General features: G+C 73.9%; 47 protein-coding genes. 13 read left to right on the top strand and 34 right to left on the bottom strand.

The features are described from left to right. Nucleotides 1-298: 298 nt before the first annotated feature. On the top strand, nucleotides 299-2,362 hold the full coding sequence (locus ACZ4UX_RS28700; RefSeq protein ID WP_465708802.1) for a serine/threonine-protein kinase: 2,064 nt from the start codon (nucleotides 299-301) through the stop codon (nucleotides 2,360-2,362). Nucleotides 2,363-2,980: 618 nt separating this feature from the next. Here the strand turns inward: ACZ4UX_RS28700 and ACZ4UX_RS28695 are convergent. Further along, nucleotides 2,981-3,790: a TrmH family RNA methyltransferase gene (locus ACZ4UX_RS28695; protein WP_465708801.1), complete on the bottom strand. Its 810-nt coding sequence runs from the start codon at nucleotides 3,788-3,790 to the stop codon at nucleotides 2,981-2,983. Between the two features lie 98 nt (nucleotides 3,791-3,888). Between ACZ4UX_RS28695 and ACZ4UX_RS28690 the strand changes: the two genes are divergently transcribed. Continuing rightward, nucleotides 3,889-6,657, top strand: a complete 2,769-nt coding sequence (locus ACZ4UX_RS28690) for a SpoIIE family protein phosphatase (protein ID WP_465708800.1) — start codon at nucleotides 3,889-3,891, stop codon at nucleotides 6,655-6,657. 104 nt (nucleotides 6,658-6,761) lie between these two features. Here the strand turns inward: ACZ4UX_RS28690 and cobA are convergent, their stop codons facing one another. From cobA to ACZ4UX_RS28605, 17 genes are all read right to left on the bottom strand, one after another. Then, nucleotides 6,762-8,039 (bottom strand): uroporphyrinogen-III C-methyltransferase, encoded by a 1,278-nt coding sequence (gene cobA / locus ACZ4UX_RS28685; RefSeq protein WP_465708799.1) that lies wholly within the window; start codon nucleotides 8,037-8,039, stop codon nucleotides 6,762-6,764. Nucleotides 8,040-8,146: 107 nt separating this feature from the next. Continuing rightward, nucleotides 8,147-11,869 carry a nicotinate-nucleotide--dimethylbenzimidazole phosphoribosyltransferase gene (gene cobT, locus ACZ4UX_RS28680; RefSeq protein WP_465708798.1) on the bottom strand — a complete coding sequence of 1,241 codons (3,723 nt, stop codon included), beginning with the start codon at nucleotides 11,867-11,869 and terminating at the stop codon, nucleotides 8,147-8,149. Nucleotides 11,870-12,363: 494 nt separating this feature from the next. Further along, on the bottom strand, nucleotides 12,364-13,629 hold the full coding sequence (gene cbiE / locus ACZ4UX_RS28675) for a precorrin-6y C5,15-methyltransferase (decarboxylating) subunit CbiE (protein ID WP_380387922.1): 1,266 nt from the start codon (nucleotides 13,627-13,629) through the stop codon (nucleotides 12,364-12,366). Between the two features lie 217 nt (nucleotides 13,630-13,846). Then, nucleotides 13,847-14,530 (bottom strand): GNAT family N-acetyltransferase, encoded by a 684-nt coding sequence (locus tag ACZ4UX_RS28670; RefSeq protein ID WP_329486852.1) that lies wholly within the window; start codon nucleotides 14,528-14,530, stop codon nucleotides 13,847-13,849. Between the two features lie 205 nt (nucleotides 14,531-14,735). Next, nucleotides 14,736-15,563 (bottom strand): MetQ/NlpA family ABC transporter substrate-binding protein, encoded by an 828-nt coding sequence (locus ACZ4UX_RS28665; RefSeq protein ID WP_329486853.1) that lies wholly within the window; start codon nucleotides 15,561-15,563, stop codon nucleotides 14,736-14,738. Nucleotides 15,564-15,621: 58 nt separating this feature from the next. Then, nucleotides 15,622-16,359 (bottom strand): methionine ABC transporter permease, encoded by a 738-nt coding sequence (locus tag ACZ4UX_RS28660; RefSeq protein ID WP_329486854.1) that lies wholly within the window; start codon nucleotides 16,357-16,359, stop codon nucleotides 15,622-15,624. After that, the gene (locus ACZ4UX_RS28655; protein ID WP_465708797.1) at nucleotides 16,356-17,396 is read right to left on the bottom strand and encodes a methionine ABC transporter ATP-binding protein; all 1,041 of its coding nucleotides are present in this window, start codon (nucleotides 17,394-17,396) and stop codon (nucleotides 16,356-16,358) included. The genes ACZ4UX_RS28660 and ACZ4UX_RS28655 overlap by 4 nt, the downstream gene beginning before the upstream one ends. 558 nt (nucleotides 17,397-17,954) lie before the next feature. After that, a complete protein-coding gene (locus ACZ4UX_RS28650; RefSeq protein WP_329486856.1) occupies nucleotides 17,955-18,458 on the bottom strand; it encodes a GNAT family N-acetyltransferase in 504 nt (167 codons plus the stop codon). A 311-nt stretch (nucleotides 18,459-18,769) separates the two neighbouring features. Further along, complete coding sequence (locus ACZ4UX_RS28645; protein WP_329486857.1) at nucleotides 18,770-19,027, bottom strand: hypothetical protein; 258 nt, start codon at nucleotides 19,025-19,027, stop codon at nucleotides 18,770-18,772. A 116-nt stretch (nucleotides 19,028-19,143) separates the two neighbouring features. Further along, a complete protein-coding gene (gene argH / locus ACZ4UX_RS28640) occupies nucleotides 19,144-20,583 on the bottom strand; it encodes an argininosuccinate lyase (protein WP_465708796.1) in 1,440 nt (479 codons plus the stop codon). Between the two features lie 97 nt (nucleotides 20,584-20,680). Beyond that, nucleotides 20,681-21,874: an argininosuccinate synthase gene (locus ACZ4UX_RS28635; protein ID WP_329486859.1), complete on the bottom strand. Its 1,194-nt coding sequence runs from the start codon at nucleotides 21,872-21,874 to the stop codon at nucleotides 20,681-20,683. 171 nt (nucleotides 21,875-22,045) lie between these two features. After that, nucleotides 22,046-22,594 carry an arginine repressor gene (locus tag ACZ4UX_RS28630; RefSeq protein WP_329486860.1) on the bottom strand — a complete coding sequence of 183 codons (549 nt, stop codon included), beginning with the start codon at nucleotides 22,592-22,594 and terminating at the stop codon, nucleotides 22,046-22,048. A 17-nt stretch (nucleotides 22,595-22,611) separates the two neighbouring features. Beyond that, nucleotides 22,612-23,856, bottom strand: a complete 1,245-nt coding sequence (locus tag ACZ4UX_RS28625; RefSeq protein WP_352290992.1) for an acetylornithine transaminase — start codon at nucleotides 23,854-23,856, stop codon at nucleotides 22,612-22,614. After that, nucleotides 23,853-24,728: an acetylglutamate kinase gene (gene argB / locus ACZ4UX_RS28620; protein WP_329492049.1), complete on the bottom strand. Its 876-nt coding sequence runs from the start codon at nucleotides 24,726-24,728 to the stop codon at nucleotides 23,853-23,855. Before argB ends, ACZ4UX_RS28625 begins: the two co-directional genes overlap by 4 nt. Before the next feature lie 112 nt (nucleotides 24,729-24,840). Beyond that, nucleotides 24,841-26,010, bottom strand: coding sequence for a bifunctional glutamate N-acetyltransferase/amino-acid acetyltransferase ArgJ (argJ, locus tag ACZ4UX_RS28615; protein WP_465708795.1), 1,170 nt, complete (start codon nucleotides 26,008-26,010; stop codon nucleotides 24,841-24,843). After that, nucleotides 26,007-27,035: an N-acetyl-gamma-glutamyl-phosphate reductase gene (gene argC / locus ACZ4UX_RS28610; protein WP_329486863.1), complete on the bottom strand. Its 1,029-nt coding sequence runs from the start codon at nucleotides 27,033-27,035 to the stop codon at nucleotides 26,007-26,009. The genes argJ and argC overlap by 4 nt, the downstream gene beginning before the upstream one ends. A gap of 245 nt (nucleotides 27,036-27,280) precedes the next feature. Next, complete coding sequence (locus tag ACZ4UX_RS28605) at nucleotides 27,281-28,564, bottom strand: methyltransferase (protein ID WP_465708794.1); 1,284 nt, start codon at nucleotides 28,562-28,564, stop codon at nucleotides 27,281-27,283. Nucleotides 28,565-28,662: 98 nt separating this feature from the next. Here ACZ4UX_RS28605 and ACZ4UX_RS28600 point away from each other — a divergent pair, with 98 nt between their 5' ends. Together ACZ4UX_RS28600 and ACZ4UX_RS28595 are read left to right on the top strand one after the other, a co-directional pair. Continuing rightward, the gene (locus tag ACZ4UX_RS28600) at nucleotides 28,663-29,064 is read left to right on the top strand and encodes a VOC family protein (RefSeq protein ID WP_329486865.1); all 402 of its coding nucleotides are present in this window, start codon (nucleotides 28,663-28,665) and stop codon (nucleotides 29,062-29,064) included. Between the two features lie 76 nt (nucleotides 29,065-29,140). After that, on the top strand, nucleotides 29,141-29,515 hold the full coding sequence (locus ACZ4UX_RS28595; protein ID WP_329486866.1) for an RNA-binding S4 domain-containing protein: 375 nt from the start codon (nucleotides 29,141-29,143) through the stop codon (nucleotides 29,513-29,515). 42 nt (nucleotides 29,516-29,557) lie between these two features. On the opposite strand, the gene ACZ4UX_RS28590 is transcribed toward ACZ4UX_RS28595, so the two are convergent. Together ACZ4UX_RS28590 and ACZ4UX_RS28585 are read right to left on the bottom strand one after the other, a co-directional pair. Next, entirely contained in the window at nucleotides 29,558-30,064 is a 507-nt protein-coding gene (locus ACZ4UX_RS28590) for an FBP domain-containing protein (protein ID WP_329486867.1), read from the bottom strand. Nucleotides 30,065-30,249: 185 nt separating this feature from the next. Continuing rightward, nucleotides 30,250-31,128, bottom strand: coding sequence for an SAM-dependent methyltransferase (locus ACZ4UX_RS28585; RefSeq protein WP_465708793.1), 879 nt, complete (start codon nucleotides 31,126-31,128; stop codon nucleotides 30,250-30,252). Nucleotides 31,129-31,384: 256 nt separating this feature from the next. On the opposite strand from ACZ4UX_RS28585, the gene ACZ4UX_RS28580 reads away from it, so the two are divergent. Together ACZ4UX_RS28580 and ACZ4UX_RS28575 are read left to right on the top strand one after the other, a co-directional pair. Beyond that, on the top strand, nucleotides 31,385-32,323 hold the full coding sequence (locus ACZ4UX_RS28580) for a polysaccharide deacetylase family protein (protein WP_352290988.1): 939 nt from the start codon (nucleotides 31,385-31,387) through the stop codon (nucleotides 32,321-32,323). 246 nt (nucleotides 32,324-32,569) lie between these two features. Further along, a complete protein-coding gene (locus ACZ4UX_RS28575; RefSeq protein WP_465708792.1) occupies nucleotides 32,570-33,439 on the top strand; it encodes a 3-hydroxybutyryl-CoA dehydrogenase in 870 nt (289 codons plus the stop codon). A gap of 404 nt (nucleotides 33,440-33,843) precedes the next feature. Here ACZ4UX_RS28575 and ACZ4UX_RS28570 read toward each other — a convergent pair whose 3' ends face one another. The 9 genes from ACZ4UX_RS28570 to infC form a co-directional block, all read right to left on the bottom strand. Next, entirely contained in the window at nucleotides 33,844-34,575 is a 732-nt protein-coding gene (locus ACZ4UX_RS28570; protein WP_329486871.1) for a DUF7873 family protein, read from the bottom strand. Nucleotides 34,576-34,668: 93 nt separating this feature from the next. After that, complete coding sequence (locus ACZ4UX_RS28565) at nucleotides 34,669-35,508, bottom strand: chitosanase (protein WP_380387938.1); 840 nt, start codon at nucleotides 35,506-35,508, stop codon at nucleotides 34,669-34,671. Nucleotides 35,509-35,734: 226 nt separating this feature from the next. Further along, nucleotides 35,735-38,236 (bottom strand): phenylalanine--tRNA ligase subunit beta, encoded by a 2,502-nt coding sequence (gene pheT / locus ACZ4UX_RS28560; RefSeq protein WP_329486872.1) that lies wholly within the window; start codon nucleotides 38,234-38,236, stop codon nucleotides 35,735-35,737. Further along, nucleotides 38,236-39,357, bottom strand: coding sequence for a phenylalanine--tRNA ligase subunit alpha (pheS, locus tag ACZ4UX_RS28555; RefSeq protein ID WP_329486873.1), 1,122 nt, complete (start codon nucleotides 39,355-39,357; stop codon nucleotides 38,236-38,238). The genes pheT and pheS overlap by 1 nt, the downstream gene beginning before the upstream one ends. A 278-nt stretch (nucleotides 39,358-39,635) precedes the next feature. After that, nucleotides 39,636-40,739, bottom strand: coding sequence for a sensor histidine kinase (locus ACZ4UX_RS28550; protein WP_465708791.1), 1,104 nt, complete (start codon nucleotides 40,737-40,739; stop codon nucleotides 39,636-39,638). A 125-nt stretch (nucleotides 40,740-40,864) separates the two neighbouring features. Next, nucleotides 40,865-41,731: a TrmH family RNA methyltransferase gene (locus ACZ4UX_RS28545; protein WP_329486875.1), complete on the bottom strand. Its 867-nt coding sequence runs from the start codon at nucleotides 41,729-41,731 to the stop codon at nucleotides 40,865-40,867. A 139-nt stretch (nucleotides 41,732-41,870) separates the two neighbouring features. Continuing rightward, complete coding sequence (gene rplT, locus ACZ4UX_RS28540) at nucleotides 41,871-42,266, bottom strand: 50S ribosomal protein L20 (RefSeq protein WP_329486876.1); 396 nt, start codon at nucleotides 42,264-42,266, stop codon at nucleotides 41,871-41,873. Between the two features lie 109 nt (nucleotides 42,267-42,375). Next, nucleotides 42,376-42,570 carry a 50S ribosomal protein L35 gene (gene rpmI / locus ACZ4UX_RS28535; RefSeq protein ID WP_329486877.1) on the bottom strand — a complete coding sequence of 65 codons (195 nt, stop codon included), beginning with the start codon at nucleotides 42,568-42,570 and terminating at the stop codon, nucleotides 42,376-42,378. A 139-nt stretch (nucleotides 42,571-42,709) separates the two neighbouring features. Continuing rightward, nucleotides 42,710-43,432: a translation initiation factor IF-3 gene (gene infC / locus ACZ4UX_RS28530; protein WP_465708822.1), complete on the bottom strand. Its 723-nt coding sequence runs from the start codon at nucleotides 43,430-43,432 to the stop codon at nucleotides 42,710-42,712. Nucleotides 43,433-43,915: 483 nt separating this feature from the next. Here infC and ACZ4UX_RS28525 point away from each other — a divergent pair, with 483 nt between their 5' ends. After that, nucleotides 43,916-44,293, top strand: a complete 378-nt coding sequence (locus ACZ4UX_RS28525; RefSeq protein ID WP_329486878.1) for a DUF1844 domain-containing protein — start codon at nucleotides 43,916-43,918, stop codon at nucleotides 44,291-44,293. 83 nt (nucleotides 44,294-44,376) lie between these two features. On the opposite strand, the gene ACZ4UX_RS28520 is transcribed toward ACZ4UX_RS28525, so the two are convergent. Next, nucleotides 44,377-45,120, bottom strand: coding sequence for an SseB family protein (locus ACZ4UX_RS28520; RefSeq protein WP_465708790.1), 744 nt, complete (start codon nucleotides 45,118-45,120; stop codon nucleotides 44,377-44,379). Nucleotides 45,121-45,237: 117 nt separating this feature from the next. Between ACZ4UX_RS28520 and ACZ4UX_RS28515 the strand changes: the two genes are divergently transcribed. The 3 genes from ACZ4UX_RS28515 (at nucleotide 45,238) to ACZ4UX_RS28505 (ending at nucleotide 48,199) form a co-directional block, all read left to right on the top strand. Next, entirely contained in the window at nucleotides 45,238-46,470 is a 1,233-nt protein-coding gene (locus ACZ4UX_RS28515; RefSeq protein ID WP_465708789.1) for an amino acid deaminase/aldolase, read from the top strand. Nucleotides 46,471-46,567: 97 nt separating this feature from the next. Then, nucleotides 46,568-47,026, top strand: coding sequence for a hypothetical protein (locus tag ACZ4UX_RS28510; RefSeq protein ID WP_465708788.1), 459 nt, complete (start codon nucleotides 46,568-46,570; stop codon nucleotides 47,024-47,026). Between the two features lie 249 nt (nucleotides 47,027-47,275). Continuing rightward, nucleotides 47,276-48,199 carry a lytic polysaccharide monooxygenase auxiliary activity family 9 protein gene (locus tag ACZ4UX_RS28505; protein ID WP_465708787.1) on the top strand — a complete coding sequence of 308 codons (924 nt, stop codon included), beginning with the start codon at nucleotides 47,276-47,278 and terminating at the stop codon, nucleotides 48,197-48,199. Nucleotides 48,200-48,338: 139 nt separating this feature from the next. Here ACZ4UX_RS28505 and ACZ4UX_RS28500 read toward each other — a convergent pair whose 3' ends face one another. The 4 genes from ACZ4UX_RS28500 to ACZ4UX_RS28485 form a co-directional block, all read right to left on the bottom strand. Then, on the bottom strand, nucleotides 48,339-49,562 hold the full coding sequence (locus ACZ4UX_RS28500) for a DUF2510 domain-containing protein (protein WP_465708786.1): 1,224 nt from the start codon (nucleotides 49,560-49,562) through the stop codon (nucleotides 48,339-48,341). A 143-nt stretch (nucleotides 49,563-49,705) separates the two neighbouring features. Continuing rightward, nucleotides 49,706-50,512, bottom strand: coding sequence for a 3-oxoacyl-ACP reductase (locus ACZ4UX_RS28495; protein ID WP_465708785.1), 807 nt, complete (start codon nucleotides 50,510-50,512; stop codon nucleotides 49,706-49,708). A 9-nt stretch (nucleotides 50,513-50,521) separates the two neighbouring features. Further along, complete coding sequence (locus ACZ4UX_RS28490) at nucleotides 50,522-51,889, bottom strand: aldehyde dehydrogenase family protein (protein WP_465708784.1); 1,368 nt, start codon at nucleotides 51,887-51,889, stop codon at nucleotides 50,522-50,524. 5 nt (nucleotides 51,890-51,894) lie between these two features. Then, a complete protein-coding gene (locus tag ACZ4UX_RS28485; RefSeq protein ID WP_465708783.1) occupies nucleotides 51,895-53,289 on the bottom strand; it encodes a glutamine synthetase family protein in 1,395 nt (464 codons plus the stop codon). Nucleotides 53,290-53,444: 155 nt separating this feature from the next. Here ACZ4UX_RS28485 and ACZ4UX_RS28480 point away from each other — a divergent pair, with 155 nt between their 5' ends. From ACZ4UX_RS28480 to ACZ4UX_RS28470, 3 genes are all read left to right on the top strand, one after another. Beyond that, nucleotides 53,445-54,185, top strand: coding sequence for a gamma-glutamyl-gamma-aminobutyrate hydrolase family protein (locus ACZ4UX_RS28480; protein WP_329486888.1), 741 nt, complete (start codon nucleotides 53,445-53,447; stop codon nucleotides 54,183-54,185). A 295-nt stretch (nucleotides 54,186-54,480) separates the two neighbouring features. Beyond that, the gene (locus tag ACZ4UX_RS28475) at nucleotides 54,481-55,560 is read left to right on the top strand and encodes a cation diffusion facilitator family transporter (RefSeq protein ID WP_465708782.1); all 1,080 of its coding nucleotides are present in this window, start codon (nucleotides 54,481-54,483) and stop codon (nucleotides 55,558-55,560) included. A gap of 103 nt (nucleotides 55,561-55,663) precedes the next feature. Continuing rightward, nucleotides 55,664-56,566 (top strand): 5'-3' exonuclease, encoded by a 903-nt coding sequence (locus ACZ4UX_RS28470; RefSeq protein ID WP_329492052.1) that lies wholly within the window; start codon nucleotides 55,664-55,666, stop codon nucleotides 56,564-56,566. The last annotated feature ends 131 nt before the right edge of the window (nucleotides 56,567-56,697 follow it).

The raw sequence follows: 56,697 nt of genomic DNA, 5'->3' as shown, positions 1-56,697 counted from the left end.
ATGCCGTCGTACTGTTCTCCGGGCATCCCCGAGGATGACGCTCCGACTTGAGGAGTACTACCGAAGGGGGAGAGTCCCTCCACCGGACCCCCGGGGGAACCCTGAGAGCGGACCCCGAGAAGCGCTCCCGCCACCCCGCGCGCGACTGTCAGTGCAAGATCGGACAATCGCACGGAGGGTTCAGGTGTTGCGTATCAGCACACCGCAGCAGGCAGTCCGTAAGCTGTGCCCGACAGGAACTGACGATGCCCCAACCGACGGGGCCTCATCCACAGGCTGACGGGGAACGATGATGGCGATGATGCGGCTGAGGCGTGAGGACCCCCGCATCGTCGGGCCGTACCGGCTGCACCGGCGCCTCGGAGCCGGCGGCATGGGCGTCGTCTACCTCGGCTCGGACCGGCGCGGGCAGCGGGTCGCGCTCAAGCTGATCCGCGCCGAGCTGGCCGAGGACCTGGAGTTCCGCACCCGCTTCGCCCGGGAGATCGCCGCCGCGTCCAGGATCCGGGGCGGCTGCACGGCGCGGGTGGTCGGCTCCGACATCGAGACCGACCGGCCCTGGCTGGCCACCGCGTACGTCCCCGGTCCCTCGCTCTACAAGCGGGTCGGCGACGGCGGACCGCTGAGCTGGCCGGAGGCCGCCAGGATCGGCGCCGCCCTGGCCGACGGCCTGGTCAAGGTGCACGAGGCCGGGGTCGTCCACCGGGACCTCAAGCCGTCCAACATCCTGCTCTCGCCCCGCGGGCCGCGGATCATCGACTTCGGGATCGCCTGGTCCCGCGGCGCCAGCACGCTCACGCACGTCGGCACGGCGGTGGGCTCCCCCGGCTTCCTCGCCCCCGAGCAGGTCCGCGGCGCCGCCGTGACACCCGCGACGGACGTCTTCGCCTTCGGGGCGACGCTCGCGTACGCGCTCACCGGGGACACCCCGTTCGGCTCGGGCGCCTCCTCCGAAGTGATGCTGTACCGGGTCGTCCACGAGGAGCCCGACCTGACGGACGTCCCTCCGCAGCTGGCCCCGCTGATCCGGGCCTGCCTGGCGAAGGAGCCCGCCGAGCGGCCCGGGGCGGCCGCCCTGCACGAACGGCTGAGCGAACTCGCGGCGCGCGGCACGGGCGACGGCCCGGCGCCGGAGCGGCCCGGGCGCGGGCCCATCGGCCGCGCCGGGGCAGGCGCCCGGCCGAGCGCTCCCGGGCCCGGCTCGGCCGCCGGACCGGCCTCGGCGGGCGCCGCCGCACGCGGCGTCCCCGCGCCGGGGCGCGGACCCGACCCGGCGGGCGCCCCGCGTGCCCGCGCCGGGGCGGCGAGCCGGCCGGGCGGCCAGCAGCCCGTCGCACAGCACGGCGCCCACCCGGGCGTCGCCCAGCGCCGGCCGCAGGGCCGGCCGGGGCAGGCTGCCACCGCGCCGATGCCGCGCCCCGAGGCCCACACCACCCGGCCGCTGCGCGAACGCCAGCAGACCCCGCCGCCGGGGCGCACCGGCACACCCGGCGCCGCGGCGGGCTCCCGCGAGCGGGACCAGCGGCCGGACCGGCCGCGCGGGCAGGCCCGCGACCGGCAGCACACGCCCGTCCCCGGCGGCCGCCCGGCCACCGCCCGCCGGCGGTTGCTGCGGCAGCGGCTGGTGGTCTTCGTCACCGTGACGATCGGTGTGGCACTGGCGATCGCGGCGGCGCAGGGGTGCGAGAACCGGGACAACCAGAGCCTCGGTCCGGTCCGCGGCGCCGGGGCCACGGTCAGCGCCGGACCCAACGGGCCCGCCGGGCAGCCGGGCGCCGCCACGCAGGGGGCCGGGCTCTCGGCGGACGGCGCGGCGCAGTCCGCGACACCGCTGGCGGCGGCGGCCCACGGCAGCGTGGCGGGTGACGGCGCGCTGACGCCGCCGCAGGGCGCCGGGCCGGCGGTGGACTGGCCCAACCGCAGCTACCCCGACCCGGCGGGCGGCCCGGCGATCGCGCTGCGGGACGGCCGCTCGGCGGCGGGGGCGGGGCCCCAGGTCGCGCTCAGCGCCGTCCTCCCGGCCCGCTACAAGGGCGCGGCCGCGGCCCTGGTGGTGCTGCGCCGCGCGGAGGGCTCGGTGCCGGCCGACCTCGTCCAGTTGTTCGCCTTCAACGGGGACGCGCCGGTCGCGCTGGCGTCCCGCTCGTCCGCCGCCGATCCGCAGGCGACCGCCGCCTGGCGGCTCGACAATGGCGCGCTGGTCCGCGAGGAGCGGGCCAACCAGACCGGCGCGGTGGCCTCCACCCGCTACTCGGTGCGGTCGGACGGCACCATCGAGGAGTCCTGGCCCGGCGCCCCCACCACGATCGTCACCCCGCCACCCGCCGCCGCCCCGGCCCCGCCGACGGCCCCCACGGGCTGACCAGCTGGGCAGCCGACGCACCGGAAGTCGGCCGGGCCGACGTCCTGCTCCCGGGAAGAGCGCTGCCGCCTGGCAGCCGACCTGGCCACCGAACGCATCGCCCCGCACCGGAAAGTCGGCTCGTCCGGCTTCCCACTCCGCTGCGGACCGCGTGTCGTCGGCGGATCCTGAGGGCCGCCCTCGGGGCCGCGCGCGGGAAGTCGGACAGATCGACTTCCTACTCCCCCCGCTGGGCCGTGCCTGCCCGCTGCTGCCGACCGCCTCGGGGACACCGCCGCATCACCCCTGCACGGGAAGTCGGCCCGCCCGACTTCGCACTCCCCCGGCGGACTGAGGCGCCCACCGACAGCTCCGGTGGGGCGCCCCCCGGCCACCCCCGAGTGCAGGAAGTCGGCCGGGCCGACTTCCTGATCCGCGGCTCAGGGTATGGATGGCGTGGGCCATCGGGGAGCCAAGGTGGTGCTCCGCGCTGACCAGGGCTCGGTGGAGGGTGCGGGGTGCGGATCAGGCCGAGGGGCCGGAGGTGCGGGCCACGGTGAGGAAGCCGCCGGCGGTCGGCAGGTGAGGCCGTCGCCCTGCGGGGTTCCTCAGTTGGGTGCGGGAGCGGGGGGTGACGGGTCAGGCCGGGGCGGTGACGGCGTAGAAGGCCACGGCTGCGGCGGCGCCCACGTTGAGGGAGTCGATGCCGTGGGCCATCGGGATGCGGACGGCGCGGTCCGCGGCGGCCAGCGCCCGGGGGGTGAGGCCGTCGCCCTCCGCGCCGAGCATCAGGGCCGCCTTGGGCAGCCGGTGCGGGGCCAGGGCGGCCAGGTCGACGGAGCCCTCGGCGGGGGTCAGGGCGAGCAGCTCGAAACCGGCGGCGCGCACGGTGTCCAGCGCGGCCGGCCAGGGCTCCAGCCGTGCGTACGGGACGGCGAAGACGGCGCCCATGGAGACCTTGACCGCGCGCCGGTACAGCGGATCCGCGCAGTCGGGCGAGAGCAGCACGGCGTCCATGCCGAGCGCGGCCGCGCTGCGGAAGATCGCGCCCAGGTTGGTGTGGTCGACCAGGCCCTCCAGCACGGCCACCCGGCGGGCGCCGGCCAGCAGCTCGGCGGCGTCCGGGAGCGGGCGGCGCTCCATCGAGGCGAGCGCGCCGCGGTGGACGTGGTAACCGGTGACCGCCTCGGCCAGCCCCGGTTCGACCACGTGGACGGGGGCGTCGGTGTCGGCGATCACGTCCGCCATCACGTCCAGCCACTTGGCCGTCAGCAGCATCGACCGCATCCGGTACCCGGCGGCCATCGCCCGGCGGATGACTTTCTCGCCCTCGGCGATGAACAGGCCCTCGGCGGGTTCGCGGCGGCGCCGCAGTTCGACGTCGGTCAGGCCGGTGTAGTCGCTCAGGCGCGGGTCGGCGGGGTCGGTGATGGTGCTGGGTTCGGACACCCTGCGATCTTGCCAAGCCGGGGTGGAGAAGGCCAAACGGCCCAGGGCGGGATGTGCTTGACCTTGGCCTGTAGGTGTGTGGAGTGCAAATATGACGTATGGCCCGTTTTCCGGGCCGATCATGGGCTCCGTCGGCCTCTGGCACTTTCGGCTCCGCTACGTCTCCCCGTGCCGCTGGTACCGCCGGCTCCTCCGGTGGGCGCCCACACGGTCGGCAACAGCAGCCGAAGGACGCTCGGCCGAGACCGGTACAGCGCCGGTCGGTGGCCGGGCAGGTCTTCGCGCTGCAGGTACTCGTGGTGCTGCTGCTGGTCGCCGCCGCCGTGGTGGCGCTGGTGGTGCAGTCCCGCAACGACGCCCGGCACGAGGCGACCAACCGGTCGGTGGCGGTCGCCCAGACCTTCGCCAACTCACCGGGCATCGTCGAGGCGCTGCACTCCCCCGACCCCACTGCGGTCCTGCAGCCGAAGGCCCAGGCCGCGGCGCTCAACGCGGGAGTGGACTTCATCGTCGTCCTCAACACCGACGGCATCCGCTACACGCACCCCAATCCGGCCCGGATCGGTCAGAAGTTCGTCGGCGACTACGAGCCCGCGCTGCACGGGCAGGTGGTGACCGAGCAGGTCAACGGCACGATCGGACCTCTGGTCCAGGCGGTCGTGCCGGTCCGGGCACCGGACGACACCGTGGTCGGCATGGTCTCGGCGGGGGTCACCATCGCCAACATCAGCAGCGCGAGCGAGCGGCAGCTGCCCGTGGTGCTGGGCGCCGCGGCGGTCGCCATGGGGCTGGCCACCTGCGGGACGGCGCTGGTCAGCCGGCGGCTGCGACGGCAGACCCACGGGCTGGGCCCGTCCGAGATGACGCGGATGTACGAGCACCACGCGGCGGTGCTGCACGCGGTGCGCGAGGGTGTGCTGATCGTGGCCGGCGACGGGCGGCTGCTGCTCTGCAACGACGAGGCGCGCCGGCTGCTGGCCCTGCCCGCCGACGCCGAGGGGCGGCTGGTGACCGAGCTGGGCCTGGACCGCGCGCCCGAGGAACTGCTGACGGCCAACCGGCCGGTCACCGACGAGGTGGTGCTGGCCGGTGAGCGGCTGCTGGCCGTGAACGTCCGGCTGACCGACCGGGACGGCGGTCCGCCGGGCTGCGTCGCCACCCTGCGGGACTCCACCGAGCTCCTGGCGCTGTCCGGGCGGGCCGAGGTGGCCCAGCGGCGGCTGCGGCTGCTGTACGACGCCGGGGTGTCGGTGGGCAGCTCGCTCGATGTGACGCGGACGGCCGAGGAGCTGGCCCAGGTGGCGGTGCCGCGGTTCGCGGACTTCGTCAGCGTCGATCTGGCCGAGGAGGTGCTGGAGGGCGACGAACCGCCGCAGGGCCAGCCGCTCGGACAGATGCGGCGGGCGGCGTTCAAGGGCGTCCGGGAGGGCTCGCCGTTCTATCCGGTGGGCACGGTGCTGGCGGTCGTGCCGTCGACGCCGCTGGCGGGCGCGCTGGACACCGGGGAGGCCGGGCTGGAGCCGCGGCTGGCGGAGACGGAGGCCTGGCGGGTGCAGGACCCGGAGCGCTCGGCGCAGGCGCTGGAGTACGGGGTGCACTCGCTGGTGCGGGTGCCGCTGCGGGCGCGCGGGGTGCTGCTGGGGGTGGCGCGGTTCTGGCGGGCGGACCGGCCGGAGCCGTTCGACGAGGAGGACCTGGCGCTGGCCGAGGAGCTGGTCTCGCACGCCGCGGTCTGCATCGACAACGCGCGCCGGTACACCCGCGAGCACGCGATGGCGGTGACGCTGCAGCACAGCCTGCTGCCGCGCAACCTGCCCGCGCAGAACGCGCTGGACGTGGCGCACCGGTACCTGCCGGCGCAGGCGGGGGTGGGCGGCGACTGGTTCGACCTGATCCCGCTGCCGGGCGCGCGGGTCGCGCTGGTGGTCGGGGACGTGGTGGGGCACGGCCTGCACGCGGCAGCGACGATGGGCCGGCTGCGGACGGCGATCCACAACTTCTCGACACTGGACCTGCCGCCGGACGAGTTGCTCGGGCACCTGGACGAGCTGGTGAACCGGATCGACCAGGAGGAGTCGGCGACCGGCGGGGCGGCGGCGGTCACCGGCGCGACCTGCCTGTACGCGATCTACGACCCGGTGACGCGGCGCTGCACGCTGGCCAGCGCGGGGCACCCGCCGCCGGCGCTGGTCGGGCCGGACGGCCGGGTGGAGTTCCCGGAGCTGCCGACCGGGCCGCCGCTGGGGCTGGGGGCGCTGCCGTTCACGACCGCCGAGCTGGAGGTGGCCGAGGGCAGCCGGCTGGTGCTCTACACCGACGGACTGGTGGAGGACCGCGACCGGGACATCGACGAGGGGCTGGAGATGCTGCGGGCCGCGCTCACCGGGCCGCCGCGCACTCCCGAGCAGACCTGCGCGGACGTGCTGGGCGCGATGCTGCCGGCACGGCCGCAGGACGACATCGCGCTGCTGGTGGCGCAGACCCGGGCGCTGGCGTCCGACCAGGTGGCGGAGTGGGAGGTGCCGTCCGACCCGGCCGCGGTCGGCGAGGTGCGGGCGGCGGTGGCGGAGCGGCTGGCGCAGTGGGGGCTGGACGAGGCGGCGTTCGTCACCGAGCTGATCCTGAGCGAGCTGGTGACCAACGCGATCCGGTACGGGCGCGGGCCGATCCGGGTCCGGCTGCTCCGCGACCGGGCGCTGATCTGCGAGGTGTCCGACGCCAGCAGTACGTCGCCGCACCTGAAGTACGCGGCCACCACGGACGAGGGCGGGCGCGGGCTCTTCCTGGTCGCGCAGTTCGCGGACCGCTGGGGCACCCGCTACACGGCCGGCGGCAAGGTGATCTGGACCGAGCAGCCGTTGGAGTGAGGCCGGGCGCGCGGGTCGCGGTGCGGAGTGGGAAGTCGGCCGGGCCGACTTCCCACTCCTCGGTCGATCAGGCGGGCACGGCTGATCAGACGCGCACGGGTTGGTCAGGCGTGCACGGCGGGGGCCAGGACGTTGACCACGTCACCGATGACGATCACGGCGGGGGGCTTGATCCGCTCCGCCTCGACGGTGGCCGCGACCGTGGCGAGGGTGGCGTCCACCCGGCGCTGGGCCGAGGTGGTGCCCTCCTGGACGACCGCCACCGGGGTGTCGGCCGGGCGGCCGCACTCGATCAGCTTCTCGGCGATCGCGCCGATCTTGTCGACGGCCATCAGCAGCACCAGGGTGCCGGTCATCCGCGCGACGGCCTCCCAGTTGGTCAGCGAGCGCTCGTCGGCCGGGCCGACGTGCCCCGAGATCACGGTGAACTCGTGCGTCATCCCGCGGTGGGTCACCGGCACGCCGGCCGAGGCCGGCACGCTGATCGAGCTGGAGATGCCCGGCACCACGGTGACCGGCAGCCCGGCCTCCGCGCAGGCCAGCAGCTCCTCGCCGCCGCGCCCGAACACGTACGGGTCGCCGCCCTTGAGCCGGACGACGAACTTGCCGGCCTTGGCGTGCTCGATGAGCGTCCGGTTGATCGCCTCCTGGGCCATGAACCGGCCGTACGGGATCTTGGACGCGTCGATCACCTCGACGTGCTCGGGCAGCTCGGCGAGCAGCTCGCGCGGGGCGAGCCGGTCCGCGACCACCACGTCGGCGTCGGCGAGCAGCCGGCGCCCGCGCACGGTGATCAGGTCCGGGTCACCAGGACCGCCGCCGACCAGGGCGACGCTCCCCGTGCCCGGCCGCCCGGCGGCGCCCCCGACCCCGTGCGAGCGGTACTGGCGGGCGGCCAGCGAGCCGTCCCGCAGGCCGTCCACGATGGCGTCGCGCAGGGCGGCGGAGTGCCTCGGGTCACCGGTGAGGACGGCGACGGTGGCGCCCGCGTCGCGGCCGCTGGCCGGGGTCCAGGCGGTGGCGGCGGCCGCGTCGTCGCTGCGGGCGCAGAACACCCGCTCGCGCTCCGCCTCGGCGCTGACCGCGGCGTTGACCGCCGGGTCGTCGGTGGCGACCAGCGCGTACCAGCTGTCGGCCAGGTCGCCGTCCCGGTAGCGGCGCTCGTGCCAGGTGAACTCGCCGGCGTCGGCCATCGCCTGGACGGCGGGCGTGGTGGTCGGCGATATCAGGTGCAGGTCCGCGCCGGTGGCGATCAGCGCGGGGAGCCGGCGCTGGGCCACGTGGCCGCCGCCGACCACGACGACGCGGCGGCCGGCGAGCAGCAGGCCCACCGGGTACGGGGTCCGGCCCTCGGTGCCGGGGTGCGGGTTGGGCGCGGTCATGGGCAGGGCTCCTGAATCAACGTGAGGGTGCGGTGGGGGTACGGCGCGGCACCGCTCCGCGCGCCGGCGCGCCCTCGGGCCGGTTCACGGAGCGGTGCGGACGGTCGTCAGGCCTTCTCGGTGACCCCGGCGGAGTCGAACGTGGCTACATCGTGCATCGCCCGGGCCGCACTCTGCACCAGCGGCAGGGCCAGCAGGGCTCCGGTGCCCTCGCCGAGCCGCAGGTCGAGGTCGATCAGCGGACGCAGGCCGAGCTTGGCCAGCGCGGCCTGGTGGCCGGGCTCCGCCGAGCGGTGACCGGCGATGCAGGCGGCGAGCACCTCGGGCGCGATCGCCTTGGCGGCCAGTGCCGCCGAGCCGGCGATGACGCCGTCCAGGATGACCGGGGTGCGCAGCGAGGCGGCGCCGAGCAGGAAGCCGGCGATGGCCGCGTGCTCCAGACCGCCGACGGCGGCGAGGACGCCGATCGGGTCGGCCGGGTCCGGCTGGTGCAGGGCGAGCGCGGCGCGGACGACCTCGACCTTGCGGGCGTGCGTCGCGTCGTCGATGCCGGTGCCGCGGCCGGTGACCTCGGCCGGGTCCAGCCCGGTGAAGACCGAGATCAGGGCGGCGGAGGCGGTGGTGTTGGCGATGCCCATGTCACCGGTGACCAGGGCCTTGTTGCCGGCGGCGACGAGGTCGCGGGCGGTCTCGATGCCGATCTCGACGGCCTTGAGGGCCTCGTCCCGGGTCATCGCCGGGCCCTGGGTCATGTCCCCGGTGCCGGGCCTGACCTTGCGCGGCAGCAGGCCGGTGGTCCGGCCCTGCTGGATGGCGTCGGGGAGCTCGGCGGCGACGCCGACGTCGACCACGCAGACCTCGGTGCCGATCTGCTTGGCGAAGGCGTTGATCACCGCGCCGCCGGCCAGGAAGTTGCCGACCATCTGGGCGGTGACCTCCTGCGGCCAGGGGCTGACGCCCTGGGCGTGGACACCGTGGTCGCCCGCGAAGATCGCCACGCAGGCGGGCTCCGGGATCGGCGGCGGGCACTTGCGGGACAGCCCGGACAGCTGAGCGGAGATGATCTCCAGCATGCCGAGCGAGCCGGCCGGCTTGGTCATCCGCTTCTGGCGGTCCCAGGCCTCGCCGAGGGCCTTGGCATCGAGCGGGCGGATGCCGCGCAGGGTCTCGGAGAGCAGGCTGTGCGGCTCCTCGCCGGGCAGCGCGCGGTTGCCGTACTGCTCCTCGTGGACGACCCAGGAGAGCGGGCGCTTCTTGGCCCAGCCCTGCTGCTGGAGCTCCGGCTCGTCCGGGAAGGCGTCGACGTAGCCGACGCAGAGGTAGGCGACGACCTCCAGGTGCTCGGGCAGGCCGAGCTCGCGGACCATCTCCTCCTCGTCGAAGAAGCTCACCCAGCCGACGCCGAGGCCTTCGGCGCGGGCGGCCAGCCAGAGGTTCTCGACGGCCAGGGCGGCCGAGTAGGGGGCCATCTGGGGCTGGGTGTGCCGGCCGAGGGTGTGGCGGCCGCCGCGGGTGCGGTCGGCGGTGACCACGATGTTGACGGGCGTTTCGAGGATCGCCTCGATCTTGATTTCCTTGAACTGCTTGGCCCGGCCCTTGGGGAGCGAGTCGGCGTAGGCCTCGCGCTGGCGCTCGGCCAGTTCGTGCATCTTGCGACGGGTCTTGGCCGAGCGGATCACGACGAAGTCCCAGGGCTGGGAGTAGCCGACGCTGGGCGCGGTGTGGGCGGCCTCCAGGACGCGGATCAGCACCTCGTGCGGAATCTGGTCCGGGCGGAAGCCGTTGCGGATGTCGCGGCGCTCGCGGATCACCTGGTGGACGGCCTCGCGGCCGGCGTCGTCGTAGCCGGGGGCGGCCGGGCCACGCGGCTCGGCGGGCTCCTCCGCGGGCTCCTCGGTGACGGGCTCGGCGGGGTCGGCCGCCTCGGCGGGCTCCGCGGCCTCGGCGCTTCCGGCCTCCGCGTCGGGGGCGGCGGCGTCGGCCCCGGCGGCCTCGACGGCCTCGGGCTCGGTCTCGGCGGCCGGCTGCTCCGCAGGGGCCGCAGGGGCCTCAGGGACCTCCGCGGCGGCCTCGGGAGCCGCTTCGGGCTCCACCGGCTCCACCACGGCAGCGGGCTCGGCGACAACCTCCTCCGGGCCCGGAGCCGCGGCGGCGGCCTCGGACTCCGCCGGGGCCTCCTGCGGCTGCTCGGGCTCCGCGACGGCGACGGCGACGGCCTGGCCGGACGGCATCTCGCCGGTGCCGACGGCGGTCTCGGCGGACTCCTCGGCGGCGGCCTCGACGCCCGTCCCGGCGGCGGCCTCGGCCGGGCTCCCGCCCTCGGCGGGGGCCTGGCCCTCGGTGACGACCGGCGCCTGCTCGACGGCGTCCGGCTCCTGGGCGGCCGGCACCGGCTCGGCCGCGGGCTGCTCAACGGCGACCGGCTCGGCGGCGGGCTGCTCCGGGGCGGTGTCCGGCACCGGCTCGGCGGCGGGCGCCTGGGCCTGCTCGGCGACCGCTATGGGGACGGCGTGCCGGCCCTCGCCGTCCGCGACGGCCTGGACCGGCTCGGTGCCCTCGACCTGCGGGAGGCCGTGCGGGGTCGGTGCGGCGAGGAAGGCGGAGATCCGGCGGGGCTGACCGGCCTGGGCGGCCGGCTGCTGCGGCACGGCCTGGGCGGCGTCGGGCGCCTGCGCCTCGGCGGCCACGGGCTCGGCGACGGCGGGCTCGACGGCAGCGACCTGCTCGGCAGCGACCTGCTCGACGGCGACCGGCTCGACGGCGACGGCCTCGGCGGGCAGGGCTTCGGTCTGCTCGGCGACCGGCACCTGCACCGGCACCTGCTCCATGACGGCCGCGGGCTCCACGACGGCGTCGGCGGCCGGCGCCGCGACGGGCGCCTCGGCGATCAGCACGGCGTCGGCGACCGGAGCGGCCACCGCCACCGCGTCCACCGGCTGCGCGGCCGGTTCGGCGTACTGCGGGGCCTGCGGGGCCTCCTGGACCGGCGGCACGGCCTGCGGCGGCTGGACCGGGGCCACCGGCTGCTGCGCCGGCTGGGCCTGCACGGGCGCGGCGGCCTGCGGCTCCGGCTGCCCGGCGAAGACCGGGATGCCGTGCGCGGGCGTGCCGCCCTGCGACGGGCCGCGGTCGGCGAGCGAGCGCACCGGGACCTGGCCGGTCATCAGCGAGGGGTCCGGGATCGGGGGCCCGGCGTGCAGCGGGCGGCGGGGCTGCTGAGCCGCCGTCAGCTGGTCCTGGCCCTGCGCCTGGAGCGGCGGCTGGACCTGCTGCGGCACCGCGGCCTGGAGCGGCACCGGCTGGACCTGCTGGGCGGCCGGGTCGGTCGCGCCGAGGACCGGCGGCTCCAGCGGCGGCCAAGACGGCTCGACCGGCGTACCGGGAGCGGCCTGCTGCTCGGCGCTCTGCTCACCGGGACCAGCCGCCAGCGGCTCGCCCCAGGAACCCTGCGGACCGGGCATCAGCAGGACGTCGTCCTCGTCGTCGAGGGGGTCCGGCTGGTCCGGCTGGTCCAGGAAGTGGAACGCGGGGCGCGGGGCGCCCTGGTCGACCCCCCAGCCCTCGCCGGGCGCCTGGACGCCGTAGCCGGGCACGCCGAGCGGCTGCGGCTGACCGCCGGGGCCCTGCGCGGGAAACATGCCGATGCCCTGGCCCACCGCTCCGGGCAGGCCGTTCCCCGGCGCCGCCGGGTTCGGGATCAGGCCGCCGTCCGGTGCGACGCCCTGCCCCGGCGCGACAGTGGAGACGCCCTCCGGGCCGCCGAGAGGGTCGGGCCCGGCGAGCAGGTGCTCCGGCAGTCCCTCGTTCGGAACGTGGCCGCCATCGGTCATGTCAAAGCTCCTTCCAGGCCGCTGCCGCGCCCTTGGCGACGCGATCACCGACCGCAACGCCCATCCGCACGGGCCGGGCCCTGGAACCGGACCCGCCCCTCAACCACATGCGGCCGCCGCGCCGAGGCGCTGCGGCCGAATTCCTTCCGGCGCGCTGCGGCACCCCGGCCCGCGCACCACCCGGGTGGGGAGGCGCGCCATCTGAGACAACGACAAGGCGGGGCAACCGGCAACGACCGCACCGGACCCTACGGCATTCTCCAGGTCCGGCACGCGGCCCGTCGAATTGCCCACACTCCGAGCCGTTCCGGGTTGCACCGCGTCAAAAAGGCGACAAACCGACCGGATCGGGCGGCCCCGGGCGCCGCAGCCGTCCCGGACGCCACACTACCGGCCCGGCGGCGTCACCTCTCGAATCGGTGTCCGGATGCGACCTGGATCACCGCCGGACCCCGCAATCGCCACCGGGGCGGCCGGGCGACGGCACCCGGTCTTCACACGATCTGCTCACCCCAGAGCAGGAGCACGCCGGGCTCGCCCGCCGCGAGCCCCAGGCCGCCGTCCGCCCCGACCGGGCGCAGCGGCGCGGACTGGAGCAACGCGCCGTCGGCGCGGTAGCCGGCCCCGGTGACGGCGCGGCGGATCTCCTCGGCCTCGGCGAGGGTGCGGGCCACCGCCGCGAAGCGCTCGGGCCGGCGGGCCAGGACGGCGCGCACCACCTCGATGCCGCCGGCCTCGACGACGGCCGCGTCGGGCTCCGGCAGACCGCCGAGCACCTCCGGGCCGGACCCGTGGACGGTCTCCACCTCGACGCCGAACCGGCGGGCGTTGACCGTCAGCCGGGCGCAGGCGGAGCGGGAGGCCTCGACCGCGACGACGGCCGCGCCGAACCGGGCGGCCTCCACGGCGAGGGCGCCGCTGCCCGCGCCGACCGACCAGACCAAGTCCCCCGGACGGACACCCAGACGGGCCAGTACGAGGGCGCGCGCGTGCGCGGGCAGCGCCTCCGGCGCGCCGGGCGCGTCCTCCGCGCGCCCGGCGCCCGTGTAGGCGTCGCCGGGGAGCGCCCAGCCGCGGTCCGGGCCGGGGTAGCCGACCGGGCGGCCGGCCAGCCAGCCGGCCGCCTCGCCCACCGCGCCCGCCTGCGGACCGCCGCCGTTGCCGCCGATGACCAGCACCACGTTGGGGTCGCGCCAGATGTGGTCGGCGACCCGGTCGGAGGTGAGGACGGTGACGTCCTCCTCGGGGGTGCCGAGGGCCTCGCAGACCACGAAGGTGCGGTGCACCCCGCGCAGCATCAGGGCGAGTTCGCTCGGTCCGGCGCCGGGTGCGGTGAGCACGGCGACCTTGGCGTTGGCCCGGCAGATGTTGGCGGCCCGGCGCAGCCGTCCGCCGTGGGCGCTGACCACCTGGGCGTCCTCCCAGGGCATGCCGGCCCGGGCGAAGGCGACGGCGACCGAGGAGACGGCGGGCAGGACTTCGAGTTCGAGGCCGTACTCGGGGCGGCGCAGGGTGCGCACGACGCCGAAGAAGCCCGGGTCGCCCTCGGCCACCACCACGGCGGCGCCGCGGTGTTCGGCGATCCGGCGGGCCGCGAGCCCGACGTTGCCGAGCACGAGCCGCTCCGCGCTCGGGGGCACCGGGAGGGCGTTGAGCTGGTAGGGGGCGCCGGCCACCAGGGTGGCCGCGGCGAGTGCCGCGCCGGCGGCCTCGGTCAGCGGGGTGCCGTCCCACCCGATGACCGTGATCCGGTCAGCCATCTGCGGCCGTTCTCCCTCGCCTCGGTGCGCCGACATGCCGCGCCCGTTACGGCGCCGTGGGAGAGGCTACCGGGTGCGTTCCCCTCGGCGCCGACTTCTCGCACACATGTCCGCCGTTCGTCGGCCGCCGCTCCCCCGCCGGTCACCGTGCGGCCCACCGGTCACCGTGCGGCCGGCTGGTCACCGTGCGGCCCGCCCGGGCCCGGACGACGGCGGGTCAGTCGCGCAGGACGTAGCGGTGGTCGTCGTGCCAGGCGCTCTCCGGCTCCGCCGGGTTCTCCATGTCCTCGGGGAGCAGGCTCCACAGGATGAGGTCGCTGCGGCTCTCGGCCGCGCTCCGGTGGCCGGACGGCACCTCCGCGGTGTGCGTACCGGCTCCGACGGACTCGGCCGGTTCGCCGCGCACTATCCAGGCGCTGCGCAGCACGCCCTCGCTGATGGCGCCGACCTTCTGGGCGACCTGCTGGGCGGCGGTGTTGCCGGCGGCGGTGCGCATCTCCAGGCGCAGGAAACCGCGGTCCTCGAACAGCCACTGGGCGGTGCCCAGGACGGCCTCGGGCGCGTAGCCCTCGCCGCGCGCCCAGGGGGCGGTGACGTAGGCGATCTCGGTGGAGCGCAGCCGCCAGTCGGTGTTGCGCAGCTCGACCAGGCCGACCAGGCGCTGGGTGAGGTGTTCGGTGACGGCGAAGACGATGCCGCGGCCGGCCGCCCGGTGGGCGGGGGCGAGGGTGCGGGCGAGTTCGGCGGCGTAGGCCTCGGTGAAGGGGTACGGGAGGTCGGTCCAGGCGAGGACGAGTTCGTCGGCCGTCATCGCGGCGAGGCCGGGGGCGTCGTTCTCCGCAAGGGGGCGCAGCAGCAGCCGCTCGGTGCTGATGGCGGTCTCGGGGAAGCTCGCTGCCATGCCGTCTCTCCTCGCCGGTCGTGGACACACCGTACGCCTCACCGGTACCCCGGATGTCGCGCGGTGCGCGGACCGCACGACGGTACGTCAGAACGCGGTCTGTCAGGGCGTCACTGGTGCATACTGCCCGACCGGGCCCCCGCCGAGGTGCGGCGGGGGCCCGGTCGTGGACGTGCGGTTCGGCGGTGCCGGTGGGGGCCGCCGGTCAGAACGCCGGGATGACGGAACCCTTGAAGGTGTCGTCGATGTACTTCTTGACCTCGGCGGAGTGGAGCAGCTCGGCGAGCTTCTTGACCCGGGGGTCGTTCTCCTTGCCCTGCTTGACCGCGAGGATGTTGGCGTAGGGGTTGCCCTCGGCCTTCTCCAGCAGCAGCGAGTCGCCGGCGGGCTTGAGGCCGGCGTCGAGGGCGTAGTTGCCGTTGATCACGGCGGCGTCGAGGTCGTCGATGGAGCGGGGCAGCTGGGCGGCCTCCAGCTCCTTCCACTTGAGGTTCTTCGGGTTGCCGGTGATGTCCTGCGGGGTCGCGGCGGTGCCGACGCCGGCCTTGAGGGTGATCACGTTGTTGTCGGCGAGCAGCTTGAGCGCGCGGCCCTCGTTGGTGGCGTCGTTGGGCAGGCCGACGGTGGCGCCGTCCTTGAGGTCGCCGATGGCCTTGACCTTCTTCGAGTACACGCCCAGCGGCTCCAGGTGGACCGGCTCGACGGAGACGATCTGGGTGCCGTGCTTCTTGTTGAAGTCCTCCAGGTACGGCACGTGCTGGAAGTAGTTCGCGTCGGCCGAGCCGTCCTGCACCGCGGTGTTGGGGGTCACGTAGTCGGTGACCTCCTTGATGGTGAGCTTGAGGCCGGCCTTGTCCGCGAGGTTGTCCTTGACGAACTTCAGGATCTGCCCGTGCGGGGTGGGGCTGGCGACCACGGTGAGCGGGGCGTTCGGGTCGGAGGAGCCGGACGAGCCGGAGCTTCCGCAGGCCGCCAGCGAGAGGGCGATGCCGGCCGTGGCGAGGACGCTGGTGAACTTCAGGGCGTTGCGCACGAAAAGTGCCTTTCTGCGTGATACGGGGAGCCGGGTCCGGAATCGGACGCCGGGAGGTCTAGAGGGCGACGAGGTCCTCGTCGGGGGCGGCCGGGGTCGTGCCGCGCGGGCGGAGCAGGCGGGTCCGGCCGCCGGTGCGCCCGCGGTTGGCGAGCCGGCCCACGGCCCAGTCGCCGAGCAGCTGCACCAGGGTCACGATGATCACCAGCTCCGCGACGATGATCCACATGAAGGCGGTCTCGAAGCGGAAGTAGCCGTAGTTGATGGCGAGGGTGCCGAGGCCCCCGCCGCCGACCACGCCGGCCATCGCGGAGTAGCTGATCAGCGTGATGACCGTGGTGGTGACGGAGGCGGTCAGGCCGGGCAGCGACTCCGGGAGCAGCGCCTTGCGGACGATGGTCCAGGTGGAGGCGCCCATGGCCTGCAGGGCCTCGACCAGGCCGCGGTCGACCTCGCGCAGGGAGGTCTCGACCAGCCGGGCGAAGAAGGGGATCGCGCCGATGGTGAGCGGCACGGTCGCGGCCTCCCAGCCGATGGAGGTGCCGACCAGCCAGCGGGTGAAGGAGATCAGGGCGATCATCAGGATGATGAACGGCACCGAGCGGACGATGTTCACGATCGCGCCGAGCACCTTGTTGACCGGCCGGTTCTGCAGCAGCCCGCCCTTGTCGGTGAGCACCAGCAGGACGCCGAGCGGCAGGCCGAGCAGGACGGTGCCGGCGGTGGCGACGCCGACCATCTGGAGGGTCTCCCAGGTGGCGGGCCACATCAGTTCCTGCATCTGGTCCCAGGTCATGCCACCGCTCCGCTCGCCTTGTCGATGCCGGTCGTGTCGAGCACGTCCACCTGCAGGCCCTGCTCGCGCAGGAACCCGATCGGCACCACGTTGTCCTGGTGGCCGCCGGGGAGTTCGACCCGCATCCGGCCGACCATGCGGCCGGCGATGGTCTCGACGGCGGCGCCGAGGATGTTGATGTCGATCTGGTAGGTGCGGGCGAGCTGGGAGACGAAGGGCTGGGCGGAGCTGTCGCCCTGGAAGGTGATCTCCAGCACGGTGCGGCCGGGGTGGCCGGTGCCGAACTCGCTGAGCGGGAAGAGCTCGCGGGCGAGTTCCGAGCCGGGCTTGGCCAGCAGGTCGGTGAGCTCGCCGGACTCGACCACCCGGCCGCCGCGCATCAGGGCGGCGGAGTCGCAGACGGACTTGATGACGTCCATCTCGTGGGTGATCAGCAGGACGGTCAGGCCGAGCTGCTGGTTGAGGTCGCGCAGCAGCTTGAGGATCGAGCGGGTGGTCTCCGGGTCGAGGGCCGAGGTGGCCTCGTCGGAGAGCAGCACCTTGGGGTCGCCGGCGAGGGCGCGGGCGATGCCGACGCGCTGCTTCTGGCCGCCGGAGAGCTGGCCGGGGTAGCTGCGGGCCTTGTCGCCGAGGCCGACCAGGTCGAGCAGTTCGGCGGCCTTGCGGCGGCGCTCGGCGCGGTCCAGGCCGACGATCTCCAGCGGGAGCTCGACGTTCTGCTGCACGGTGCGGGAGGCGAGCAGGTTGAAGTGCTGGAAGACCATGCCGATCCGGCGGCGTGCCTCGCGCAGCTCCTTGCCGGCCCGGTTCTCACCGCCGGCGAGCGCGGTGAGCTCGACGCCGTCCACGGTGACGGTGCCGGAGCTGGGGCGCTCCAGCATGTTGACGCAGCGGATGAGGGTGGACTTGCCGGCGCCGCTGGTGCCGACGACTCCGTAGACCTCGCCGGGGCGCACGTGCAGGTCGACGCCGGCGAGGGCGGTCACCTCGCGGCCGCGGGAGCGGTAGACCTTGGTGAGGTCCGTGGTGGTGATCACAGCTGCTTCCGTGGGTCGGGGGCGGACGGCGTGGAGCCGCCGGACCGGGTTGCGGTCGGCGGGACGGACGGCGTCGCACCGGGGGGATCCGGACCTGCCACCCCTTGATCGTCGCCGCTGGGCGGCCGGGCCGCGCGACGGCGTGGCCCTAACGAGTCATCAGGGACGACCGCCGGCCCGTGGCCGGGCAGGCGGACGGAGCGGGTGGTGCTCCACAGGCTGGGGCGTGCTCGCACTGACGGGAGCAGGCCGGGTCTCGCTTCGGGGCGCGAGGGGGAGGGCCCCGGCCGACGGCCGGGGAGGGGACGGTGGCCCTCAGCGGTGACACATTCGACGACACATGGCGCGCTCACCTGCCGGCAGGGTGCCGGTGGGGGTCCATTTCGTCGTCGCAGTCATGTGAGCCAGTAAATCAGAAGGTTCGACTTCGTCCCAACTATTCGGATTCGCTGTCCGCAATACGGACAGCAATCCCTGTGAGCTGCTGCGATGCACCTCGGCGCCGCCCCCGGATCGTCCGGATGATGGCGGCGCCGGGCAATGGCGAAGGCGCGGGGCTCAGGCGGTCGCGGCGAGCGGCGCCACCGCGGGCTTCTCCAGGTGGACCAGGCCCGGCCCGCCGTCGACCTGCTCGACGGCGGTCTGGCGGTAGCCCTGACGGGTGTAGAGGCGCAGGTTGCCCAGGCTGCGGTGGCCGGTGAACAGTCGGTACGCCGTCACCGGGCGGCCGTCGGCGGCGAGGCGGCGCTCCAGGGCCTCCAGCAGGCGGCCGCCGAGCCCGTGGCGCTGCATCCGGGGGTGGACGACCAGGCGCCCTATCCGGCCGATGCCGTCGGGGCCGATCCGGCCGCGGACGGTGCCGACCACCTCGTCACCGAGCCGGGCGACCAGGACGTACTGCTCGGTGAGCTCCTCGCGCAGGCTCTCCAGGGTCTGCGTCAGCGGCTCCAGGCTCCAGTCGCCGTACAGCTCGGCCTCGCTCTGGTAGCCGAGGTACTGCAGCTTGAGGATCTGCTCCGCGTCCTCGGTGTCCGCCACCGAGATGATCACGCTCATGCCCATGTGCTGGGGCCTCCCCATCGTCGTGCCCGGCGCGCAGAGTGAGGGTGTCGCACCGGATGCCCTGCCGGAGATGTCCCGGCCGGGGATCGGTCCTGGCCGGGGGTGGCGCACGAACGCGCCCGTCGGGCGGCCCGGTGGGGCCACGGCGACGGCGACGCGCTCACGCTCAGTATCCGAGTGATCGCGCCGCCGTCAAGAGCCGCGTTCGCCAGCGCTCTACCCGCGCGTCAGCTGCTCTCAACCTTCCGGCCGTACGACGTGGCGAGGGTCACGTCGCACCGCCCGGGGCGACGGCCGCGGGCCCGGGCCGGCTACGGATAGCGCTCGGCGTGCAGAACGGCCCGCAGGCAGGCGAGGCAGCGGGACCGGGTGGGGCCGATCGAGCCGCGCGGCATGCCGAGCCGCGCGGAGAGCTCGCGGTAGGTCGGCGGCGGGTCCTCGGCGAGGGCGGCGACGAGCTGCGGGCAGCGGCCCGGCAGGGCGGCCACCGCCGCCCGGACGGCGCGGCGCCGCAGCGCGGCGAGGACCTCGTCCTCGGCGGACGGGACGACGGGAAGGATGGTGCACATACCGTGCATGACCTGCTCCGGGCCGGGCCGGTTACGGCCGACCGGGCGTGAGCACCCGAAGGGGGCGCGGCGCTCGATCCGCCACGCCCCCTTCGAGGGGTACCGCTTCGGGGGTGTCAGCCCTGGACCCACTTCTCCTGGAGCGCCAGGTCGTCCTTCACCTCGGCGAGCTGGACGGCCACCGCCGAGGGTGCCGTGCCGCCGCGGCCGTTGCGCGAGGCGATCGCGCCGTGGACGCTGAGCACCGAGCGGACGTCGGGCGTCAGGTGCTCGGAGATCCGCGCGAACTGCTCGTCCGTCAGGTCGGAGAGCTCGATGCCCTGCTGCTCGCAGACCTTGACGCAGGCACCGGCGACCTCGTGCGCGACCCGGAACGGCACGCCCTGCCTGACCAGCCACTCGGCGATGTCGGTGGCGAGCGAGAAGCCCGCCGGGGCGAGCTCCTCCAGCCGGTCCCGGTGCACGGTGAGGGTGGCCATCATGCCGGTGAAGGCCGGCAGCAGCACCTCCAGCGTGTCGCAGGAGTCGAAGACCGGCTCCTTGTCCTCCTGGAGGTCCCGGTTGTAGGCGAGCGGCAGCGCCTTCAGCGTCGCCAGCAGGCCGGTCAGGTTGCCGATCAGCCGGCCGGACTTGCCGCGGGCCAGCTCGGCGATGTCCGGGTTCTTCTTCTGCGGCATGATCGAGGAGCCGGTGGAGAAGGCGTCGTGCAGGGTGATGAAGCCGAACTCCTTGGTGTTCCAGATGATCACCTCCTCCGCGATCCGGGAGAGGTTGATCCCGATCATCGCGGTGACGAAGGCGAACTCGGCGACGAAGTCGCGCGAGGCCGTCCCGTCGATGGAGTTGCCGACCGAGCCCCGCTCGAAGCCGAGGTCGGCGGCGACCGCCTGCGGGTCGAGGCCGAGCGAGGAACCGGCCAGCGCACCGGAGCCGTACGGGGACACGGCGGTGCGCACGTCCCACTGGCGCAGCCGCTCGGCGTCCCGGCCGAGGGCGTGCACGTGCGCGAGGACGTGGTGGGCGAAGAGCACCGGCTGCGCGTGCTGGAGGTGGGTGCGCCCCGGCATGGCGGTGTGCGGGTGCTCCTCGGCCAGGCCGACCAGGGCGTGCTGGAGGTCCAGGATCAGCCCGCCGATGATCCGGGCGTGGTCGCGCAGGTACATCCGGAACAGCGTGGCGATCTGGTCGTTGCGCGAGCGGCCGGCCCGCAGCTTGCCGCCCAGGTCGGCGCCGAGCCGCTCCAGCAGGCCGCGCTCCAGCGCGGTGTGGACGTCCTCGTCGGCGACGGTGCCGGTGAAGGTGCCGGCCTCGACGTCGGCGAGCAGCTGGTCCAGCCCGGCGAGCATGGCGTCGAGCTCCTCGGCGCTGAGCAGCCCGGCCTTGTGCAGGACGCGGGCGTGGGCCTTCGACCCGGCGATGTCGTACGGCGCGAGGCGCCAGTCGAAGTGCACCGAGGCGGAGAGCCTGGCGAGCGCCTCGGAGGGGCCGTCGGCGAAGCGCGCGCCCCAGAGGCGCAGCTCAGGAGAGTTACTGGCGGCGGTCTGGTCGGCAGGCATCGCTGGGCTCCTTACAAGGTGGCGGGTCGGGGGCGGCCCCGGCCGCGAGGGGGCGCGGCCGGGGCCCGGCAGGTGGTCGGACGACCGGGCGGTCGGCTCAGCCGAGGTCGCGGCGGGCGGCGATCTTCGAGGACATCCCGAAGATCTCGATGAAGCCCTTGGACATCGACTGGTCGAAGGTGTCGCCGGTGTCGTAGGTGGCGAGGTTGAAGTCGTACAGCGACTGGTCGGACTTGCGGCCGTCGACGACGGCCCGGCCGGCGTGCAGCACCATCCGGATCTCGCCGGTGACGTGCTGGTTGGCCTCGTTGACGAAGCCGTCCAGCGCCCGCTTCAGCGGGGAGAACCAGAGGCCGTCGTAGACCAGCTCGGCCCAGCGCTGCTCCACCTGCCGCTTGTAGCGGGCGAGTTCGCGCTCGACGGTGACGTTCTCCAGGGCCTGGTGGGCGGTGATCAGGGCGATCGCGCCGGGGGCCTCGTAGATCTCCCGGGACTTGATGCCGACCAGCCGGTCCTCGACCATGTCGAGCCGGCCGATGCCCTGGGCCCCGGCCCGCTTGTTGAGCTCCTCGATGGCCTGCAGGACGGTCACCTTGCGGCCGTCGATGGCGACCGGGACACCGGCGTCGAAGGTGATGACCACCTGGTCGGCCTCGCGCGGGGTGGCCGGGTTCTGGGTGTACTCGTAGACGTCCTCGATCGGGGCGTTCCAGATGTCCTCCAGGAAGCCGGTCTCGACGGCGCGACCGAAGACGTTCTGGTCGATCGAGTACGGGGACTTCTTGGTGGTGGCGATCGGCAGGCCCTTGGCCTCGGCGAAGGCGATCGCCTTGTCCCGGGTCATCGCGTAGTCGCGGACGGGGGCGATGCACTTCAGCTGGGGGGCCAGCGACTGGATGCCGACCTCGAAGCGGACCTGGTCGTTGCCCTTGCCGGTGCAGCCGTGGGCGACGGTGGTGGCGCCGTGCTTCTGCGCGGCGGCGACCAGGTGCTTGACGATGGCCGGCCGGGAGAGGGCCGAGACCAGCGGGTACTGGCCCTGGTACAGGGCGTTGGCCTTGATGGCCGGGAGGCAGTACTCGTCGGCGAACTCGTCGCGGGCGTCCGCGACCTCGGCCTCGACGGCGCCGCAGTCCAGCGCCCGCTGGCGGATGACCTCCAGGTCCTCGCCGCCCTGGCCGACGTCGACGGCGACGGCGATGACCTCGGCGCCCGTCTCCTCGGCGATCCAGCCGATGCAGACGGACGTGTCCAGACCGCCCGAGTAGGCGAGTACGACGCGCTCGGTCACGGCTTTCTCCTTCACAACAGTGCGAACAGGCTTACGGCGATAGGCATAAGTATGCACTACACCGTATGGATTTCAAAACCCCTGCCGAGGAACGGGCGAACCGGGGTCACGGGGCGGTGCGTCGGGTGGGCGGAACGGGGCGGGCCCGGGTCGGCCGGGCCCGGCCGGGGGCTACTGGGCCTTGGCCTGGGCGAGCTGCATCAGGTGGTCGGCGAGGGCCTGGCCGCCGGAGGGATCGCGGCTGATCAGCAGGACGGTGTCGTCCCCGGCGATGGTGCCGATGATCTCGAAGACCTCGGCCTGGTCGATCGAGGAGGCCAGGAACTGGGCCGCGCCCGGCGGGGTCCGCAGGACGACGAGGTTGCCGGAGGCGGTGGCGGAGACCATGAGCTCGCCGGCCAGCCGGGCCATCCGGCCCTCGCTGGCCGACTCCCCCATCGGTGCGCGCGGCGTGCGGTCGCCGCCCTCGGCCGGGACGGCGTAGATGAGCGCGCCGTCCCGGTTGCGGATCTTCACCGCTCCCAGCTCGTCCAGGTCCCGGGAGAGGGTGGCCTGGGTGACCACCAGTCCGTCGTCGGCGAGCAGCTTGGCGAGCTGGCTCTGCGAGCGCACGGGCTGGCGGGTGAGCAGGTCCACGATTCGCCGGTGGCGCGCGGTGCGGGTCTGCGGGACCTGCGGCGTCGGACCGGCGGCGGGCTGGTCGGCGTGGGGAACGGTCATGTGATTATTCTCCCGGACTACGCTCGGCTCGCATCGGCCGGGGCGTTCTCCCGCACCGTCCGGAGGATCTCCGGCAGCGCGGCCAGGAAGGCGTCCGCGTCCTGCTCGGTGAGCACCAGCGGCGGCGCGAGCCGGACGGCGTCCGGGACGGCGGCGTTGACCAGGAAGCCGGCCTCCTGGGCGGCGGCCTGGACCTTCGCGGCCACCGGCGCGGTCAGCACGATGCCGAGCAGCAGGCCGGCCCCGCGCACGTGCGAGACCAGCGGGTCGCCGATCGCCTCGACCCCGTGCCGCAGCCGCTCGCCGATCTTGCGGACGTGCTCCAGCAGGCCCTCGGACTCGATGGTGTCGAGCACCGCGAGAGCCGCCGCCGCGACCACCGGATTGCCGCCGAAGGTGGTGCCGTGCTGGCCCGGGGTGAGCAGCTCGGCGGCCTCCCCGAACGCGAGCACGGCGCCGATCGGCAGCCCGCCGCCGAGTGCCTTGGCGAGGGTGACCACGTCCGGCTCGACGCCCTCGACGGCCTGGTGGGCGAACCAGTACCCGGTGCGGCCGATGCCGGTCTGGATCTCGTCCAGGACGAGCAGGGTGCCGGTGGCCCGGGTGATCTCGCGGGCGGCCCGCAGGTAGCCGTCGGGCAGCGGGATCGCGCCGTTCTCGCCCTGGATCGGCTCCAGGAAGACGGCCGCAGTCTCCGCGGTCACGGCCGCCCGCAGCGCCTCGACGTCGCCGAAGGGGACGTGGGTGACCTCGCCGGGCAGCGGCAGGAACGGCTCCTGCTTGGCGGGCTGGCCGGTGAGCGCGAGGGCGCCCATGGTCCGGCCGTGGAAGCCGCCCTGGAGGGCGACCACATGGGTGCGGCCGGTCCGCCGGCTGATCTTGAACGCGGCCTCGTTGGCCTCGGCGCCGGAGTTGCAGAAGAACACCCGGCCGTCCCGGCCCGAGAGCGTCAGCAGCCGCTCGGCCAGCGCGATGGTCGGCTCGGCCATGAAGAGGTTGGAGACGTGGCCGAGGGTCGAGATCTGCCGGGTGACGGCCTCGACGACCGCCGGGTGACCGGTGCCGAGGGCGTTGACGGCGATGCCGCCGAGCAGGTCGGTGTACTCCTTGCCGTCGGCGTCCCACAGCTTGGCGCCCTCGCCGCGGACCAGCGGGATCCGCGGGGTGCCGTAGTTGTCGGTGAAGGCGTGCTGCCAGCGGTCGGTGAGCCGCTCGTTGCCGGTCGGCTGCGCGCTGCCGCTGTGCTGTGCGTCGGTCGTCATGCCAGTCCCCCGGTCACGGTCGCTTCGTCGTCCGGCACGACCATCGTGCCGATGCCCTCGTCGGTGAAGATCTCCAGCAACAGGCTGTGCTGCACCCGGCCGTCCAGGACGCGGGCGGTGCCCACGCCGGAGCGGACGGCCCGCAGGCAGCCCTCCATCTTGGGGAGCATGCCGCTGGCCAGCTCGGGCAGCAGCTCCTCCAGCTCGGTCGCGCTGAGCTGGCTGATCACGTCGTCGGAGTGCGGCCAGTCGGCGTACAGGCCCTCGACGTCGGTGAGGACGACGAGCATCTCGGCGCCGAGCGCCACCGCGAGGGCGGAGGCGGCGGTGTCGGCGTTGATGTTGTAGACGTGCCCGTCGGTGCCCCGGGCGATCGAGGAGATCACCGGGATCCGGCCGTCGGCGATCAGCGCCTTCACCGCGCCGGCCTCGATGTTGACGATGTCGCCGACCAGGCCGATGTCGACCTGCTCGCCGTCCACCACCGCGTACCGCTTGACGGCGGTCATGGTGTGGGCGTCCTCGCCGGTCATGCCGACCGCGAACGGGCCGTGGCCGTTGAGCAGCCCGACCAGTTCGCGCTGGACCTGGCCGGCCAGCACCATCCGGACCACGTCCATGGTCTCGGGGGTGGTGACCCGCAGGCCGTTGGTGAACGAGGACTCCAGGCCGAGCTTGTCGAGCTGGGCGCTGATCTGCGGGCCGCCGCCGTGGACCACGACGGGGTGCAGACCGGCGTAGCGCAGGAAGACGACGTCCTGGGCGAAGGCCGCCTTGAGGCTCTCGTCCACCATGGCGTTGCCGCCGAACTTCACGACGACGGTCTTGCCGTGGAAGCGCTCCAGCCAGGGCAGCGCCTCGATCAGCGTCATGGCCTTGGGCAACGCGGTGTTGTTGCGGGCCTGTTCGCCCTTGGGTGCGATCTGCACGTGTGTGGTCCCCGGCTCGGTCGGCAGGTGCGGCTGTGGCGGCTGTCAGCGGCTGTCAGGTGGAGTAGGCGCTGTTCTCGTGCACGTAGTCGGCGGTGAGGTCGTTGGTCCACACCGTCGCGGCGGCCTCGCCGGCGTTCAGGCGGGCGGTGATGACGATCTCCCGGCCGGTCATGTCGACGAGGTCGCGGTCCTCCCCGACGCTGCCGTCCCGGCAGACCCAGACGCCGTTGATGGCGACGTCGAGGCGGTCCGGGTCGAAGGCGGCGTCGGTGGTGCCGATCGCGGCCAGCACCCGGCCCCAGTTCGGGTCCTCGCCGTGGAGGGCGCACTTGAGCAGGTTGTTGCGGCTGATGACCCGGGCGACGCCGACGGCCTCCGCCTCGGTGGCGGCGGCGGTGACCTCGATCCGGATGTCCTTGCTCGCGCCCTCGGCGTCACCGATCAGCTGCCGCGCGAGGTCGGCGCAGACGGTGCGGACGGCCTCGTCGAACCCGGCCTGCTCCGGGGTGATGCCGGAGGCGCCGGAGGCGAGCAGCAGCACCGTGTCGTTGGTCGACATGCAGCCGTCGGAGTCGATCCGGTCGAAGGTGGTGCGGGTGGCGGCGCGCAGCGAGACGTCCAGGGCGGCGGCGTCGAGCGCGGCGTCGGTGGTCAGGACGACCAGCATGGTGGCGAGGCCGGGGGCGAGCATGCCGGCGCCCTTGGCCATGCCGCCGACCGTCCAGCCGTCCTTCGTCACCTGGGCGGTCTTGTGGACGGTGTCGGTCGTCTTGATGGCGATCGCGGCGGCCTCGCCACCGGCGGCGTCGAGCTGCCCGGCGGCGAGGGCGACACCGGGCAGCAGGATGTCCATCGGCAGGCGCAGGCCGATCAGGCCGGTGGAGGCGACGGCGATCTCGCCGGCGTTGAGCCCCAGCTCCTCGGCGGCCCTCTCGGCGGTGGCGTGGGTGTCCTGGAAGCCGAGCGGGCCGGTGCAGGCGTTGGCGCCACCGGAGTTGAGGACGACGGCGGAGACCTGACCGCCCTTGAGGACCTGCTCCGACCAGAGCACGGGCGCGGCCTTGACCCGGTTGCTGGTGAACACTCCGGCGGCGGCCAGCGACGGGCCGTCGTTGACGACGAGGGCGAGGTCGGGGGTGCCGGAGTCCTTGATCCCGGCGGTGACGCCGGCGGCCCGGAAGCCCTTGGCGGCGGTCACGCCGACGTTGACGTTCTTGGTCACGGTGCGACTCCGATCAGGGGAAGGCCGAGCTCCTCGGGCAGGCCGAGGGCGATGTTCATGCTCTGCACCGCGCCGCCGGCGGTGCCCTTGACCAGGTTGTCGATCGCGCTGATCGCGATGATCCGCCCGGCGCTCTCGTCCAGGGCGACCTGGACCAGGGCGGCGTTGGAGCCGTAGACGCTGCTGGTCTGCGGCCACTGGCCCTCGGCCAGCAGGTGGACGAAGGGCTCGTCGGCGAACGCCTCGGTGTAGGCGGCGCGCAGGGCCTCGCCGGTCACCCCGGGCTTCGCCTTGGCGGAGCAGGTGGCGAGGATGCCGCGCGGCATCGGCACCAGGGTGGGCGTGAAGGAGACGGTGACCGGCTCGCCCGCGACCGGGGTGAGGTTCTGCGACATCTCCGGGGTGTGCCGGTGCTGCCCGCCGACGCCGTAGGCGCTGACGTTGCCCATCACCTCGCTGCCGAGCAGGTGGGTCTTGGCGGCCTTGCCGGCGCCCGAGGTGCCGGAGGCGGCGACGATCACGGCCTCGGGCTCGGCGAGCCCGGCCGCGTACGCCGGGAAGAGCGCCAGCGAGACGGCGGTCGGGTAGCAGCCGGGGACGGCGATGCGGTTGCCGCCCTTGAGCGCGGCGCGGTGGCCGGGCAGCTCGGGGAGGCCGTAGGGCCAGGTGCCGGCGTGCGCGGAGCCGTAGAACTGCTCCCAGTCGGCGGCGGCCTTCAGCCGGAAGTCGGCGCCGCAGTCGACGACCAGGACGTTCTGGCCGAGGGCCTCGGCGACGGCGGCGGACTGGCCGTGCGGCAGTGCCAGGAACACCACGTCGTGGTCGGCCAGCACCTCGGGGGTGGTGGGCTCCAGGATCCGGTCGGCGAGCGGGATCAGGTGCGGCTGCAGGGTGCCGAGCCTGGTACCCGCGTTCGAGCCGCCGGTCAGCGCCCCGATCTCCACCTCGGGGTGGCCGAGCAGCAGGCGCAGCACCTCACCGCCCGCGTATCCGCTCGCACCGGCGACGGCGACTCGCAATGCCATGGCAGTTCCCTCCTTGGTCGGAGCATGAATATACGCATCACGGAACATTCATGCAAGGGAGTGCGCGGCGGACCGACAGGCGGACCGCTCCACACCCGGGCGGCGGGGTGCGCCGTCCACCGCGGACGGCCCGCCACCCGTCGGCGCCAGGAGCTTAGGTTACCCTTAGTTGATCGTCGGGCGGCGCGCTCCCGGCGCCGTCGGCCCGGCCCCCGGCCCGGCCCCCGGCCGGGTCACCGGCCTGCTCACCGGCGGACGGCCCGCAGCACCACGAACTTCGGGTTGCCCGCGACGACTTCGCAGTTCCCGAAGAGGCGGCGCAGCTTGACGTGGTAGCCGAGATGACGGTTGCCGACCACCCAGAGTTCGCCACCCGGGCGCAGCGCCCGGCGGGCACCGGTGAACATCCGCCAGGCGGTGGCGTCGGTGGTGGCCTGGTGGGAGTGGAACGGCGGGTTGTTCAGCACCAGGTCGACCGAGCCGGCCGGGACGGCGTCCGTGCCGAGGGCGTCGGCGGTGAGGAACTCGGCGGGCGCCCGCGGGCCGAGGTTCTCCCGGAAGGTGGCCTCGGCCGAGGCGACGGCCTGGTGGGACTCGTCGACGAAGACCAGCTCGGCGCCGGGGCTGGCGAGCGCCGCCGCGGTGCCGACCACGCCGTTGCCGCAGCCGAGGTCGACGACCCGGGCCCCGGGGGCGGCCACCGGCAGGTGACCGAGCAGGAAGCGGGTGCCGATGTCGAGCCGCTCGGCGCAGAAGGTACCGGCGTGGTTGACCACCGTGCGCCCGGAGGCCGGGCCGATGTCGCCGGGCAGCGCGTAGCGGTGCGGCCAGGGGTTGGGGCCGGGGTCGAGCGCCGGGTCGGGGGTGCAGAAGATCAGCCGGGCCTTGCGGGCCGCGAGCGAGGTGCGGGTCGGGCCGAGGATCCGCTCGAAGAGCTGGAGGGTGGAGGTGTGGATCTCGGTGACCATGCCGGTGCCGATCACCACCGTGCCGGGGTGCACGGCGGGCGCGAGGCGGTGCAGCTGGTCCTCCAGCAGCGCGAGGCTCTTGGGGACGCGGACCAGTAGGACGTCGACCCGCCCGGGCGGGGTGTCGCGGGTGGTGAGCAGCCGGGCCGCGTCGGGGGCGGCGCCGGCCCGGGCGAGGTTGGCCAGGGTGGCCTGCCGGCCGAGGTGGGAGTCGCTGATCTGGACCGGCGCGGTACTCGGGGCGGGGGCCGCTGCGGTGGCCGTCCCGGTGGCCGGCGCCGTGGCCGTCCCGGTGGTCGGCGCCGAGGACAGCGCGGTGGTGAGCGCCGTGGTCAGCGCGCCCCAGCGGTCGCCGAGGACGACGACGGTGCGGCCGGTGAGCTCGGTGACCGCGCCCTGGGCGCTGTCCGCCTCCCCGGCGAGATGGCGCAGCAGGTACTCGTCGGCGGCGTCCCAGGCGCGCAGCCGCTCGCGCGGGTCCTCCGGGAAGCGGGTGAGGTCGAAGGTGCCCCACGGGGTGGTGAAGGGGGTCGCGGCGGTGGGCGTGCTGAGGCGGTTCATCGTGATCTCAGGCTAGCCGACCACCGGGCGCCGACCTTCCGGTCGGCCGATACTGGAGGGGCCCGACCGGAAGGTCCTGACCGGAAGGGGATTGGGCCATGGACTGGAAGCTCGAAGTAGTGGTGGTCCCGGTGTCGGACGTGGCCCGGGCCAAGATCTTCTACGAGGAACAGGCCGGTTTCACCGTCGACCACGACACCCGGATCCGGGACGGGGTCCGGGTCGTGCAGCTGACGCCGCCGGGCTCCGGCTGTTCGATCGTGGTGGGCACCGGGGTCACGGACGCGCCGCCGGGCTCGGTGAAGGGCCTGCAGCTGGTGGTGCCGGACATCGTCAAGGCGCACGGCGAGCTGGTGGCGCGGGGCGTGGAGGTGAGCCCGGTCCAGCACTTCGAGGACGGCGCCCGGGTGGACGGCCGCGGCGGGGCGTGGAACTCGTTCGTCTTCTTCAACGACCCGGACGGCAACGGCTGGGCGGTCCAGGAGTCGCCGCCCGGCTGACCCCGACGCCCTCGCCGGCCCGGAGCCCGCGCAGACCCCGGCGCGACGCCGGGCCGGCCGTGGGTAGGCTCGGAGGATGGTCGAAGACGAGGGAAGCGTCCGGGTGGACAGCTGGATCTGGTCGGTGCGGCTCACCAAGACGCGCGCGCTGGCGGCGGCCGCCTGCCGGGCCGGACACGTCCGGGTGAACGGCGAGCGGGTCAAGCCCGCGCAGGCGCTGAAGGCCGGCGACGAGGTGCGCGTGCGCCAGGAGGGCTTCGAGCGGATCGTCGTGGTGAAGCGGCTGGTCCGCAAGCGGGTCGGGGCGGTCGTCGCGGCCGAGTGCCTGGTGGACAACAGCCCGCCGAGGCCGCCGCGCGAACTGCTGGCGGCGGCCGGCGAGCGCGACCGGGGTGCCGGCCGGCCCACCAAGCGGGACCGCCGCGAGCTCGACCAGCTGCGGCACGGCTAGCGGACGCGGCACGGCCAGCGGACCGCCCCGGGCCCGGCGGTCTCAGGCCGGGGTGTCGGTGAGGACCTTCGCCAGGAAGGCGTCCAGGTTCGCCACCGTGCGGGCCACCAGCTCCTCCTGCGACAGCGACTCCTCGGGCCGGCTGACCAGGGCGGACTTCTTCAGCCCGCGCAGGTAGAGCGAACAGGCCAGGTCGGCGCAGATGTAGGTGCCGACGGTGTTGCCCTCGCGGCCGGAGACGCCGGCCCGGCGGGCGGCCAGCAGCGCCACGCCCGAGCCCGCGTGGGCGGAGAGGCAGAGCGAGCAGACGTTGGTCTTGGTCAGGCTGCGGCGCACGGACGGCACCCGCAGTGTGACGCCGACCAGCTCGCCGCCGTGCTCGGCGACCAGGTAGCCGCGGTCGGGCGCGCCCTGGTCCCGCCAGCCGAGGAAGTCCAGGTGCTCCCACGGGAGTTCGGCCAGACCCCGGGGCAGGTTGAGCCGACGGGCCTCGCCCTTGGAACAGTTGACGAAGGAGCCGCGGATCTCGTTCTCGCTCAGGGGGTTCATGATTCGCAACGTAACACCGAGCGCGCCGGGCGGTCGCGGCATTTTCCACCGAAGCGTCCCGCTGTGCGCCACCCGAGGCGCCCGCCCGCGGCCCGGAACGGGCCGGCCCCGGCCCCGGCACGGGCACCGGGGCCGGCCGCCCGCACGGTGGTCGGGGCCGCACGGCGCGGGCCCCGACGGGTGGTTCAGGCCTTGAAGGCGACACCCGCGTAGGCGGAGACGTCCTGCCAGCCGGCGGGCAGCTCGTCGGTCGGGACGTGGCCGGCCCCGGCGCGCCAGAGCGGGAGCTGGACCAGACCGGGCCCGGCGAACCCGAAGTCGCCGAAGAAGGGCTCGACGGCGGCGCGCGGACGCAGCACCAGCGGCGCGCTGGCGCTCCGGTAGATCCGGGTGCCCTCGGCCGCGCTCTCCCGGGAGGCGAAGTCGGGGCTGCCGTGCGAGAGGATCAGCGCGCTGCCGGGCGCGAGCGCGTCGCGCAGGGTGCGGACGATCTCCTGGGCGCCGTCCTCGTCGCGGATGAAGTGCAGCACCGCGACCAGCATCAGGGCGACCGGCCGGTCCAGGTCGACGGCGGCGCGCAGGCCGGGGTGGTCGAGGATGGTCGCCGGCTCGCGGAGGTCGGCCTCGATGACGGAGGTGTGGCCGGCCTTGTGGCTCGCCAGCAGGGCGCGGGCGTGGGTGGCCACGATCGGGTCGTTGTCGACGTACACCACGCGGGCGTCCGGGGCGGCCCGGCGGGCCATCTCGCTGGTGGAGCCGACGGCGGGGATGCCGGTACCGATGTCGACGAACTGGCGGATGCCCTGGCCGGCCACGAACTCGACGGCGCGGCCGAGGAATTCGCGGTTGGTGCGGGCCAGCAGCGGCAGCGCGGGGTAGGCCGCTATCGCGGCCTCGGCGGCCTTGCGGTCCGCCTCGAAGTTGTCCTTGCCGCCGAGGTAGTAGTCGTACATCCGGGCGGTGTGCGGAACGCCGGTGTCCAGCTCGGTCGGCGGCTGCCAGTCCTCGGCCTTCACCCAGTCCCAGTCCGTACCGACGTCGGTCGTCGCGGTGTCCTCGTGCATCCTGCTTTCCGCCCCCTCAAGCCCACTGCCGGAATGCCTGCCCGTCACGGCGCCGGAGCGCCTCGCTGCGCGGGCGGCCCGGCCTGCCGGGCCCACCACGCGGCGCGCGGTGATCGTATCCGACGACACGCCGTGGAGACAGCGGGAGTTCAGGATTCCGCAGCTCCCCGGCCGTGGTGCGGGCACGCCCTCCCGGCAGGTCGGGTCGGCGCGCTCGAATCGCCCCGGCGTTTCACCGTCTCTATGCTGGCTGCCGATGACTGCCGACCGGATGACCGCCGACCGCCGCACCGTCCTGCGCGCCACCGCCAGGTTCGCCGCCCTGACCGCCGTCGGCGGCCTGCTCGCGGCCTGCGCCGGAACCTCCCCCCGCCGGGCCGACCCGGGGGCGCTCGCCGTCCACCCCGGCACCGTGGACCCGGCCGGCGGCGACCCGGCGGCGGTCGACCCCGCCTGGGCGGCCGGCGAGGGCGCCGCCTCCCCCGCCCCGGACCCCACCGCCCCGGCCGGACCGCAGGGGGCGGCCTCCCCCACCGCGGCCGCCACCACCGTCGCGCCGCCGGTCCCGCCCACCCTCACGCCGCTCGCCCCGGGCACCCCCGTCGAGGTCGCGTACGGACCGCGGACCGGCCGCAACGTCGCCCTGACCTTCCACGGCAGCGGCGACCCGAGGATCGCCACCGCCCTGCTGGAGATCGCCGAACAGCGCGGCGCCGCGCTCACCGTGATGGCCGTCGGCAGCTGGCTGGACCAGCAGCCGCAGATGGCCCGCCGGATCCTGGACGGCGGCCACGAGCTGGGCAACCACACCCAGAACCACCAGAACATCTCCGCGATGGGCCCCGACCAGGCGCGCGCCGAGATCGCCCAGTGCGCGGAGCGGCTGCAACGGCTCACCGGCTCGATCGGCCGCTGGTTCCGGCCGTCCGCCGCCCAGTACGCCACGCCGATGGTGCGCGAGCAGGCCCGGGCGGTCGGGTACGAGCACGTGCTCTCCTTCGACGTCGACCCGCGCGACTACAGCGATCCGAGCGCCGCGGAACTACAGCGCCGGGTGCTCGCCTCGGTGAAGGGCGGCTCGGTGGTCGCCCTGCACATGGGCCACCAGTGCACGGTGGACGCGCTGCCGGGCATCCTGGACGGACTCACCAGGGCGGGGCTCGCGCCGGTCACCGCCAGCCGGCTCTGCGCCTGAACCCTCCGGGCGGCGGGTGCGCCGGCACCCGGGCGCACGGGTCCCGCGACCCGGGCCCACCCCTTCGGAGCAGCGCCCGCGGACCCGGTTCAGCCTGGGAGGGGATGACCTACCGACGGGTACGGAGTAGTAACGTCGTCGGGGCGGTGCACCGGTGCACACCTATCGGTGCGCCCGCCCGCTGAACAGCAGCTTGCTGGGACACCTGTCGCTGGGAGACCCCCGGCACCACCGAAGGGCAACTGAGTGAGTGACATCGCGCGCGTCGGAGTGATCGGCTGCGGTCTGATGGGGTCGGGCATCGCGGAGGTGTTCGCCCGGGCGGGGCTGGACGTCCTGGTGTCGGAGGCGAGCGGGGAGGCCCTGGAGTTCGGTCGCACCCGGCTGACCAACTCCCTGGAGACGGCGGTCAAGCGGGGCAAGCTGAGCCCCGAGGACCGCGACGGGGCGATGTCCCGGCTGTCCTTCACCACCGACCTGGCCGACTTCGCCGACCGCGACCTGGTGGTCGAGGCGGTCGCCGAGCGCGAGGACATCAAGGTCCAGATCTTCCAGACGCTGGACCAGGTGGTCGAGCGCCGGGACGCCATCCTGGCCTCCAACACCTCGTCGATCCCGATCGTGAAGCTGGCCGCCGCCACCTCGCGCCCGGAGCAGGTGATCGGCCTGCACTTCTTCAACCCGGCGCCGGTGCAGAAGCTGGTCGAGGTGATCCCGACGCTGACCACCTCGGCGGCCACCACCGAGCGGGTCGAGACCTTCGCCTCCGAGGTGCTGGGCAAGGAGCCGATCCGCGCCCGCGACCGGGCCGGCTTCGTGGTGAACGCGCTCCTGGTGCCGTACCTGCTGTCGGCGGTGCGGATGTTCGAGTCGGGCGTGGCGACCGCCTCCGACATCGACAAGGGCATGGAGGCCGGCTGCGCCCACCCGATGGGCCCGCTGCGGCTCTGCGACCTGATCGGTCTGGACACCATCGTGTCGATCGCCGAGTCGATGTATGACGAATACAAGGAGCCGCTGTTCGCCGCTCCCCCGCTGCTCTCCCGGATGGTCGACGCGGGCCTGCTGGGCCGCAAGTCCGGCCGCGGTTTCTACGACTACACCGCGAGCGCCTGAACCCGGGAACGGTGACGGGGCCCGGGAGCGGTATCCAGCTACCCGGGCCCCTGAGGTGCCACCCAATTGCTTGCACCGGCACGTTTAAGGGTGTGGGTCATTCTCACAGCATCGCGCTTTGCCATTGAAGCTACCGCGCCACGATAGAGGCGCAGACGGGAGTCGAACCCGCATCCGACGCTTACAGCACACACCCGGTCGATCCGGCGCTCGGCGGCGAATGCTGAGCCTGGAGCGAGAGTCTGAGTCTTACAGGGGCGCCTCTGCCATGTTGGGCCACTCCGGCGCGAAATGCCGGAGGGAGGACTCGAACCTCCACATTCTCCCCTGATATCAGCTTCAACCTCAGTATCAGCTTGCGCTCTTCGCGCCACCCCCGCTCTCATACGGGGGCGATCTGGGGGCTACCCGAACAGGTAGCCGAACACCGCCTCACCGACCCGGCGGTCGGTGACCTCCGAGCCGTTGGCCTCCTCGCGGGCGAACTGGACGGCCTGCTGGAGCTTCTCGACCCGCTCCAGGAGCTCGTTCACCCGCCGGGCCGGAAGGGCCCCGGAGAACTTGACCGTCGTCCAGTAGCCGACCGCGATGTCCTCGTAGTACACCTCGACCTGCGCCGGGTGCTTCTCCGTGGCCTCGGCCTTCACGTGGTTGCGCGGCACCTTCTTGGTGCGGATCGTGCGCACCGCCTCGGTCTTCCAGGAGTCCGTCGAGGCGTCGTGGTTCCAGGCCTCGGCGGCGTCCAGCACCGGCAGCTTCCGCACGAAGGTGCGCAGGTCGGTGAGCTGCTTCTCCAGGAAGAGCAGGTAGGTGACCGGTACCTGGGCCACCAGCGTCCGGCCGTCGACCACGACGTCGGCGCGGGCCTCGGTGTTGGCCCAGTCCTTCGTCGCGGTGACGTCGAACAGCCGGGACAGCGTCGCGGACGTGGTCCGCAGGACGTCCTCGGCCTTCACCTGGACGCGGGTGGACTCCGGGGGGAGCTGCTCGCCCTCCTCGTCCTTGGGCTGGTACGTCCGGGAGATGCCGGCCAGCAGCGCGGGCTTCTGCAAGTCCTGGTGGGACTGCGTCAGCTCCTGGAAGGACTTGGACTTGACGCCCTTTTCGACGGCGATGATCTGGTTCAGCTTTGCCACGTCGTCGAACGTATCAGCGATCGTGGCAGGGTGTCACCCGATAAACGGGGCGACCGCGGAGGCCGGGCGAACGGCCTCCGCGGTCGGCACGGGTCAGCTGTTGATGCTGTAGCTGTCGCCGTAGACCTTCCACTTGAGCGGGGGGTTGAGGTCGAAGTTCTTGGCGTTGAGGAAGACCAGCTGCTCGGTGTCGACGCGGCTGGTGTCGGAGTGCGCCTCCTCGGTCTTCATGGCGGCCCGGCGGGCGTCCAGGAAGGCCTTGAGGTAGGTGGCCTCGTCGCCGCCCTGGGCCGGCGTCTTGGCCTTCTTCATGGCGGTCTTGCGGATCCCGCCGAAGCTGGTCGAGCTGGTGCCCGGGCCGTGCATGACGATGGCGTCGTAGTAGGCGAACTGGCCGAGCGCGCGCAGGCCGTCGGACTTGGCCTGGCTGACGGCGGGGTTGAAGTAGACGCGGTCGCGCTCGTCGTTCTGCGCCTGCTGGAAGACGCCGTCCTTGGCCGCGGTGGCCCAGTCCTTCTCGAAGGCGCTGCCCAGGCCCGCGTGCGACTCGGTGCCGTTCACCTTGCGCAGCGCCGGCAGGTACTTGGCGAGGACGTTGCCCGGCTTGAGGTCGGTGTAGTGCTCGACCAGGTCGAGCATGTCGCCGGTGCCCGAGCAGAAGCCGATGATGCCGGCGGTGTAGCCGCGGCCGTCACCGATGTCCTCGATGTACTTGTACTGCGACTTCCAGTCCAGAGAGGAGTTCTCGGCGCTGGACACCAGCTGCATCGCGATGTCCTTCTTGTGCGGGTCGTCCAGGCCGACGGCCTTGGCCTGGACGACGGCCGCGGTCGGCGCCGCGTGGGCTGCGCCGGCGGCCGCGACCGTGGCGGGCGCGGCCATCAGCAGGGCGGCGAGGGCTATCCGGACGGTGCGGTGCTGGGGACGGTGCATCTGACGCTCCGTGTTCCGTGGGGGGACGGCGGGGGGATGCCGTCGACCGGGAGTTAGGAAACTTTCCTAACCAATAAATAGCGCCCACGATCCCTGCTCCGCAAGGGTTTTGACGGAAACTCCTCAAAGAGCCAGGTCAGCCGCACCGGCCGGACCGCCGCCACCGGGACGACGAAGGGCCCCGCCGCTGGAAACCGGCGACGGGGCCCTCCACCCGGGATGCGCGTCAGGCGCCGCGGAGCACCGCGCCGGTCCGGGCGACGGCCTCGGCCACGGCCGCCTCGCGGGCCGCGCTGGCCTCGTCGGCGGTCAGCGTGCGGTCGGCCGCGCGGAAGCGCAGCGCGTAGGCCAGCGACTTCTTGCCCTCGCCGACCTGCTCGCCGGTGAAGACGTCGAACAGCCGGATGGCCTCCAGCAGTTCGCCGGCGCCGGCCCGCAGCGCGGCCTCGACCTCGGCGGCCGGGACGGCGCCGTCGACGATCAGCGCCACGTCCTGGGTCGCGACCGGGAACGCGGAGACGGCCGGGCCGGAGACCCGGACGGCGCCGTCGGCGGTCAGCAGGTCGAGGTCGACCTCCATCGCGCTGGTGCGCTCGGGCAGACCGAGCGCCTTGACGACGCGCGGGTGCAGCTCACCGGCGTGGCCGACCACCCGGTCGGTCCCGGCGACCACCAGCTCGGCGCAGCGGCCCGGGTGCCACGGGGCCAGCCGGCCCTGGCGGACGGCCAGTTCGACGCCGGCCGCACGGGCCACCGCACGGGCGGCCTCGATCGCGTCGGCCCAGGAGGCCGGGGCGCCCTTGCCCCACCAGCCGGACGGCACCCGCTCGCCCGCGAGGGCGGCGGCGATCCGGCGCGGCTGGTCCGGCAGGGCGGCGTCGAGGGCGGCGAGCTCCTCGTCGCTCGGACGGCGGTCGACGGCCGGGCGCGGCGCGACGGACTGCTCGTCCTTGGGCAGGAAGACGGTACCCGTCTCGAAGATCGCCAGATCGGTGTTGCCGCGGCCGACGTTGCGGCGCAGCGCCCCGAGCAGGCCCGGCAGCAGCGTGGTGCGCAGCGCCGGCTCCTCGTCGTTGAGCGGGTTGACCAGCTTCACCGTGCGGCGGCGCCGGTCGTCCTTCTCCAGGCCGAGCCCGTCGAAGGCGGCCTCGCCGACGAACGGGTAGTTGTTGACCTCGACGTAGCCGGCGCCGGCCAGCGCGACACCGGCCCGGCGGTGGGTGCGCTGGGCCTCGGTCAGGCCCTTGCCCGGCGGCACGGTGGGCATCCGGGCGGGGACGTTGTCGTACCCCTCCAGGCGGATGACCTCCTCCGCGAGGTCGTACGGGTCGGTGAGGTCGGGGCGCCAGGTCGGCGGGGTGACCTCCAGGACGTCGGCGCCCGCGACGGAGCAGCCGATCTCCTGCAGCCGCCGGGTGACGGTCTCCCGGCCGTAGGCGGTGCCGGCGACGCGGTCGGGCAGGTCCGCGGCGATGGTGATGGTGCGCACCGGGTGCGGGGCCGCGATGTCGGTGACCCCGGCCTCGGCGGTGCCGCCGGCGATCAGGACCAGCAGGTCGACGGCGCGCTGCGCGGCGGCGCGGGCGGCCTCCGGGTCGACGCCGCGCTCGAAGCGCTTCGACGCCTCGGAGGGCAGCTTGTGCCGCTTGGCACCGCGGGCGATCACGACCGGGTCGAAGTGCGCCGCCTCGATGATCACCTCGGTGGTGCCCGGACCGGCGGCCGGGTCGAGGATCTCGGTGGAGGCACCGCCCATGACACCGGCCAGGCCGATCGGGCCGCTGTTGTCGCAGATCAGCAGGTCCTCGGCGGAGAGCTTGCGCGCGACGCCGTCGAGCGTGGTCAGGGTCTCGCCCTGCTCCGCCCGGCGGACCACGATGGGGCCGTCCACGCGCTGCTTGTCGTAGGCGTGCAGCGGCTGGCCGACCTCCAGCATCACGTAGTTGGTGATGTCCACGGCCAGCGAGATCGGCCGGATGCCGGCCTTCTGCAGGCGGCGCTGGAGCCAGATCGGCGACTTGGCGGTCGGGTCGAGGCCGATCACCGTGCGGGCCACGAAGCGGTCGCAGCCGGCCGGGTCGGCGACCTTGACCAGGTAGCCGTAGGAGTTCGCCGGCGGCACGTCGAGCAAGGCCGGGTCGGCCAGCGGCAGCCCGTACGCGGCGGCTGCCTCGCGGGCCACCCCGCGCATCGAGAGGCAGTAGCCGCGGTCCGGGGTGACGGCGATGTCCAGCACCTCGTCGACGAGCTGGAGCAGCTCGACGGCGTCGGTGCCGGGCTCGTACTCCGGCGGGAGGACGATGATGCCGTCGTGGTCGTCGCCCATGCCCAGCTCGCGGGCCGAGCAGATCATGCCGGCCGAGGTGTGGCCGTAGGTCTGGCGGGCCGCGATCGGGAACGGGCCGGGCAGCACGGCGCCCGGCAGGACGACGACGACCTTGTCGCCGACGGCGAAGTTGGTCGCGCCGCAGACGATCTCCTGCGGCTCGCCGGTGCCGTTGGCGTCGCCGACGTTGACGAAGCAGTGCCGGATCGGCTTCTTGAAGCCGGAGAGCTCCTCGATGGAGAGGACCTGGCCGACCACCAGCGGGCCCTTGAGGTCGCCGCCGATCTGCTCGACCGTCTCGACCTCCAGCCCGGCCCGGACCAGTCGCTCCGCCACGTCGCGGCCGGTCTCGCCGGCCGGCAGGTCGACGTACTCGCGCAGCCAGGAAAGCGGGACGCGCATCAGATCTCCATCCCGAACGGGAGGGTGAAGCGCACGTCACCCTCGACCATGTCGCGCATGTCGGCGACGTTGTGACGGTTCATCAGGATTCGCTCCAGGCCCAGGCCGAAGGCGAACCCGCTGTAGCGGCTCGGGTCGATGCCGCAGGCGACCAGCACCCGCGGGTTGACCACGCCGCAGCCGCCGAGCTCGATCCAGCCCTCGGAGGAGCAGGTGCGGCAGGGCCGGTCCGGGTTGCCGACGCTCTCGCCGCGGCAGACGAAGCACTGCAGGTCGATCTCGGCGCTCGGCTCGGTGAACGGGAAGTACGAGGGCCGCCAGCGCAGCTCCAGGCCGTCCCCGATCAGCTTGGACACCAGCAGCTCGATGGTGCCCTTGAGGTCGGCGAAGGTGATGCCCTCGTCCACGGCCAGACCCTCGACCTGGCGGAAGACCGGGGTGTGGGTGGCGTCCAGCTCGTCGGTCCGGTAGACCCGGCCGGGGCAGACCACGTAGATGGGGGGCTCGCGGTCGAGCATGGTGCGGGCCTGGACCGGGGAGGTCTGGGTCCGCAGCACCACGCCGGAGTCGGCGGAGCCGTCCGGGGCCTGGACGAAGAAGGTGTCCTGCATCGAACGGGCCGGGTGGTCCGGTCCCAGGTTGAGGGCGTCGAAGTTCAGCCACTCGGCCTCGACCTCGGGGCCCTCGGCGACCTGGTAGCCCATCGCGACGAAGGTGTCCTCGATGCGCTCGGCCAGCGTGGTCAGCGGGTGGCGGGCGCCGCGCGGGGTCCGGTCGTAGGGCAGCGTGACGTCCACCGCCTCCTCGACCAGGACGCGGGCGTCGCGCTCCGCCTCCAGCTCGGCCTGGCGCCGGGCGAGGGCCTGGTTGACGGCGCCGCGGGCCTGGCCGATCAGCTTGCCGGCGGCGGCCTTGGCGTGCGGGGGCAGAGCGCCGATCTCGCGGTTGGCGAGGGAGAGCGCGGAGCGGTCGCCGGTGTGGGCGACCTTGGCCTGCTTCAGCTCGTCGAGGCTGGTGGCGGCGGCGAAGGCCCGGACGGCCTCGTCCCGCGCCTGCTCCACCACCTCGGGCTTGAGGGCCTCGACCTCGACCGGGTCGTACGACTTGTTGGGTGCCGACATCTCTATCTTCCCGTGCTCCTGCTCGTCCGTGCTCAGGTAAGGGCTCGTGCCTTCGCGTGACGCCCGGCGTGGCCGGGGCACGGGCAGCCCCCGCCGCAGGTGCTCGGAAGGGGTGTCCGCGGCACGGCCGCGCAGGGCGTCCCACAACGCCAAAGGTCGAGTGTAGTCGCAGCGCATGGTGCGGCTGCCGTCAAGCCCGTCCGGCCTCCCGATCCGCACCGGGCTCCGGGGGTGGGGGCGCCGCCCCCGGAGCCCGCCGCGGCTGCCTCCAGGCTCCGTCAGAGCATGAAGTCGGGCACGCCGGCGGGCAGGATAAATCGGAACCGGGCGCCGCCGCCGGGCGCGCGGTCGACGCGGATCGAGCCGCCGTGGGCCTCCACGATGCCCTTGACGATGTAGAGGCCCAGGCCCGTGCCGCCGCGCTTGGAACCGCGCCAGAAGCGGGTGAACACGCGCGGCATCGAGTCCTCGGGGATGCCGGTGCCTTCATCGCTCACGGTGACCGCGGTGCCTTCCACAGTTCGGGGCGGGGTGCCGGAGCGCTCCCAGACGGGTGCCTCGACGACCTCCTTGGCCGGTGCCACCTCGATCGTGACAGTTCCCTCACCGTGGCGCACCGCATTTTCCAGCAGGTTGGCCAGCACCTGGTCCACCTTGTCCGGGTCGGCCCAGAGCACGGTGAGCGGCTCGCTGATCCGGATGTCGAAGCGGTCCTCGGGGATGCCGGTGGCGACCTTGCGGTCCACGTGCCGGCGCACCGAGGCGGCCAGGTCGACCACCTGCTTGCGCAGTTCCAGCCGTCCGGCGTCGATCCGGGAGATGTCCAGCAGCTCGGCGATCAGCCGGGTGACCCGATCGGCGTCGGCGTCGACGGTCTCCAGCATCAGCCGCTTCTGCCCGTCGGTGAACCGCTCCCACTTCGCCAGCAGGGTCGCGGTGAAGCCCTTGACGCTGGTGAGCGGCGAGCGCAGCTCGTGCGCGACGGTGGCGATCAGCTCGGCGTGGCTGCGCTCGGTCCGCCGGCGGGCCTCGGTGCCGCGCAGCGCGATCACCAGCCGCTCCAGCGGCGCCTGCGGGCGGGCCCGGACGTAGCGGGCGGACACCAGCACCTCGCGGCCGCCGGGGAGCAGCAGATTGCGCTCGGGCTGGCTGGTCCGGGTCGCCAGGCCGCCGTACGGGTCGGTCAGCTGCCACCAGCGGCGGCCGTCCAGGTCCTCCAGCGGGAGGGCGTGCTCCAGCGGGCTGCCGAGCGCGGCCTCCTGGAGGATGCCGGTCAGCCGGGCGGCGGTGCGGTTGAAGCAGACCACCCGGCCCAGGGCGTCGGCGACCACCAGGCCGTCCGGCAGGTCGTCCGGGTCGAGCTCTGGCCCGCTGCCGACCATGGGTGTCCTCCCCGATTACCCACCGTGTCTTTCCCCCCACCGAGGCAGACCCTAGCGTCTCGCGGGCCCCCGCAGTAGGGCCCGCGGCGTCGCGATGACGACTTACGGGAGCGTCCGGGTACGGCCTACGCCCGCGCCCGGCAGCCGCCGGGCGAGCGCTGCGCCCGGGCGGAGGCGTAGAGGCAGACGGCGGCGGCCGTCGCGAGGTTGAGGCTCTCGGCGTGTCCGTGGATCGGTACGCGCACCACCTCGTCGGTGAGGGCGCGGGTCTCCTCCGGGAGCCCCCAGGCCTCGTTGCCGAACACCCATGCGCCGGGCGCGCCCAGCGTGCCCTCGTCCAGCTCCTGGTCGAGGTCGCGCTCCCCCGCGCCGTCGGCGGCCAGCACCCGCACGCCGGCCTCGCGCAGCCGCCCGACCGCCTCCTCCACCGGCACGCCGACGGCGACCGGCAGGTGGAACAGGCTGCCGACGGAGGCGCGCACGGCCTTCGGGTTGTACAGGTCCACCGAGGCGTCGGTCAGCACCACCGCGTCCGCGCCGGCCGCGTCGGCGGTCCGCAGCACGGTGCCGGCGTTGCCGGGGTCGCGCACGTGGGCGAGCACCGCGACCAGCTTGGGGCGGGCCGCCAGCACCTCGGCGAACGGGGTGTCGATGAACCGGCAGAGCGCCACGATGCCCTGCGGGGTCACGGTGTCGCAGATGTCCGCGATGACCTCGTCGGTGGCGGTGAGCACCGGCAGCCCCTCGGCGCGGGCGGCGGCGACGATGCCGGCGTGCCGCTCGGCGGCCTCGGGGGTCGTGTAGACCTCGACCACGGCGTGGTCGGCCGTGCCCGGCAGCGTCCCGAACGCGACGGCCTCCCGGACGGCCTGCGGGCCCTCGACGAGGAACCGGCGCTCCTTGGTGCGCTGGTTCCGCTTGGCGAGCCGGCGGGCGGCGACGACGCGGGGCGAGCGCAGGGAGGTCAGCAGGGGGGTGTCGGTGCTCGACATGGTCTCGTCTCTGAGGCGGGGCGCCGGTGGCGTGCAGGGACTGTGGCGGGGAAACGCAAAACCGGACCCGCAGGGAGAGCCTGCGGGTCCGGTCGGTGCGACGAACCGATCCCGGGGGGATCAGGCCGATCCAGGAGGATCAGGCGGCGTCGGCGGCGGCCCTCGGGGCGTTGACGTCGGCCGGCAGCGCCTTCTGCGCGACCTCGACGAGCGAGGCGAACGCGCCCGGGTCGTTGACCGCGAGGTCGGCCAGCATCTTGCGGTCGATCTCGACGCTGGCGGCCTTCAGGCCCTGCACGAAGCGGTTGTAGGTGATGCCGTTGGCACGGGCCGCAGCGTTGATGCGCTGGATCCACAGCTGACGGAAGTCGCCCTTGCGCTTCTTGCGGTCGTTGAAGTTGTAGACCAGCGAGTGGGTGACCTGCTCCTTGGCCTTGCGGTACAGGCGCGAGCGCTGGCCCCGGTAGCCGCTGGCGCGCTCCAGGATGACCCGGCGCTTCTTGTGGGCGTTGACTGCCCGCTTGACGCGTGCCACTTGATTACTCCTTGGGTTGGACCACGGACTACTTCACGCGGTCCGTCATTCGAATGGGTCGGGAAGGATCAGCTGTCCCGCTCACGGCTCGCGCCGGGCGGGAGGGCGATCACTTGCCGAGAAGCTTCTTGATCTTCTTGGCGTCGGCGGGGGCCACCACGACGGTGCCGGCCAGCTTGCGGGTCAGCGTGGAGGGCTTGTGCTCCAGGAGGTGGCGGCGGCCGGCGCGCTCGCGCAGCACCTTGCCAGAGCCACTGATCTTGAAGCGCTTGCTGGCGCCACTGTGCGTCTTCTGCTTCGGCATTTCGCCGTATCTCCTCGTCGGTCCGTCCACGCCCGCGCGGTGTGCGCCGCGCGGGCGTGAAGGATGGATCTGCGATGACCGGGCGGACGCCCGTTCACCTTGGTGGCCGGTCTCCCGAACCGCCCTGGCCGGTGAAGGCTCAGGCGTCCTGGGAGGCCTCGGCCGGCTGCTCGACCTCGGCGTCGTCGTCCTCGGCGTCGGCCTCGTCGGCCTCCGCCTCGGCCGCGGCGTTCTCGGCCTCAAGCGCTGCGTCCTCGTCGGCCTCGGCGGCGTCGGAGCCGGGGGTGCGGCCCTGACGCTCGGCCTTGCGGGCGTCCGCGATCGCGCGGGCCTCGGCCATCGCCTCGGTCTTCTTCTTGTGCGGGCCGAGAACCATGATCATGTTTCGGCCGTCCTGCTTGGCCGAGGACTCGACGAAGCCCAGGTCCTGGACGTCGTTGGCCAGCCGCTGCAGCAGTCGGAAGCCCAGCTCGGGGCGCGACTGCTCGCGACCGCGGAACATGATCGTGATCTTGACCTTGTCGCCCTGCTTGAGGAACCGAACGACGTGACCCTTCTTGGTGTCATAGTCGTGCGGGTCGATCTTCGGCCGGAGCTTCATCTCCTTGATGACCGTGTGCGCCTGGTTCTTGCGCGCCTCACGGGCCTTCATGGCCGACTCGTACTTGAACTTGCCGTAGTCCATGAGCTTGCACACCGGCGGCCGGGCGGTCGCCGCGACCTCGACGAGGTCGAGGTCGTACTCCTGCGCGAGCTCCAGCGCCTTGGCAAGCGGCACGATGCCGACCTGCTCGCCGCTGGGACCGACGAGTCGCACCTCGGGGACGCGAATCCGGTCGTTGATGCGGGGCTCGGTGCTGATGGGGCCTCCTAGGTTGCACCTTCTGCGATGCGGCCGTCGGACGGCGGTCGCACGTAGTGGACTCGACCACTGGGCGGGGCTTCATTCGTGCTGCGCTGCCTACCTTGCTGATGGGCACTGCATGCACCGCGACACGAAAAAAGCCCCGCTCGGTACAAGCGGGGCTCCACACAACCGGGGGCTGCACCCGGTGAGGGGTGCGGCGGGCGACTCGGCGCCTGGGCGCCCGTCGCGGACCGGGACCCGTCGACCGTGAGGCCGATCGGGTGGGAGACTTTCGCGGTTGCCCTCTCGGGCCTCCTGGGTGGAGCCTCCTCTTGCTGGCCGGGCGCTCCTCAGGAGCTCCTGGCCGGTCAGTCTCGAAGCATACAGCGTTTCGGCCGCGCCCGGTATTCCGCCCCTCGCTCCCCGCGGCCCGGCCCCCGGCCGGCCCCCTTGTACGCTCCTTGGGTACGGACACCGGCACGACGGAACGAGCCCCCCTTGAGCAGCGAGCCCACCCAGAACCCCGCCGCGGACGACGAGGCGATCGGTTTCGACGACCTCACCCGGGACATCGCCGAGGTCCCCGCCGTCGAGGTGATCACGACCGTCGCGGTACACCTGATGAGCGCCGCCGCCGTGAAGTGCGGCCTGGCCGAGGGCGGCGAGGCCGACAAGGACCTCGACGAGGCGCGCAAGCTGATCACCGCGCTCGCCGGGCTGGTCACCGCCGGTGCCCCCGAGATCAGCAACTTCCACGCCGCCCCGCTGCGGGACGGCCTGAAGTCGCTCCAGCTGGCCTTCCGCGAGGCGTCCATCGTGCCGGACGCGCCGGGCACCGGGCCGGGCGAGAAGTTCACCGGGCCGGTCTACGCCTGAGCCCCACCGGGACACCGCGTGCCCTCTCGTCCACCGGGCGAGGGGGCACCCTCGCGTCCGGGCGCCGCGCGGGCCGGGCCCCGCTAGCGGCGGTACAGCGGCTCGCCGGGCAGCGCGGAGTCGGCCGGCAGCACGGCCAGGTTCAGGCCCTGGTCGAGCCGGACCCGCAGCACCGGGTCGGCCGCGACCGCCTGCCCGATCCGCCGGGCGGCCGCCTGGACGGCCTCCTGGTCCAGCGCCCGGTCCAGCACCACCGCGAGCAGGCCGTCCCCCTCCTGGTAGGGCGCCAGCAGACCGCTCACCACCTGCGGCTCGGCCGCCAGCAGCGCACGGACGGCCTCGCGCACCTCGGGGTCGCGCACCGGCGGCAGGTACGGCCGGTTCTCCGCCAGCGCGCGCAACCGGGCGCCGGACAGCCGGTACGGCACCGGGCCGGCCGGGTCGATCAGCAGGGTGTCCGCGCGCTCGGAGTAGGCGACCATCGCGGCCTGCGGGGCGGCGACCGGTGCCGGGCGGGCGTCGGCGCGCCAGCGGGTCAGCGCCTCCATCGAGGTGAAGGCCGGCAGCGCCCGCCGGCCGTCCGCGGCCTCGATCACCGGGACGGCCATGTCACTGGTCTTCTCGTGCTTGTGCCCGTGCTCGTCCAGCTCCACCTCGCCGAGGACGGCGACGATCGGGACCATCAGCCGGGTCGGCGTCAGCGCCGCGAGCACCTCCGGCTCGGCCCCGGGCTCCTGCGACCAGCGCGCGAGCGCCTCGGCGAGCGCCGGGTCGGCGGTGCCGTCGTCGGCGGCGAATCCTGGGTTCGGAATGTTCTTGCGGTCCACCCGGCCGACCCTATGCCACCTCACACCCGCCGCCGGGGCGAGGCGGAGCCGCGCCGTCGGGGTGGATCGTCCGCCGTAGGCCTACCCACCGGTAGCGGGGTGTGGCACTCTGCGCCCATGGCCACGCTCGAAGCTGCTGCCCGTACCGCCGCCGTGCCCTCGCCGGCCGCCGACCGAGCCCGGTACGACCGGGCCACCGCCCATCTCGACGGCCCGGTGGCCGTCGTCGACCTCGCGGCCTTCGACGCCAACGCGGCCGACCTGGTCCGCCGGGCGGCCGGCAAGCCGGTCCGGGTGGCCAGCAAGTCGGTGCGCTGCCGCGCCCTGCTGGAGCGGGTGCTGGCCATGGACGGCTTCGCCGGGGTGATGAGCTTCACCCTCGGCGAGTCGCTCTGGCTGGCCCGCACGGGCGTCCGCGACGTCCTCCTGGCCTACCCCTCGGCGGACCGCTCCGGCTTCGCCGAACTGACCGGCGATCCGGAGCTGGCCGCCGCCGTCACCGTGCTGGTCGACGACCCGGCCCAGCTCGACCTGATCGACGCGGCCCGGACCGGCCCCGCCGAGGTCCGGGTCTGCCTGGAGCTGGACACCGCGCTGCAGTTGTTCGGCGGGCGGGTGCGGGTCGGCGCCCGGCGCTCGCCGATGCGCACGCCCGAGGACCTCGGAGCCTTCGCCGAGCTGGTGCAGCGCCGCCGCGGGTTCCGGGTGGTCGGGCTGATGGCCTACGAGGGACACATCGCCGGGGTGGGCGACAGCGTGCCCGGGCGGCCGGTGCGCTCCCGGATGATCCGGCTGATGCAGGCGAAGGCCCGGGCCGAGCTGGCCGAGCGGCGCGCGGCGACGGTCCGGCGGCTGCGCCGGGTGACCGAGCTGGAGTTCGTCAACGGCGGCGGCACCGGCAGCGTCGAGTCGACCGTGGCGGAGCGGGCGGTCACCGAGGTGGCGGCGGGCTCGGGGCTGTACCTGCCGCGGCTGTTCGACAACTACCGCTCGTTCCGGGGCCGGCCGGCCGCGCTGTTCGGCCAGCCGGTGGTGCGCCGGCCCGGCCTCGGGGTGGTGACGGTGCTCGGCGGCGGCTACCCGGCCTCCGGCGCGGCCGGGCCGGACCGCTCGCCGGTGCCCCACCTGCCGCCGGGGCTGCGCTACGACCCGATGGAGGGGGCCGGCGAGGTGCAGACCCCGCTGCTCGGCTCGGCCGCCGACGACCTGCTGATCGGGGACCGGGTCTGGTTCCGGCACGCCAAGGCGGGCGAGCTGTGCGAGCGCTTCGCCGAGCTGCACCTGATCGAGGGCGACCGGGTGGTGCGCACCGTCCCGACCTACCGGGGCGAGCAGCGGACCTTCCTCTGACCGCCGGGTACGCCACCACGGCCGAACGGGCCGCCGCGGCGCCCTCGTTGCCCTACCGTGGTTCGGGACAGGACCGGACGCGACGTCAGGGGGCGCCATGGAGGCCGAGATCGTGCAGGGGCTGGTGACCTCGGGTGCCACCACCCTGGTCGGGCTGATGGCCACCGAGGTCTGGACCCAGGCCCGTTCGCGCTTCGCGGCGCTGTTCGGGCGGGGCGAGACCGACGAGGCGGAGGCCGCGGCCCTGGAGCGCTCGCGGACGGTCATCGCCCGCGCCCGGGAGACCGGTGACACCGGGGCCGTCGACGACCTGACCGGCACCTGGCGCGGCCGGCTCCGCCAGGCACTCCTGGAGAACCCCGAGGTGGCCGACGAACTCCGCGCCATCCTGGCGGAGTTCGAGCCGCGGCTGCCCGCACCGGGCGGCGAGTCCCTGGAGAACACCATCACCGGCGGAACGGTGCACGGCATGGTGATCCAGGCCAAGAACGTGCACGGGGGCGCGCACTTCCACCAGTACGGGCAGGGCCCGGGCCGGCCTTCCGGCGGCCGCTGACCTTTTCCCGGCCTTTCCCCCACCTTAAGAAGGCCCGAGGGGCGCCCGAACTCCGGCGCCCCTCGGGCCTCTGCGCTGCGCGTACGGCTACAGTCCGTCAAAAAGTACGCCACAACGGGCTATTGCCAGTTGGTCTAGTCCAATCATACGCTCTGCCCGGGCCCCGCGCGCCGGGCCGGCGGGCCCCGGGCAGACGTGCCCACTCCCCCACACTCTCGGCCCGGAACACGGTCAAGGAGTCCCCACCCCATGTCCATCAAGAGAAGTGCTCTGTCCCTCGGTGTCATAGGCGCCGCGGTCCTCGCCGTTTCGACGACCGCCGCCGGCACCGCCAGCGCCCACGGCGCCATGACCAACCCGGTCAGCCGCATCGCGGCCTGCTACGCCGAAGGCCCGGAGACTCCCAAGTCCCAGGTCTGCAAGGACCTCGTGGCGATGAGCGGCACCCAGCCGCTGTACGACTGGAACGAGGTCAACATCGCCAACGCGAACGGCAACCACCAGGCGCTGATCCCGGACGGCAAGCTCTGCTCGGCCAACCGCGACAAGTACAAGGCACTCGACATGCCGCGCACCGACTGGCCGGCCACCCCGGTCAGCGCCGGTTCGTTCGCCTTCAAGTTCCGCGTCACCGCGGCGCACGTCGGCACCCAGACCGTCTACATCACCAAGGCCGGCTACGACCCGACCAAGCCGCTGAAGTGGTCCGACCTGGAGTCGGCCCCGGTCGCCCAGGTGCAGGTCACGCGCACCGCCACCGACGGCTACTACACCTACACGGGGACGCTGCCGCAGCGCACCGGCCGCCAGCTGCTGTACATGGTCTGGCAGCGCAGCGACAGCCCGGAGGCGTTCTACAGCTGCTCCGACGTCGACTTCGGCAAGGCGGCGGCCGCCGTCGACCAGCCCGTGTCGGCGCTCGCCGCGCAGGCCCCGGCCGCGCCGAGCGAGGCGCAGATCGCCGCCGGCCAGTCCAAGTCCACCGTTTCCCACAACGGGCACGGCGGCAACGCGAACGAGCCGGCGGGCGCGGTGGTGCCGACCGCCAGCGCGGCCGTCGGCGGCTCGCCCACCGGTCCGCTGCTGCTGGCCGGCGCCGCCGCGATCAGCGTCGGCTGGGCCGGCATGGTGCTCCGGCGCCGTCGCTTCGAGGCTGTTCGACGCGACTCCTGACCGCCGGAGGCCTGGGCCGGACCGCGCACCGCCCCCCGTGCGGTCCGGCCCAGGCGATCCCCAGCTCGGCGTGTGAACACGGCGGCGGCCCACCCGGACGTGTCCGGGTGGGCCGCCGTACGTGAGCGGAGCGGTGCGATCAGGTGGTGGCGGTACCGGTGCCCCCGCCGGGGCCGGCGCCGCCGCCCGGGAAGGCGGGCAGCTTGCCGGTGTAGTCGGCGATGCCCTTGACGATGGTGTCCATCACGGCGACGTCGGGCGCCTTGTCGGCGATGTCGAAGCCGAGGTGGACGGAGATCAGCGACTTGCCGTCGGCGGACGGGAAGACGACGGTCTGCACGTAGCCGTCGTTGCCCTTCGCCGCGTCGACCTTCCAGCGGACCAGGTAGCCGTCCCGGCCGTCGACCTTGACCGCCTCGGACTTCAGCTCCTGGTGCGAGTTGAGGTCGTTGTACGAGTCCTTGGCGGCCTTCTCGATGTCGGCCTTGGCCGCCGCCTGGACGTCGGTGCCGCCGGCGACCACACCCGTGTTGGCACCGCCCAGCGAGCAGCTGCCGCCCCCGTCACAGGTGTAGGCGCCGACGCTCAGCGCGGCGAAGCCGTCCGGGGTGGTACCGCCCTGCCAGCCGGAGGGGACGGGCAGGGTGATCCGGTTCACCAGGTCGGCGGCGGTGTCACTGCCCTGGGAGGTGCCGTCGTTCCCGCCGTTGCCCTGGCCACCATTGCCCTGGCCACCGTTGCCCTGGCCACCGTTGCCCTGGCCACCGTTGCCCTGGCCGCTGCCGCCGTTGCCCCGGCCCTGGCCGTTGCCCTTGCCGCCGTTGCCGTTGCCCTGACCGCTGCCGCCGTTGCCGCCGTTGCCGCCCTGGCCACCGTCGTTACCGGGGCCGCCCAGGTCGGGCAGACCGCCCCACGGGCCTTCCTCGCCGATCGGCGGGGCCTGCCGCGGGGTGCGGTGCGTGGCACGCGGCTCGCCGTGGCCGTCCATCGCCAGGTAGGTGATCCCGGAGCCGGCGCCGAGGCCCAGCAGGGCCGCGACGGTGGCCGCGATCACCAGCTTGGACGGCCTGCGCCTGGTCTTGGGCGCCGGGGGTGCGATGGCGCCGTAGGCGGCGCCGAAGGGGGGCGGCTCCGGGTAGCGGACCGTCGGCCCGCTCCCCAGCACCTCCCCCTCCAGCACCCGGGTCTCGGCGGTCTCGTCCGACCCCGGGGCCGCGGGAGCCACCGGCTCCGGCGGGGCGTCCGAGGGTGCGGGCCGGGTGTCGGCCGTCCAGCCCTTACCGTCCCACCAGCGCTGCGGTCGCGGATCGCTGGTGGTGTCCTTCGGGTCCGGGTACCACCCGGCGGGAATCTGCTCGCTCACGTCAGAGAATCTAAAGGCAGCCGGATAAACGCGATATCAGCGCGACCGCCGATTTCCGGCATTCTCCATGAGATTACGGTGAGAAGGCCGAACGAAGCCCCCGATCGGCCCCGGATCAGCCCCCGGCCGGCCCCGGATCGACTCTAGACCGGGGTCACATAGGCACCGGCGATGCCTCCGTCGACCAGGAACTCGCTCGCCGTGATGAAGGACGAATCGTCGCTGGCGAGGAAGGCGACCGCGGCCGCGATCTCCTCGGGCCGGGCGAAGCGGCCGAGCGGAATGTGCACCAGCCGGCGGGCCGCCCGCTCCGGGTCCGCGGCGAACAGCTCGCGCAGCAGCGGGGTGTCCACCGGCCCCGGCGAGAGCGCGTTGACCCGGATGCCCTCGCGGGCGAACTGCACGCCCAGCTCGCGGGACATCGCCAGCACCCCGCCCTTGGAGGCGGTGTAGGAGATCTGCGAGGTGGCCGCGCCCATCCGGGCCACGAAGCTGGCGGTGTTGATGATCGAACCGCGCCCGTGCCGCCGCATGTACGGCAGCGCCGCCTTGCAGCAGAGGTAGACCGAGGTCAGGTTGACCTCCTGGACCCGGTGCCAGGCGGCCGGCTCCGTGGTCAGGATGGAGCCGTCCTCGGGCGGCGAGATGCCCGCGTTGTTGAAGGCGATGTCCACGCTGCCGAACGTCTCGTAGGCCTGGTCGAAGAGCGCCTCGACCATGTACGGGTCGGTCACGTCGGTGTGCACGAAGAGGCCGCCGACCTCCTGGGCGGCCGCCTTGCCGGTCGCCTCGTCGACATCGGCGCACACGACCTTCGCCCCCTCGGAGGCGAGCCGGCGGGCGGCGGCCAGGCCGATGCCGCTGCCCGCGCCGGTGATCACGGCGGTACGGCCGACCAGGCGCCGGCAGACCGGGCCGTCCTTCCCGGCCGCGGCAGGCTTCTCGCTCATGGCTGGCTCCTACTCCTCGCTCTGGATGAACACGTTCTTGGTCTCGGTGAAGGGGACCAGCGCGTCCGGCCCGAGCTCCCGGCCGATGCCGGACTCGCCGAACCCGCCGAAGGGCGTCCAGTACCGCACCGAGGAGTGCGAGTTGACCGAGAGGCTGCCCGCCGCGACGCCCCGGGCCAGGCGCAGCGCGCGGCCGACGTCCCGCGTCCAGATGGACCCGGAGAGTCCGTAGCGGGTCCCGTTGGCCAGCCACAGGGCGTCCGCCTCGCCGTCGAAGGGGAGCACCACCGCGACCGGGCCGAAGATCTCCTCCGTCGCCGCGGGCACGGTCGGGTCGGTGGGCGCGAGCACGGTCGGCGGGTACCAGAAGCCGGGGCCGTCGGGGACCGCGCCGCGGGCCAGCACCGGCAGCTCGGGGGTGACGTAGGAGGCGACCCGGCGGACCTGGGCGGCGGAGATCAGCGGGCCGAGCTCGGTGGCCGGGTCGGCCGGGTCCCCGGTGCGGACGGCCTCGACGGCGGGCAGCAGCAGGGCGAGGAAGTCGTCGAGGGCCTCGCGCTGGACCAGGATGCGGCTGCGCGCGCAGCAGTCCTGGCCGCTGTTGTCGAGGAAGGACATCGGGTCGGCGGCGCGGGCGAGGTCGGCGTCCGCGAAGACGATGCTGGGGCTCTTGCCGCCGAGTTCGAGGGTGACCCGCTTGGCCTGGGCGGCGCACCGGGCGGCGACCTCCTTGCCGACCAGGGTCGAGCCGGTGAAGACGATCTTGCGGACGGCGGGGTGGTCGACCAGTGCCCGGCCGGTGGTGGCGCCGGCCCCGGGGACGACCTGGAACAGGCCCTCCGGGAGCCCGGCGGCGAGGGCGAGTTCGGCCAGCCGCAGCGCGGTGAGCGGGGTGGCCTCGGCGGGTTTGAGGAGGACGGCATTGCCCGCGGCCAGGGCCGGGGCGAAGCCCCAGGCGGCGATCGGCATCGGGAAGTTCCACGGGGCGATCACCCCGACCACGCCGATCGGCTCGTGGAAGGTGACGTCCAGGCCGCCGGCCACCGGGATCTGGCGGCCGGTCAGCCGCTCCACCCCGCCGGCGGCGTACTCCAGCAGGTCGCGGACGTTGCCGGCCTCCCAGCGGGCGTTGCCCACGGTGTGCCCGGCCTCGCTCACCTCCAGGGCGGCCAGCTCGGGGATGTGCACCTCGACCTGGTCGGCGAAGCGGCGCAGCAGCCGGGCGCGTTCGCCGGGGGCGAGCGCGGCCCAGCCCTGCTGGGCCTTGAGGGCGCGCTGGACGGCGGCGTCCAGCCGCGCCGGGGTGGTGTCCGGGACGGTGCCGAGCACCTCCCCGGTGGCCGGGTTGAGGACGGTGCTGACGGCCGGACTCCCCACCCGGCTCACATCCGCTCGAAGGAGCGGTAGCGCTCCCAGTCGGTGACGGCGCTGTCGTACGCGGACTGCTCGACCCGGGCCATGTGCAGGTAGTGCTCCACGACGTCGCTGCCGAAGGCGGCGCGGGCGAGCTCGCTCTGCGACCAGCGGTCGGCGGCCTCGCGCAGCGAGCCGGGCACCCGGGTGTACTCGTCGGCGGCGTAGGCGTTGCCCAGGCAGGGCGTGGGCAGTTCGAGCTTCTGCTGGAGGCCGTGCAGACCGGCGGCGATCATGCCCGCCACCGCGAGGTACGGGTTGACGTCGCCGCCGGGGACGCGGTTCTCCATCCGCAGGCTCGGACCGCGGCCGACCACCCGGTAGGCGCACGTCCGGTTGTCGCGGCCCCAGGCGACGGCGGTCGGGGCGAAGGAGCCGGGCCGGTAGCGCTTGTAGGAGTTGATGTTGGGCGCGTAGAGCACGCTGAACTCGCGCAGGGCGACGAGCTGGCCGGCCAGGAAGTGCCGCATGGTGTCGGTCATCCGGCCGTCGCGGTCGGCGAAGGCCGGGGCGCCGCCCGGGACGCGGAGGTCCCGCAGCGAGAGGTGGATGTGGCAGCTGTTGCCCTCGCGCTCGTCGTACTTGGCCATGAAGGTGAGTGCGCAGCCCTGCTGGGCGGCGATCTCCTTGGCACCGGTCTTGTAGACGCTGTGCTGGTCGCAGGTGGTGAGGGCGTCGGCGTAGCGGAAGGCGATCTCGTGCTGGCCGAGGTTGCACTCGCCCTTGGCCGACTCGACGACGAGGCCGGCGCCGGCCATCTCGTTGCGGATCCGGGCGAGCAGCGGCTCGACCCGGGCGGTGCCGAGCAGCGAGTAGTCGACGTTGTACTGGTTGGCCGGGGTGAGGCCGCGGTAGCCGCCGAGCCAGGCCTGTTCGTAGGTGTCGCGGAAGACCAGGAACTCCAGCTCGGTGCCGATGTCGGCGGCCAGGCCGTACTCGGCGAGGCGCTCGATCTGGCGCCGCAGCACCTGCCGGGGCGCGGTGTCGACGGGGTGGCCGCCGTGCCGGGCGAGGTCGGCGGTGACCTGGGCGGTGCCGGGCTGCCAGGGGGTGAGCCGGAGCGTGCCGAGATCGGGGCGCATGGCGAAGTCGCCGTAGCCCGTCTCCCAGGAGGACTGGGCGTAGCCGTCGACGGTGTTGAGGTCGACGTCGACGGCTAGCAGGTAGTCGCAGGCCTCGGCGCCGTGCTCGGCGACCTCGTCGAGGAAGAACCGGGCGGCGAAGCGCTTGCCCTGGAGCCGGCCCTGCATGTCGGTGAAGGCGAGCGCGACGGTGTGGATCTCGCCGGCGTCGACCAGCGTGCGCAGCTCGCCGAGGGTGAGCGGCGCGCGCGGCCGCGCGTCCGCGGCGGTGTTGTCGGGCATGACGGGACCCTCCCCTTCGCTCACTCAGCGAGATCACACGGTCACAGCGAACCGTACGGCCTGCCACGGACAGCGCGGAAGAGGGCGGACGGGTGTGGCGCGCCGATACGCGTGGTTGACGGGGTATCAGGCGGGGCTGGAGGAGAATGCCCGCCATGGATCGCAGGCCTTTCATCGGCGTCAGCACCTACCAGGTGGACGTGAGTTGGAGCGACTGGCGGAACCGCCCGGTGGCACTGGTGCCCGAGCGGTACACCGCGTACGTGCGGGATTCGGGCGGGATCGCGCTCCTGCTGCCGCCGGACTCCCCGGAGCGCGCGCCGGAGGTGCTCGCCCGGCTGGACGCCCTGGTCATCACGGGCGGACCGGACATCGACCCGGCGTACTACGGGCAGCCGCCGCACCCGCTGACCGAGGCGGACTCGCCGGAGCGGGACCAGTGGGAGTCGGCGCTGCTGCGGGCGGCCCTGGCGGCGGGCATGCCGCTGCTGGGCATCTGCCGGGGCATGCAGGTGCTGAACGTGGTCTGCGGCGGCTCGCTCGTCCAGCACCTCCCGGACGTGGTGCACCCCGACGTGCACGCCGGGACGCCCGGCACGTACGGGGAGCACACGGTGCGGCCGGTGCCCGGGACGCTCCTCGGCGGACTGCTGCCGGAGAGCGAACTGACCGTGCCGACCTTCCACCACCAGGCGGTGGACCGGCTCGGCGCGGGGCTGCGGGTGAGCGCGCACGCGCCGGACGGCACCGTGGAGGCGGTGGAGGGGCCCGGGTTCACCCTCGGGGTGCAGTGGCACCCCGAGCAGGGGGACGACCTGCGGGTGATGCAGGCCCTGGTCCGGGCGGCGACGGCGGCCCGGACGGTCCCGCTGGAGCCGGTCGGCGCACTCGGTTAGGCCCGCCCGGCCCGCCGGGCGGTCACGGCCGCCGGTCCGGCGGGCCCCGCGGTCACGGCCGCCGTCACCGGGCTCGGCCGCCACGGCGGCCCGGGCGGGGCCGAGCCGTTCGACCTGCCCAATTCCCGTTTTCCCTGCTCAGCGGTGGCGCGGCGGCACCGGGCGGGGGTCGCGCCGCGGCAATGACAACGGTCTCCAGTGCAGTCTTTGGATCTTCCTTCGATCTGCGGTTCACTTCGACTGCGGGGCGTTCGCCTCCCTGCCTCCACCCCCGCACGTCCAGGAGAGGACTTCGATGGCCGGGCACGACCACTCCCCCGATGATCATGCGCATGACCACCGGCACGGCGACGGGCCCGCGCGGAGCGGGCACGGCGGGCACGGTCACGGCGCGCACGGTCACGGCGGGCACTCGCACGGCGTGGCCGCCGACGCCGACCGCCGCTGGCTGGTGAGCGCCCTCGCGCTGATCGTGGTGTTCATGGCCGGCGAGGTGGTGGTCGGCTTCGCCGCCGGGTCGCTGGCGCTGATCTCCGACGCGGCGCACATGCTCACCGACGCCGCCTCGATCGTGCTGGCCCTGGTGGCGATGCGGCTGTCCGCCCGCCCGGCCCGCGGCGGCTACACCTACGGGCTCAAGCGCGCCGAGATCCTCTCCGCCCAGGCCAACGGCGTCACCCTGCTGGTCCTCTCGGCCTGGCTGGGCTACGAGGCCGTCACCCGGCTGATCGATCCGCCGGACGTGACCGGCTCGCTGGTGCTGGTCACCGCGCTGATCGGGATCGTGGTCAACCTGGCCGCCGCCTGGTGCATGTCCAAGGCCAACCGCAGCTCGCTCAACGTCGAGGGCGCCTTCCAGCACGTGGTCACCGACCTCTACGCGTTCATCGCCACCGCCGTCGCGGGCGCGGTGATGCTGACCACCGGGTTCGCCCGAGCGGACGCGATCGCCTCACTGATCGTGGTGGCGCTGATGCTGAAGGCCGGCATCGGCCTGGTCCGCGCCTCCGGGCGGATCTTCCTGGAGGCCGCCCCGGCCGGCGTCGACCCGGACGCGGTGGCGGACCGGCTGGTCGCCCAGCCGCTGGTGGAGGAGATCCACGACCTGCACATCTGGGAGATCACCTCCGGCCAGCCGGCCCTGTCGGCGCACATCCTGGTCACCCCGGGCGGTGACTGCCACGCCGTCCGCCGGGAGCTGCAGCGCCGGCTGGCGGGCGAGTACGGGATCACCCACAGCACCCTCCAGGTCGACCACGTCGGCGAGGACGAGGCGGGCGCGCTGCTGCAGATCACCACTCCGGCCGGCGACCTCCCCGAGCACTGCGCCGACTCGCACGGCCCGGTCCACCGCGCCGGACCGCACGAGCACTGAGCCCGGGGCGCCCGAAGCCGGGACAGCGGCCCCCGGGAGCGCCGGAACCGGCGGGCTGTCGGCCGGGTACGGCATGATCTGAGACGTGACCGCACCGCGACTGATGCTGCTCGACTCCGCCAGCCTGTACTTCCGGGCCTACTACGGCGTGCCGGACTCCCTGCGCTCCCCGCAGGGCGAACCGGTCAACGCCGTCCGGGGCCTGCTGGACTTCATCGCCCGACTGGTCCAGGACCACCGGCCCGACCAGCTGGTCGCCTGCATGGACGCCGACTGGCGCCCCCAGTGGCGGGTCGACCTCGTGCCCTCCTACAAGACGCACCGGGTCGCCGAGGCGGCCGTCGACGGCGAGGAGGAGGTGCCGGACACCCTCGCCCCGCAGGTACCGGTGATCGAGCAGGTGCTGGACGCGCTCGGCATCGCCCGGGTCGGCTCCCCCGGCTACGAGGCGGACGACGTGATCGGCACCCTCACCGCCCGGGCCGAGGGCCCGGTGCAGATCGTCACCGGGGACCGGGACCTCTTCCAGCTGGTCGACGACGCCCGCGGGATCACCGTGCTCTACCCGGTCAAGGGGATGGGGAACCTCCAGGTCACCGACGACGCGCTGCTGCTGGAGAAGTACGGCGTGCGCGGCGCCCGGTACGCCGACATGGCCGCCCTGCGCGGCGACCCCAGCGACGGCCTGCCCGGCGTCAAGGGGATCGGCGAGAAGACGGCCGCCCAGCTGATCAACGAGTACGGCGACCTCCCGGCGATCCGGGCCGCCGCCCTCGACATCCGCTCGAAGCTCACCCCGGCCCGCCGGCGCAACATCGTCGAGGGCGCGGCCTACCTGGACGTCGCCCCGACCGTGGTCCGGGTCGCCGCCGACGCGCCGCTGCCGCCCTTCGACCCGGCCCTCCCGCGCGAGCCGCTGGACCCGATGACGCTGGAGGAGCTCTCCGCCCGCTGGGGCCTCGGCACCTCCCTGGAGCGCGTCCTGGCCGTCCTCGCTGCGCGCTGACACCCCGGCAGCACGAAGGGGGCCCGTCGTCGATGAGATGCTGTTGGTTAATTCGGGCCCGTGCGTGACGTCGGCTCCCAAGACCCGGTTGTGGTCTTGGGAGCCGATGTTGTCGTGTGGGGAGGGTTCGG

This window comes from Kitasatospora sp. NPDC028961 (assembly GCF_055564815.1).
Note: the sequence above shows the minus strand (reverse complement) of the source record. Positions and strands in the feature narration are given on the sequence as shown.

Excerpts from the sequence above, each read along its gene's own strand:
- ACZ4UX_RS28700 (WP_465708802.1), top strand. The coding sequence starts at position 299 with ATGATGCGGCTGAGGCGTGAGGACCCCCGCATCGTCGGGCCGTACCGG.
- ACZ4UX_RS28690 (WP_465708800.1), top strand. The coding sequence starts at position 3,889 with ATGGCCCGTTTTCCGGGCCGATCATGGGCTCCGTCGGCCTCTGGCACT.
- cobA (WP_465708799.1), bottom strand. The coding sequence starts at position 8,039 with ATGACCGCGCCCAACCCGCACCCCGGCACCGAGGGCCGGACCCCGTAC.
- cobT (WP_465708798.1), bottom strand. The coding sequence starts at position 11,869 with ATGACCGATGGCGGCCACGTTCCGAACGAGGGACTGCCGGAGCACCTG.
- cbiE (WP_380387922.1), bottom strand. The coding sequence starts at position 13,629 with ATGGCTGACCGGATCACGGTCATCGGGTGGGACGGCACCCCGCTGACC.
- ACZ4UX_RS28670 (WP_329486852.1), bottom strand. The coding sequence starts at position 14,530 with ATGGCAGCGAGCTTCCCCGAGACCGCCATCAGCACCGAGCGGCTGCTG.
- ACZ4UX_RS28660 (WP_329486854.1), bottom strand. The coding sequence starts at position 16,359 with ATGACCTGGGACCAGATGCAGGAACTGATGTGGCCCGCCACCTGGGAG.
- ACZ4UX_RS28650 (WP_329486856.1), bottom strand. The coding sequence starts at position 18,458 with ATGGGCATGAGCGTGATCATCTCGGTGGCGGACACCGAGGACGCGGAG.
- ACZ4UX_RS28645 (WP_329486857.1), bottom strand. The coding sequence starts at position 19,027 with ATGTGCACCATCCTTCCCGTCGTCCCGTCCGCCGAGGACGAGGTCCTC.
- argH (WP_465708796.1), bottom strand. The coding sequence starts at position 20,583 with ATGCCTGCCGACCAGACCGCCGCCAGTAACTCTCCTGAGCTGCGCCTC.
- ACZ4UX_RS28630 (WP_329486860.1), bottom strand. The coding sequence starts at position 22,594 with ATGACCGTTCCCCACGCCGACCAGCCCGCCGCCGGTCCGACGCCGCAG.
- ACZ4UX_RS28625 (WP_352290992.1), bottom strand. The coding sequence starts at position 23,856 with ATGACGACCGACGCACAGCACAGCGGCAGCGCGCAGCCGACCGGCAAC.
- argB (WP_329492049.1), bottom strand. The coding sequence starts at position 24,728 with ATGACGCTGATCGAGGCGCTGCCCTGGCTGGAGCGCTTCCACGGCAAG.
- argC (WP_329486863.1), bottom strand. The coding sequence starts at position 27,035 with ATGGCATTGCGAGTCGCCGTCGCCGGTGCGAGCGGATACGCGGGCGGT.
- ACZ4UX_RS28605 (WP_465708794.1), bottom strand. The coding sequence starts at position 28,564 with ATGAACCGCCTCAGCACGCCCACCGCCGCGACCCCCTTCACCACCCCG.
- ACZ4UX_RS28600 (WP_329486865.1), top strand. The coding sequence starts at position 28,663 with ATGGACTGGAAGCTCGAAGTAGTGGTGGTCCCGGTGTCGGACGTGGCC.
- ACZ4UX_RS28595 (WP_329486866.1), top strand. The coding sequence starts at position 29,141 with ATGGTCGAAGACGAGGGAAGCGTCCGGGTGGACAGCTGGATCTGGTCG.
- ACZ4UX_RS28590 (WP_329486867.1), bottom strand. The coding sequence starts at position 30,064 with ATGAACCCCCTGAGCGAGAACGAGATCCGCGGCTCCTTCGTCAACTGT.
- ACZ4UX_RS28585 (WP_465708793.1), bottom strand. The coding sequence starts at position 31,128 with ATGCACGAGGACACCGCGACGACCGACGTCGGTACGGACTGGGACTGG.
- ACZ4UX_RS28580 (WP_352290988.1), top strand. The coding sequence starts at position 31,385 with ATGACTGCCGACCGGATGACCGCCGACCGCCGCACCGTCCTGCGCGCC.
- ACZ4UX_RS28565 (WP_380387938.1), bottom strand. The coding sequence starts at position 35,508 with ATGCACCGTCCCCAGCACCGCACCGTCCGGATAGCCCTCGCCGCCCTG.
- pheT (WP_329486872.1), bottom strand. The coding sequence starts at position 38,236 with ATGCGCGTCCCGCTTTCCTGGCTGCGCGAGTACGTCGACCTGCCGGCC.
- pheS (WP_329486873.1), bottom strand. The coding sequence starts at position 39,357 with ATGTCGGCACCCAACAAGTCGTACGACCCGGTCGAGGTCGAGGCCCTC.
- ACZ4UX_RS28550 (WP_465708791.1), bottom strand. The coding sequence starts at position 40,739 with ATGGTCGGCAGCGGGCCAGAGCTCGACCCGGACGACCTGCCGGACGGC.
- ACZ4UX_RS28545 (WP_329486875.1), bottom strand. The coding sequence starts at position 41,731 with ATGTCGAGCACCGACACCCCCCTGCTGACCTCCCTGCGCTCGCCCCGC.
- rpmI (WP_329486877.1), bottom strand. The coding sequence starts at position 42,570 with ATGCCGAAGCAGAAGACGCACAGTGGCGCCAGCAAGCGCTTCAAGATC.
- ACZ4UX_RS28515 (WP_465708789.1), top strand. The coding sequence starts at position 45,238 with ATGGCCACGCTCGAAGCTGCTGCCCGTACCGCCGCCGTGCCCTCGCCG.
- ACZ4UX_RS28510 (WP_465708788.1), top strand. The coding sequence starts at position 46,568 with ATGGAGGCCGAGATCGTGCAGGGGCTGGTGACCTCGGGTGCCACCACC.
- ACZ4UX_RS28505 (WP_465708787.1), top strand. The coding sequence starts at position 47,276 with ATGTCCATCAAGAGAAGTGCTCTGTCCCTCGGTGTCATAGGCGCCGCG.
- ACZ4UX_RS28495 (WP_465708785.1), bottom strand. The coding sequence starts at position 50,512 with ATGAGCGAGAAGCCTGCCGCGGCCGGGAAGGACGGCCCGGTCTGCCGG.
- ACZ4UX_RS28485 (WP_465708783.1), bottom strand. The coding sequence starts at position 53,289 with ATGCCCGACAACACCGCCGCGGACGCGCGGCCGCGCGCGCCGCTCACC.
- ACZ4UX_RS28480 (WP_329486888.1), top strand. The coding sequence starts at position 53,445 with ATGGATCGCAGGCCTTTCATCGGCGTCAGCACCTACCAGGTGGACGTG.
- ACZ4UX_RS28475 (WP_465708782.1), top strand. The coding sequence starts at position 54,481 with ATGGCCGGGCACGACCACTCCCCCGATGATCATGCGCATGACCACCGG.
- ACZ4UX_RS28470 (WP_329492052.1), top strand. The coding sequence starts at position 55,664 with ATGCTGCTCGACTCCGCCAGCCTGTACTTCCGGGCCTACTACGGCGTG.